Genomic DNA, 47,422 nt, shown 5'->3' with positions numbered 1-47,422 from the left:
CCCGGACACAGCCGGCAGATCGCACTCAGGGCATCAACACGCAAGCCAGGCAGGATATGGGCCAGGCCGCCCCGGAACGGCATCCCCATTCTCACAGGCAGGATACGCAACCAACGGGGCTCCCCGGCAGAAGAGTTGAGACGTCAGACATCTCGCTCAACCGTTGAGGAGCCTCGTCCGTTTCGCACCGGTCTCCAACCAGTGGGCCGTCACCCGATCGGTGGCCCCGCTGAAAAGGCTCAGTCCTTCCGCTTCGGCCCGCTGCTGGCTTTGGAAGCCAACCGGTGGCTCGCGATCGCTGACGCCCCGATCCGCCTTCAGGGCACCGACACCATCCCCACCGAAATCGACACCGTCACCAGGCCGGACGCGGTCCTGTGCCGCAGCAACATCGGCGCCATGGCCGAAGTCCTGCGCCTTCTCGGCCTCGGCCGCCGGGTTGCCCTGGCCGGGGGAGGGGACAGCCTGCGCACGCTGGCCCATGCGGCCCGGGACCTGCAGGACGGCCGCCGCACCACCCACCCGGAACTGGTGCTGTTCACCACGTGGGGCGAACTGCAGGACTACGCCGCGCAAGACCCCGCCGGCGGCGACCTGCAGCCATTCATCGACCTCGTCGACCTGCACGAAGCGGACGCCATCCTGACCGCGGTCAACCGCCTCGTCGACGAAGAGAACGCCCAGGTCACGGTCTCCACCGTGCACAAGGCCAAGGGACGCGAATGGCCCCAGGTGAAGATCGCCGAAGATTTCAACCCACCCAAAGACAGCAACAAACGCGACGAGCAGGGAAAACCCCTGCCCGGCCCGATCGACGACGCAGACGCCCGCCTCGCCTACGTCGCCGTCACCCGCGCCCGCACCCGCCTCGACCCCAGCGGCCTCAACTGGATCAACGACCGCCCAGACGGCAACCCCCAGCCGGCAACCAGCCTGGTACCTGCCGTACTGCCGGGCTGAGTCGTTGTCACCGCGGTCTGCGAACGCGCGCCCTGTATTGGCCGCGCAGGAGGGCTTCGCTGGCTGACGCACACCCCTGGCGTCGCGTGTCCTCTGAAGTGTTCGTCCCCGCGCCGGGCATAGTGTTCTCGAGCCGACTGGCTCGGCGTGGCTGGGTACTGGGCGGGCAGCGACTGATTGGTTGGGCCCATCCCCCATGACCGCGGTGGGGGCGGTCTGCGGGGATGCCCGCCCCCATCCGTCGTTGAACGTTCCGCCCCCAGTCATCGGTCGAACGGAGACCCGCTTGCCCACGAAGCCCCGTCTCACCCTGGATGAGCACACCGAGATGGGCCGCGTTCTTGCTGGCATCCGCGATGAACTCGCTCACCGGGCCGTCCAACTCCACAAGGCGTACCCGAATAACAGGGTGCGCAAAGCGGGCGCCGCGTGCGGGGCGAGGACGCCACCGTCTCCGCTCGTACGGTCGAGCGATGTGATCACTCGATCGTGAGTTCTTCCGTTCCCCCGCCCGGTGTGACGCGATGCTCGAAAGGACGGCGCGTGACCGGCGCCGCCTCGATGTACCGCGGCTGGGGGGACAGCATGACGCAAGAAGCGGGACGATGCGGAGGCATGGACGGCCAGGCGCTGCTGCTGGCGGCCGGGCTGGCCGATCTGGCGCTGAGTACGGTGGGTTCGGTTCTGGGGACGGTGCTGGGGCTGTTGCGCCGCTCGGATGCCGCGGAGCTGGCGGCAGAGGCCGAGCATGACCTCATGGCGCGTGGGCGCTTGGTGCTGGACCGGTACGCGGCCGTACCTCCGGCCCACTTGGAGATCCTCGCCCGGCATGCCTTGGCTCGGCAGACCGCCGATGATGTCTGACCGGTGGGAGCCGATCGCGTTCAAGACCCGCGTCGATGAGGTGCTGCACCGGTTCGTTGCCCGCGAGGCCGATGAGTTCGCGGCGATCGACCCCATCCTGGGCGCGGTGGCCGAGCAGTTGGAGGGGGCGGTCGCGGACGGCAAGCGGCTGCGGGCGGCGTTCTGTTACTGGGGTTGGCGTGCGGTGGGCCAGCCGGACAGCGACGCCCTGGTGCGCGCGGCAGCCTCCATGGAGCTGGTGCACGCCGCCGCGGTCGTGCACGACGACCTCATCGACGACAGTCCGCTGCGGCACGGGCGCGCCACTGCACATGTGGCCCTGCGCGGTGCGGTAGGGCGTCACCCAGGCGCCGACGCCGCCGGAAGGTCGCTGGCGATGCTGGTCGGGGACCTGCTGATGGCATGGGCCGGGCAACTGTTCGCCACCAGCGGTCTGCCCGCCGCGTATCTCGTCCGGGCCCGCCCGTTATGGTCGGTGATGGCCCGCGAGCTGATCGCGGGCGAGTGCCTGGAGATCCTGCATACCGGAGCCGGTCCGGATACCGATGCGTCGCTGAAGGTGATCCGGTACAAGACCGCCAAGTACACCGCCGAGCAGCCCCTGCTGATCGGCGGTGCCCTGGCTGGGGCGGGGGCGCGGCTGCGTGAGGGCTACTCCGCGTACGGCCTGCCGCTGGGCGAGGCGTTCCAGCTTCGGGACGACTTGCTGGGCCTGTTCGGGGAGCCGGAACGCACCGGCAAGGCCAGTGCCGACGATGTGCGCGGCCAGCGGCCCACGGCGCTTCTGGCAGAGACGTGGCGCCTCGCCAGCGACGGCGAGCGGGAGCTGCTGCGCGCCCTGCTCGGCCGAGGTGACCTGGACGGGGAGGGGCTGGACGCCGTGCGCGCGATGATGCGTCGGCTGAAGGCACCCGACCGCATCGAGGACATGATCAGGGAACGGGTCGAGGAGGCTCTCGATGCCCTCCACGAGCTGGATGTGCCGGCGCACGCCAGCGCTGCCCTGACCGCGCTGGCGCATTCGGCGGCGGTCCGCCTGTACTGACCCGACCCGCGTGGCGGGGTGTGCACGCCCGTGCCCCCCGGGCAGTCGGCCTCCCGCCTGAGTTGGACGATCCCGTGGAAGACAAGGAGCCCTGCCATGACCGACACCGAGGCATCGATGGACGCCCTACGGCAGACCGGTGACGAGCTCGCCGACGCCACTGTCGCCGCACTCTTTGCACGCGGGGAGGTGGGCAAGTTCAACGCCCTGATGCGTTACGTCTCCACCGCTGGAACTCCCTTGCCGGACGGGCTGCCCGACGTCGCACGCGAGTATCTTGAGGCCACTCGTGTCCCGCCGGCCTGGGTGGACTGGTCGGAGATGGAGAAGGCCCGGCTGTTCTTAATCGACAACAACGTGCACATCTCCACCGCGCTGTCCTTCGCCTCCATGCCCGCCTGCTACGTCGTTCCGCACGTGGCGAGGCTGCTGTCGACCACCCACGGGCTGAAGTACCCCTCCAAACGGATGGCCGAGACCGGCCAGTTCACCGTCCATCTGATGCAGCCCGACGCCTTCGAGGCCGGCAGTCGCTTCATCCCCGCCGCCCAGAAGGTCCGCCTCCTGCACGCTTCTATCCGCTATCACCTGAGGCGCGAGAACCGCTGGGACACCGAAGCCCTCGGGACGCCGATCTGCCAGGAGGACATGATCGGCGGGCAGATGTTCTTCTCCCTGCTCGTGCTGGACAGCCTGCATCGCCTCGGCATCCATATGTCGACGGACGGCGCGGAGGCCTACTACTACGCGTGGCGTGTCGTCGGTGCCATGCTCGGCGTCGACCAGGACGCTGTCCCTGGAACTCTCGACGAGGCGCGCCGGTTCCTCGACCTGTACATGGTCCGGCACATGGGACCTTCAGAGGAGGGCGCTCACCTGACCCGGCAGTTGATCGACCTCTATGAGGAGGTGGTGCCCGGCACCGTCTTCGACCCGATCGTTTCCGCCCTCATCCGGTACCTCATCGGCGACACCTGCGCCGACTGGCTCCACGTGCCGCGTACGCCGTGGGACACCGTCGTAAACACCGTTCCCCATCTCCTCGGCGTCCTGGAGACCATCGAGGACCGCTCGCCGCTCGGCGCCTGGGCCCTGGACCGCCTCGGCCACCTCACCACTGTCTTCGAGCTGTCGTCGCTCACCCGCGGACGCGTCATGCACTATGCGATCCCCGACACGCTGAAGAAGGACTACGGCATCTCCAGCGCGGTGTCCCGCAGCCACCGCTGGACCCCGCCGACCGCCACCGTCTCTTGATCCAGACGATCTGTATTGCCCTGTGAGACACCTCAGGGCCCTATCGCGTCAAGTCAGGCGGCTTAAAGCGTTGGGTCAGGCGCTCTCGTCATCGAACAGGGTCTCTTCGATCTTGATGAGTTCAGCAGTGGTCAGCGGGGGTGCAGCCCAGTTCTGGTCTTGCGCATGCTGAACGAATTGCTGGTCCAAGGCGACGTGGTATTGCTCGACGTAGTGGGCGAGGTCTGAGTACCAGAACCACTGCCCGTCGGTGAGCAGATGCAGCCCGTCGATCAGCTCGCGGCCGGGACTCAGGATGTCGTGAACGCGAGATCCGGTGGCGGCAAGGACTGCTCCCGAGCGCAGATACTCCACGAGACGGGGCTCGTCCGGGTCTGCGTGGTCACGCACGGCAGCACGGAGCGAAGGGCCGTCAGGCCGGCCGTGCTCGAGCTCCTGGAACTCGCCGAGGAACCGGTCGGCGTGAGGGTTCTCGCTGTTCATGCGCGGGAGCCTAACGCGCGGGGGACGCCCTTTGTGACGTCCTCGGGGCACGTTCTATGCGGCTTGAAGCGCGGCCTCAGTCTCCGCCGGGAAGGCGGCAGCTTCGTCGTAGTGATGCCCCTGTTGGAGGCAATGGTAGAGCTGGCCGATCATGCGGTTGAAAAGGTTGCGCTGGGCGGCGGCGTGCCAGTCCGCGTGGTCGTCGCGCCGTCGCCGGTAGTGGGCCTTGGCACCGGGTGAGGCGGTGATGGCGGAGAACGCCCAGAGGTAGCCGGCGTGGTTGAGGCGGTCGTTCTTGACCCAGCGGCGGGTGATGCTCGACTTCTTGCCGGAGGCGCGGGTGACGGGCGACGCGCCAGCGTATGCCTTCAGGCCGCGGGCGTCGGCGAACCGTTGCCGGTCGTCCCCGATCTCGGCGAGCACCCGGGCGCCGAGCTGGGTGCCGAGGCCAGGGAAGCTGAGGATGATCTCAGCGTCCGGGTGCTGAGGGAACGCCTCTTCGACCGCCTCGGCGAGGTTATCGGCAGCGGTGCACGCGGCCTCCAACTGAACCAGGAGGGCGAGCATCTGCTTGCCGAGCGCGTCCTTGACCAGCGGCGGCTGATGGGCCCAGTCGGCCCGGAGGACCTCGCGCAGCCGCTCGGCCTCGGCCGCGATGCCCCGCTGACGACCGGCCCGCTTGAGCGCGGCCTGTAACTGCGTACGAGTCAGCCGAGCGGCCTTGGCCGGCGTCGGGGCCAGCTTGAGGATCTCGTGGGCCTCGGAGCGACAGAGGCCGTTTTTCCAGGATTCGAAGGCCGCGAGAGCGGCCGGGTAGTACTCGCGCAGCAGGGATCGGAGCTGGTTGGAGATCTGCAGGCGGTTCCAGGTGGCGTCCTGCTGGGCGCGGGCGAGGACGGCGATGGCGCGGGCCAGGTCGGAGTCGCCTGCCAGGGGCCGGTGGGCGTGCATGTCGGTGCGCAGGATGTTGGCCAGGACGAGGGCGTCGCCGGGGTCTGACTTCTTGCGCGAGACCGAGTGCCGGTCGCGGTAGCGGGCGGCAGCCATCGGATTGATTGCGAAAACCTGGCGCTTGCCGGTTCGCAGTACCGCCACGAGCAGTCCCCGCGAAGTTTCGATCGCAACCGGGATCGGGTTCTCCTCGGTGTCGCCGTACTCGGCGAGCAGGTCCAAAAGGATCTTGTAGCCCGCGGCGTCGTCGGTGATGTGCCGCTTGGCCAATAGTTGCCCGCTGTCGTCGACCAAGGCGACGTCGTGTGTGTGCTCAGCCCAGTCGATGCCGCAGTAGATCAAGATGTTCCTCTCCATCATGCAGTTTGTGTAGTTCACGAGCTCATGCGGGCCACGCAGCGACCTAATCCCAGGACTCAGCGCAAGGGCCGGTCCGCCACCTCAGTAGCCGTTCGTGGCACCAGCTCACCCCAGGGGCCTCGGTCTATCCGGGAGCTCAGCGGGCTCGGGCTTCACGAGAGGTCACCATGCGGCAGGCTCGCACCACCAACACCAACGAGTCATCAAGGTGAGAGTGTTGACGCCCGACGGCGCCGGACGCCACCGCTCTGTGGGGAGGCATCAAGGCCAGGGTGTCGTCAGATATCCGTCCGGCGTCGAAGGGCGCCAACATCATCCACTTCGCGACGGCGGGTAGCCGGGATACGCCGAGACGTACCGCTCTCACAGAAAGCCTCACGGGCTGAGTTGGGGAAAGGTCTCCACCCGACGCCCCGGCCACCACAACCGCCGCTAACACCGGATTAGGTTGGGGACGCGGCTGGCGGGTGGTTTGCCGTTCAGGGCGGTGTGGCCGCGGTGGTGGTTGTAGGTGTGGAGCCAGTGCGGGAAGGCGGCTCGTCGTTCGGTCTCTGAGCGGTAGGGCTTGGCGTAGGCCCATTCCTCGAGCAGGGTGCGGTTGAAGCGTTCGACCTTGCCGTTGGTCTGCGGCCGGTAGGGCCGGGTTCGCTTGTGGGCGATCCCGGCCGCGGTCAGGGGTGCATTACGGTGTGGCATGAGGGCCTTTCGGGCCGGTGGGACGTCGCAATCCACACCGAACCCGGAAGGCCCTCACCCGTTCAAGAGCCCCCAACAGTGATCGTCACCACTGTCCACAACCTCCCCGGACAGAACACCTAGGACTTGCCCCTGCCACCGCAACATACCCACACCCATATGAACCTGACCAAGCCCTAATAGGGTTGCGAGTGCTCGGAGGTCGGCGGTGTGCCGGGCGTCAGCTCTTCCCAGGACGTCGGGGGTGGGCCAAATGCGCGACGTCCGGCCCTCACAGCCAGGGTGGCGAGGGCAGCGTTGGCGCCACCACCGATCACAGCGCCGATACCGAACGGTGCCACTCGACCGAGGACGATGATTCCCTGTTTGGTCCCGTACTTCGTGATGAAGTTCTTCCCCAAGACCTTGTTGATCTGACGCAACGTCTCGACAGGCACCTTGGCGACAATCTGACGCCCCCAGTGTTGTCCCGTACGCTCGGCGACCTTGGTGATGGTGGAGGAGCCGGACCCGCCGAGCATGATTCCCATCACGATCGTTCGGCGGCGCTCGATCTCGTCGATGGGGACTCCGTGGACTTCGGCGATCGAGAGCGCGAAGAGCGCGCTCAGCTCGAGAGATGACAGAGCCTCGCCTGCGGACAGCGCGAGTGCCACTCCCGTGCCGACGCCGGGCGCGGCTGCAGCTCCTCCGACTGCGGCACCCGTCCCGGTCAAGGCGCTGATGTACATCCGCTCCAGATTGCGGATCACCTGCGCTGGTATCGCTTCTGGGTTCCGCTGGCGGGCCCGGGCGATGTTCTTGCGTACCAGTGGGCTCTGGACGGCGATTGCCTTGTCCAACAGGTCGAGGACTCGCTTCCCCGGTACGGATGCCGCCGGATCGGCTTCCTCGAAGTCATCTGTTGCCATGCCTTGAACTCCTCAGGTCGTCATGTCCCAAAAAATTACGGCTCACTCGACGCGGCGCGAGCCGCTCGGCGTGGAGTTGGCGTCGCAGCAGGAACCGCCGGGGCCGTCCTCGGTTCCGAGAGGGTCTTGTCGCGGTGTGCCCTTCGGTCCGCCGGCGTGCACGCGCCTCCTGACCCTGCTCGATAGTGGCCGCAGCCGCGTTGTCTGCGTCTTGCGGATGATCGTAGATTCCTTCACGCTTTCTGCGCAGCTGCGATGCGGAATCGCTACGTTGCTGCCCTTGGGCTGCGATGAGAGCGACGGCGCCGGTTGAGCACATTCCGCGTGGCTCGTTCCGCCCGTCGCACCGCCGCTGTCAGCGTCGGATGGGCACGATCTCGACCTCGGCGTTCATCGCGCGCAGCCTGCGGACCGACTGGAGCAAGGACACCTGGGCAAAGGCGGCGAGAGAGTCGACGGTGATCTCGGGCGGTCGGGTACGCGTTGCGCGCAGGGCGATGCGGCGGCGGCGCTCGACCCCGGACGAGGCCGACAGCAGCGCGGTCAGGGCGAGGGGTCGGTCTTGGCGGTGTCGTGGACGTTGGTCAGACAGGCCTTCATGAAGAGGTCCCTCTGGACAGTGCCGCCGTTGGGCTCCTGTGAGATCTGGGAGTACTGCTGCGAGCAGGTGCTGTCGCTCGCGGTGAAGCTCATCGAGCCGCTGTCGGAGTAGACGCCGCCGGCGATGACGCCCGCCGCGTAGGCACCGAGGAGGGTCGAGCGGCCGAAGACGGGCTTGTCCACGGTCTTGGTGACCGTCTTGGTGACGACCTTTGGCGGGCGGGCCTCCGCCTGCTGGGCGCGGTGGTCGGCCGATACCGCCTTGCGACGGGCTTCGGTCAGCGCGGAGTTGGTTCGGACATGGTCGACCGCGGCTCCTGTGAGGGAGACCGCGGCCAGTGCGGAGGCAGCGATGGCGATGGTCTTCGGTCTGTTCACAGATGTCCTTCGTGGTGAGGGTTCTACGGCGGACGGTGCCGGGAGCGGGGACTCCCCGAAGGCAGCCGGCGCCGTGGGCTCGGCCACCGGGGTCGCGGGGCTGGCCTCAGCCGGTGCGGGCGTCGTATCGGACATGACGTGGTTCCCTCCGTGGTTGGCGGCAGTCGGCGCCACAGGACGTGCGAAGTGCGGTCAGGCGGCGCGGCGGTACTCGGCGAGGGCGCCGATCGCCCACAGCGGGACGAGTCGCGGTAGCTCGGCGCCTGCGATTTGGCCGCGTACACAGCGAAGGCCGAGCTTGGCGAGGGAGTCGGCGGCTTCGTTGAGTGGGTTGCCGACGTGGGCCTTCTCGTGCAGGAACGTCAGGTGCGGTGTGTACTCGACGATCATCTGGAGCCGTACGAGGGTGGGAGTGCGGCCCTGGGAACGGAGGTGCGTGCTGTAGCCCTCAGGCATTTTGCTGCCGCCCCGCTGCCAGATGTGCAGGTACTTCAGGGCCTCGATGCTGTCGACGCGCACCTCGACGGGCCGGCCGGAGTGTGCGGCGAGTACGGCCTTCAGGCCCCAGTGAACGGCGCGCAGTTCGGTGACGACGACGCGGGCCCGGGGCCGGGCGATGTACGGCGGGTACGGGTGGGCGCGCAGGCCTGTGTGGCCGGTCGTGGCGAGGTAGCCGGAGCCGACACGGTCCGCTCCGACGGCTGCATCCGTGGCGAGGACTATCGGCCCGGACACGGCCTTGACCTTGTCGTTCACGCAGACCCCCCGCCGCGCGCGGGTCTTGGGCCGGGTTGCGTGGGCGAGTGGTGAGCGACTGCCCATGAGGTTCCCCCTGTTCGCGTCGGGTGGGCGGCGGGCGACGCGATGTCGCCCGCAGTCGAAAGTGAGGAGCACGGACCAGTGGCTGGGGCGGGGCGCCTCCGGGGGGTCAGTCGCCGAGCGTGAACGCGAGTCCGCCGGCGCGCAGGTCGGCTTCGGTCTGGGTGAGGCCGCCGCGGTGGGACACCTCGACGGTGTAGAACTTCGAGCCCGGGGCGATGTCGTCGACCGTGAACGTGAACGCACACCCTTCATCGGTCTTCTGGCCCAGGTCCAGGGAGCCGATGGCGACCAGCGTCCCGTCCGCGTCGGTGACGTTGACCTGGGTGCCGAAGTCGATGTCGGAGTAGCCGCCCGTGCCGGAGCACGGCTCGCCCGTCGCCAGTCCCGCGCCGGATTCGGTGAGGGTGAGGGTGCCGTCCGTCGAGAACGGTCCCTGCGCCGGGGTCTCCGCAGCAGCGGTGGCCGGGCTGGAGGGACCGGCGCCGCTCGCCTTGACCTCGTGATCGTCAAGAAGGGACGAGGTGAGCCAGCAGGCTCCCATTGCCGCGGCTCCCATGCCGACCCCGAGGGCCAAGATCGTGCTCCGCGACAGCCGCGCCCAGCGGGAACCCCTCGACGGTGGGGACGCCGGCATGGCAGGGACCTGGATCGTGTCGGGGAACGAGGCCGCCGGTGCGACGGGATCGGGAACCGGCTCCGAGGCGGGGACGTGGGTGGGCTGTGCGGACTCGGGCGCGGGCATCGCGGTGATTCCTCTCGTGAGGCGGACTGAGGTGGGCCTGAGGTGCGGACGCGCGGGGTCGGGTGCGGGCAATTGCCGCGGGGTGGCTGTACGACGCCTGGTCGTGGGGCAGCTGAGGGGCTGAGCAGGCGGGTCCGCAAGGGCGCCGCTGTGGGTGCCGCGATCCCCGCCCTGCCGGTTCGGTGAAGCCGGACCGGTGCGGCGTCAGCCGACCTTCTCCCACTTCTGGCAGCCCTTCGTCTCGAAGTACTCGCCCTTGTGGACCGTCACGCGCGCCTGGCCGGTGATGTTGTCGTTGGCGATGATCGCGTCGAACTCGCCGGACGCGTTCTTGAGCCGGGCCCAGTAGCAGCCGAGGCCGAAGTCGTCGTCCTGAGGACCGGCGGTCTTGTAGGTGCCGGCCTTGATGTCCTCGCCCACCAGGTACTGGCCGTCCCCGTCGATCGCGGCGGGCGCGGCGGGCTTCTTGGTGGGCTTCGGCTTCGGCTGCGCGGGGGCCTTCGCCGTGACCGTCACGGCCGGCTTCGGCGCGGCGGCCTCGGCGGTCCTGGTGACGGTGACGGTCGGCGCGGGCTGCGCGGATGCCGCCGCGGAGCCCGACTCCCCGCTGCCGCCCATTCCGGCTCCCACGCCCAGAGCGACGACCGCGACCGCGCCGTGCGTGAACCACGCCTTGCGCCGCGAGGGCTTGGTGGCGGGGGGCGTCGTCGGCGGGACCTGCCCCCATGTGGGCTGGGTGGGCTGACCGAACGGGGACTGCGGGGTCGGGGTGCTCATCTGAGGTCCTCCGGTGGGTGGTGATGTGCTGCCGCGCAGCAGGGAACGGCAGGAGCGACGGCGTTGCCGCCGCTTCCAGGTGGAAGCGAGACCAGATAAGCATCAGGATGAAAGCACTGTCAAACGGCTTGACGGATTTGACGACCGCTGTAGGGTGTTTACTGTTCACTCCAAACTGGCCAGAGAGGTGCGGGACCCCACGCCATGCCCCCACAGCCATCAGCCCAGCGGCCCGACGCGGCGCACGTGACAGCCGCCGAGATCTCCCGCATCGCGGGAGTCACGCGCGCCACGGTCAGCAACTGGCGCCGTCGCCACGACGACTTCCCCGCCCCCAGCGGGGGTACGGAGAGCAGTCCGCTCTACGACCTGGCGACCGTCCAGGAATGGCTCAAGGGGCGCGGGCACTCCTCCTCCGCCTCGCCGGTGGAGGAGTTGCGCACGGCACTGCGTCTGCGCGGGGCCGGCGCGGGCACGACGGTACGGCTGTTCCCCCTGGTGGCAGCCGCGTCCCGCCTCACGCCCGAGGAACTGACCGAACTCGCCACCGCGCCCGACGACCAACTGGTCACCCGTGCGGAGAAGGCCGCGGCGGGGCTCCCCGCCGCCGTGCTGGGAGCCGAGCCGGTCGGCTACGGGCCCGATGACGCCGGCGCGGTCCGCGCCCTGTTGGGGTGCGTCCGTGAGGCGGGAGCTCAGGCCGCCCTTGACGTCCTCGCCGAACGAGAGCTGGACGAGGGCGCCGCCAGCGGCGTCTACCAGACCCCGGAGGGCCTGGCGTCACTCATGGCCCGGCTCCTGCCGGCCGGCGCGGCCCGTGTCCTCGACCCGGCCTGCGGAAGCGGCACGCTCCTCGTCGCCGCCGCCCGGTACGGCGCCCGCGAGCTCTTCGGGCAGGACACGCTTCCCGTCCAGGCGCAGCGCACCGCGATCCGCCTCCTGATCGCCGCCCCGGACGTCGAGGCGGAGATCCGCGTCGGCGACAGCCTGCGCGATGACGCCTTCGCCGACGTCACGGTCGACGCCGTGCTGTCCAACCCGCCCTTCGGCGACCGCGACTGGGGCCACGACGAGCTGGCGTACGACCCGAGGTGGGCCTACGGACTACCGCCCCGCTTCGAATCCGAACTGGCCTGGGTCCAGCACGCGTTGGCACACCTGGAGGCCGGCGGCCACGCGGTGATGCTCCTGCCGCCCGCGCTCGCCTTCCGTTCCTCCGGCCGCCGCATCCGCCAGGAGCTGATCCGCAGCGGCGCCCTGCGCGCCGTCGTCTCCCTACCGGCGCGCGCCGCCTACCCGCTCCACGTAGGCCTGCAGATCTGGGTGCTCCAGCGGCCCGAGCCGGGCAGCGCCGACCGTACGTCGGTGCTGTTCGTCGACGGCGAGGGCGAGCAGCGCGACACCGCCACCGGCACCCTCGGCACCGCTCTCGGCACGTCCACGGCAGGCTCCGGGACGCGCGGCGGCTCGCGCCCCGGCCGCTCCACAGGATCCTCCTCGGCCGCGCCGTCGTCTGTCGCGTTCGACTGGGCGGGCCTGACCGATCGGGTCCTCACCCAGTGGGCCGCGTTCCTCGCCGACGCCGAGACCTACACCGGCGAGGCCGGTGTGGCCCGCGCGGTGCCCGTCGTCGACCTCCTCGACGACGTCACGGACATCACCCCGGCACGCCACGTGCGGGCCACGGCAGCCGACATCGACCCGGCCGCGCTGGTCGTCCGCGTCACCGAACTGCGGGAGCGACTGGGCGACGCGGTGGCGTCCCTCGGGGCCGCCTCCACGTTGGGCGACTGGCAACCGTCGGGGGAGTCCGCCCGCGAGTGGCGCACGGCGACCGTCTCCGACCTGGCACGCGGCGGGGCACTGACGGTGCAGCGCGCGGCGGCCCCAGGGTCACGGGGTGCCAAGGCCGAGGCCGTCGACCTGCCCGTCCTCACCGCCCGCGACATCGCCGGGGACGACCCGCCGTCCGGCGGCGCCGGTGACGTCCTCGCCGACGCCCCGCAGACCGTCGCCGCCGGGGACGTCCTCGTGCGCGCACTCGCCGGCGGCGAGGGGGCGACGATGAGCCGGGTCGCGGACGACCGGGACGCCGGCGCGCTGCTCGGGCCCAACGTCCACCTCCTGCGCCCCGACCCGGCCCGCCTCGACCCGTGGTTCCTCGCCGGGTTCCTCGGCGCCGAGGACAACATCGCCTCCGCATCCACCGGCAGCACCCAGGTCCACGTGACACCGGGCCGCCTGCGCGTCCCGCTCCTTCCCCTGGAGGAGCAGCGGCGGTACGGGGAGGCGTTCCGCCGCGTGCACGAACTGCGCAGGGCCGTCCGCCGGACCGCCGACCTCGCCGCCGAGTCCGCGGCCATCCTGGCCACCGGCCTCACCGCCGGCGCGCTCCTACCGCCGGACAACGGCCGGAACGACGTTTCCACCTGAAACACCTCACTCGCCCGCCCGCACATCGACCACACTGGATCCCCACCGTCCCACCCGCGAACGGTGCACTTCGGAAGGAAGCCGGGACCCCTTGAACAGCAGTAAGCACACGGAGTTGGCGAACCACGCCTGGTCCGTCGCAGACCTCCTGCGCGGCGACTACAAGCAGTCCGACTACGGCAAGGTCATCCTGCCGTTCACCGTGCTGCGCCGCCTGGAATGCGTCCTCGAGCCGACGCGCGACAAGGTCGTCGAGACCGTCGCCAGGTTCAAGGGGCAGGACATCGACACCGACCACTTCCTGCGCAAGGCCTCGGGCCAGTCCTTCTACAACAAGAGCGACCTCACCCTGCGGAAGATCGCCGCCGACCCGCAGAACGCCGCCAAGAACCTGCAGGTCTACGTCGGCGCCTTCTCCGGCAACGCCCGCGAGGTCCTCGACAAGTACGAGTTCGCCCAGCAGGTCAGGAAGCTCGACGGCGCCAACCTGCTCTACCAGGTCATCGGCAAGTTCACCGACCTCGACCTGCGGCCGGAGGTCGTGCCCAACCACAACATGGGCTACATCTTCGAGGAGCTGATCCGCCGCTTCTCCGAGCAGTCGAACGAGACCGCGGGTGAGCACTTCACCCCGCGCGAGGTCATCAAGCTGATGGTCAACCTGCTGGTGGCGCCCGACGCGGACGCCCTCAGCCTGCCGGGCGTCGTGCGCACCGTCATGGACCCGGCCTGCGGCACGGGCGGCATGCTCAGCGCCGCCGACGACCACATCAGGGCGCTGAACCCGGACTCGACGGTCGAGGTGTACGGGCAGGAACTCAACCCCGAGTCCTGGGCGATCTGCCGTTCCGACCTCATGATCAAGGGCCAGGACCCGGAGAACATCGCCTTCGGCAACTCCTTCTCCGACGACGGCCACGCCCGCCGGTCGTTCGACTACATCCTCGCCAACCCGCCGTTCGGCGTGGAGTGGAAGAAGGTCAAGGACGAGGTCGAGTTCGAGCACAAGTCGCTCGGCGACGCCGGCCGCTTCGGCGCGGGCCTGCCGCGCATCAACGACGGCTCGCTCCTCTTCCTCCAGCACATGATCTCGAAGATGAAGCCGGTGGACGTCAACGGCGGAGGCGGCTCACGCATCGCCATCGTCTTCAACGGCTCCCCCCTCTTCACGGGCGCCGCCGAGTCCGGCGAGTCCAACATCCGCCGCTGGATCCTCGAGAACGACTGGCTTGAGGCGATCGTTGCCCTCCCGGACCAGCTCTTCTACAACACCGGCATCTCCACGTACTTCTGGATCCTCACCAACCGCAAGGACGCCGACCACAAGGGCAAGGTCGTGCTGCTCGACGCGCGCGACTACTGGGTGAAGATGCGCAAGTCGCTCGGCGACAAGCGCAAGGAGCTCGGCGACGGCACGAACGGCCGCCCCTACCACATCGCCGACATCACCCGCCTATACGCGGAGGCGGTGCAGGTCGCGAAGGATCCCGAGCACCCGCTGCACGGCAAGGTGAAGGTCTTCGCCAACGAGGACTTCGGCTACCAGCGCATCACGGTGGAGCGTCCGCTGAAGCTGCGCTTCGAGGTCACGGAGGAGACGCTGGCGGCGCTGGCGGAGGCCAAGCCGGTGGCGAAGCTTGAGCGCAGCGAGGAGTTCGTGGCGGCGGTGCGCACGCTGCTGGGCTCATCGTGGACGACGAAGACGGAGGCGTTCATCGCGCTGAAGGACGCCGTGGTGGCGGCGGGGTTGACCTGGCCGTCGGGCGCGCCGTTCGCGAAGGCGATCCGGGAGGCGGTCGGGGTCCGGGACCCCGAGGGCGAGGTCCAGAAGGTCAAGGGCGAGCCGGAGCCTGACGCCGACCTGCGGGACTACGAGAACGTGCCGCTGGGGGAGGACGTCGAGGACTACCTGAAGCGCGAGGTGCTCCCGCATGTCCCGGATGCGTGGATCGACCACACGAAGACGAAGATCGGCTACGAGATCCCGTTCACGCGTCACTTCTACGTGTACAAGCCGCCGAGGCCGCTGGCGGAGATCGACGCGGAGCTGAAGTCGCTGGAGGCAGAGATTCAGGCGCTGCTGGGTGAGGTGACGGAATAATGTCTCTCTACCCCACGGTCAAACTGGGACGCGTTGCCCGGATCATCAGCGGGGTGGGATTTCCTCACCCCTACCAAGGGCGGGAGTCTGGGGAGCACCCGTTTCTAAAGGTGTCCGATCTTGCTACGCATAGAAGCGGCTACAGCGTCGTCGGGGCGCAAAATTGGGTCAGCCGTGGCGACATCAGTGCCCTTGGTGGGCGCATGGCCCCAGCGGGATCAGTGGTCTTTCCTAAGGTCGGCGCAGCTCTTCTCAAGAACCCTCGTCGACTACTGCGAGAACCGTCAGCTATGGATAACAACTTGATGGCTGTAGTACCTCAAGTAGGTGATCCTCGCTTCTGGGTTTATGCGCTGTCTATCATCGATCTCGGCGAGTTGGCTGGCTCCAGTCCACTTCCGTTCGTCAACGAGGCGCAGATTCGAGACCTGCGGGTCAGCTTTCCCGGCGAGTGTGAGCAGCGCCACATCGCCGACTTCCTCGACGCCGAGACCGCCCGCATCGATCGTCTCTGTGATTTGCGTGCTCAGCAGATCGAGTTGCTTCGAGAGGCATCTTTCAGGCGGATCTATGACGCAGTTCGCGGATCTCATGTTGAGGGAGCCCGGAAGGACAGCGGTCTGGAGTGGCTGGGAACCGTACCTGCTGCCTGGCGAGTTGGAAGTGTCTCCCACTACTTCGAGGTCGAGCTCGGCAAGATGCTCAACCAGGAACGCGCTCACGGGGACCACCTGCGTCCCTACCTTCGTGTGGCGAACGTCCAGTGGGACCGGATCGACGTCAGCAACCTTTCCATGATGGATTTTCCACCCGAGGAACAGGTGCGGTATCGCCTCAGGCCAGGGGACCTGCTCGTCAATGAGGGTGGAAGCTGGCCAGGTAGAGCGGCAGTCTGGGACGGAGAAGTCCCCGAGATCTACTATCAGAAGGCACTGCATCGTATCCGTTCCCACGGTGCCGAGCTGCCACGGTGGCTCTACTACTGTATCGTCGTCGCGGAGCGGCTTAAAGTCTTTCAGGTCCAAGGAAATACCAGCACAATGACGCATCTCACTCGGGAACAGTTGCGGCCTCAAAGATTCCCATTTCCTGATCCAGGTATCCAGCGCGAGCTGGTGGATCAACTCGACCGGGCGGCGAGCCGAGATCTAGAGGTTGGTCAGCTACTTGAGAGCCAGCTTGCACTCTTGGCCGAACGCCGCCAGGCGTTGATCACCGCCGCCGTCACCGGCCAGTTCGACGTATCCACCGCCAGTGGGCGCAACGTAACGGACGGAGTGAGCGCGTAGCCATGAGCCCCATCCACACGGAGTTCGCGTTCGGCGATGCCATAGTCGCCGCCATGGTCGAGCGCGGGTGGCGCGAGGCGCGCCCGCAGGACTACCGGGCCGACCTCGGGCTGGACACCAACGAGCTGTTCACCTTCATCGGCGCCACTCAGCCCGACGACTGGAACGACCTGCTCACCGTCTACGGCGGCGACCCCAATGAGGCGCAGCGCGGGTTCGCCGGCCGCCTCGACCAGGCGATCGCCACCGACGGGCTGCTCGACGTGCTCCGCAACGGCGTCAAGGACCGTGGTGTCCTGCTCCGCGTCGCCCACTTCAAGCCGAACCTCGTCGCCGACGACTCCGTCCTCGACGGCTATCGGGCCAACCGCCTCACCGTCGTCCGCGAACTCGAGTACGCGACCAAGCAGGCCGACTGGGGCAACCGGCTCGACCTGACCCTCTTCCTCAACGGCATCCCGGTCGCCACCGCCGAGTTGAAGAACCCGCTCACCGGACAGGGTGTCGAGCACGCCAAGGAGCAGTACCGCACCGACCGCGACCCCACCGAGCCGATCTTCGCGCGCAGGGTCGTCGCGAACTTCGCCGTCGACCCGGACCTGGTCTTCGTCGCCACCCAGCTCAAGGGCAAGAACACCCGCTTCCTGCCGTTCAACACCGGCTCCAACGGACCCGGTCAGCCCGGCGGCGCCGGGAATCCGGCCCCCACCGCCTACGGCGCGTACGCGACCTCGTACCTCTGGGAACAGGTGTGGCAGCCGGACAACTGGCTGGACCTGCTCCAGCGGTTCGTGCACCTGCACAAGAGCAAGACGCCTGGCGGCGGTGCCACGAAGACGATGATCTTCCCTCGCTTCCAGCAGTGGGACGCCGTCAAGAAGCTCACCGGGCACGCCGCCGCGCACGGCGCGGGCCACGACTACCTGATCATGGCCTCCGCCGGCTCGGGCAAGTCCAACACCATCGGCTGGCTCGCCCACCGCCTCAGCGATCTGCACACCCCCACCGACCCCCGCGAACTCGACCCGGCGGCTCTCGCCCAGGGCCTCAAGCCCGGCGTCCCCGTCTTCGACAAGGTCATCGTCATCACCGACCGCCGCAACCTGGACGCCCAGCTCCGGGAGACGGTCGGCAACTTCGAGCAGACCGCCGGACTCGTCGTGAAGATCGACGAGAAGCTCGGGGCCAAGGGCGAGCAGCTCGCCAAGGCCCTCTCCCGCGACACCGGGAAGATCGTCACGGTCACCCTGCACTCCTTCCCGGCGCTGCTGGACTACCTCCAGCGCAACCCCACCGAGATCCGGGGCAGCCACTTCGCGATCATCGTGGACGAGGCGCACTCCTCGCAGTCCGGCGACGCCGCCACCGCCGTCCGGTCCGCCCTGCGCGACCTCGGCCTGGACTCCGACTCGGACGACGCGGGCGCGACCTCGGTCAAGGCCGAGACCGCGAGCCTCGACGAGCTGCTCAAAAAGCGGGCCGAGCAGCGGTCGCGCGCCGCGAACCTCTCCTACTTCGCGTTCACCGCCACGCCCAAGCCCAAGACCCTCGAGCTCTTCGGCACCCCGCAAGACGTCGGCGGCAAGGCGACCTACCGGCCCTTCCACACGTACTCGATGCGGCAGGCGATCGAGGAGGGATTCATCCTCGACCCGCTGCGCAACTACGTCACGTACAACACGTACTGGAAGCTGGTGAACAACAACCCCGACGAGAAGGAGGTCGACCCGTCGAAGGCGAATACCCTGCTCGCCCGGTACGCGCTGACCCACGACTCGACGGTCGCCCAGCACGCCCAGGTCATCGTGGAGCACTTCGTCGCGCACAGCCGGGGCCGCCTCGGCGGGCGGGCTAAGTCGATGGTCGTGACCGCGTCCCGCCAGTCCGCCGTGCAGATGGCACGCGCCATCAAGAGCTACATCAAGGACCGGGACTACGACACCAAGTACCCCGACCTCGGCGTCCTCGTGGCCTTCTCCGGTTCGCTCACCATCGACGGTGAGGAGACCACCGAGCCGAAGGAGAACGGCGGCCTGTCCGAGAGCGCGCTGCCAAAGACCTTCGCGTACACCCGCGCCGACGACAAAGCCGCCCGCGCCGGAGGCGCCGGCCAGCAGGAGTACCGGATCCTGGTCGTCGCGGAGAAGTACCAGACCGGTTTCGACCAGCCGCTGCTGACGACGATGTACGTCAACAAGACGCTGACGGGCATCTCCGCCGTGCAGACGCTGTCACGGCTGAACCGCACCGCCGAGCGCAAGACGCAGGCCGACCTCGCCGTCCTGGACTTCGTCAACGAGGCCGAGGACATCAGGGAGGCCTTCCGCCCGTACTTCGAGGAGGCGCAGACCCTCCCCTCCGACCCCAACCTGCTCTACCTGGCGCAGAGCAAGGTCATGCGGGCGGCGCTGCTGTCCGCGCAGGAGATGGACGACTTCGCGGCCGCGTACTTCGCCGCCAGGGAGAAGGCGGCCGGCTCGCAGTCCAAGTGGGAGAAGCTGCACGCCGAGCTGTACCGCCTGCTGTCCCCGGCGGTCGCCCGCTTCACCGCTCTGCTGGAGAGCGACGACGAGGACGAGCAGCAGGCCGCGGAGGACTTCCGCGCGGACCTCAACGACTACGTCAGGAAGTACGGCTTCCTCGCACAGATCGTCCCCTACCGGGACGCCGAGCTGGAGCGGCTGCACCTCTACGGCCGCTACCTCCTCAACCGTCTGCCGCGCCGCGCCGACGGCGGGGTGGACATCGGCGAGGTCGACCTCAGCCACCTGCGAGTGGAGAAGACCGGCGAGTACGACGTCTCCCTCACCTCCGAGGGGCCGACGCTGATGCAGGGCTTCGGCGACGGCTCGGGCGGGGCGAAGGAGGCGGAGAAGTCGCTGCTCTCCCAGCTGATCGAGAAGTTCAACGAGCGCTTCGGCACCGACTTCACCGAGCAGGACGTCATCCGGCCCTTCGAGGAGGCCAAGGCCGACCCGAAGGTGCAGGCGGCGGCGCTCGTCAACAACGAGGACAACTTCGGCATCGTCTTCGACAAGGTCTTCGCCGACAAGATGGCCGACCACATCGACACCATCGCCGGCATGGGCCGTCAGTACTTCGGCCCCGACAAGAACTTCAAGTCCAGCCTCGACCGCAGCGCGCGCAAGGCCGCCTGGCGGATGATCCGCCGCGAGGCGGGCCTGGACGACGACTGACGACCTGCGACCCGCACAGCCGAGGGGCCTGCCGCCCGTGGAGGCGGCAGGCCCCTCGGGGTCGCGTACGGATCAGACCTGCTGCCCGGCGGCCAGCCGGACGAGCCCGGCCCAGGCCTCGGGCGTGACCGTCAGGACCGGCCCGGAGCGGTCCTTCGAGTCCCGGATGTGCACGGCACCAGAGGTGAAGGCCACCTCCACGCATTGGCCGCCCTCGGCGCCGCTGTAGCTGCTCGTGAACCAGGCGGGTTCCTGAGGGTCGACCGAGCTCTCTTCGGTGTTCATAGCTCTCCCAGCGACTTCTCGATGAGTCCCAGGGTCTCTCGCGGAGTGAGAGCCTGGGACCGGATGATCCCATAGCGGGCGGCCGCCAGGCGCACCTCTTCCCGGTCCGTCAGGAGGCTGCTCCGCCCCTGTACCTCCATGTACGTGAACTGCTCTCCGCCCTTCCGGGTGATCACGGTGAACGGGCCGTCCACGCCCGCGTTGTCCTCGCGGTCGAGCGGCATGACCTGGATCTCGACGTTGCGCTTCTGTCCGATGAGCAGCAGATGTTCGAGCTGTCCCCGCAGCACCGCCTTGCCGCCGAGCGGCCGGCGCAGCACGGACTCCTCCAGCACGAAGCTCAGCAGCGGCGCGGGCCAGCGATCGAAGATTGTCTGCCGGGCGAGCCGGGCCGCCGCCCGAAGTTCGATCGTCTCCTCGTCCAGGAGCGGGCGGCGCATGGCGAGCAAGGCCCGGGTGTACTCCTCGGTCTGGAGCAGTCCGTTGACCACATGTGTGTCATAGGCGCACAGCTCGACCGCCTCCGCCTCCAGCCGCGCCATGTCGCGGAAGAAGGCCGGGTACTGGGCCCGCCCCACTTCGTCCTTGAGCGCCTTGAGGACGCCACCGGCGTCCAGCACCTCGTCCGCACGGTCGATGAAGCGCGGCGGAGGGATTCGCCGTCCCTGCTCGAAGGACGCGACCGACTGGGCGGCGTAGCCGGTGAGCTTGCCGAACTCGGCGCGTTCCATGCCGGATCTGACCCGCAGCAGCTTCAACTGCCGTCCGAAGGCGGCCACCACGCCCGAGCCCGGTTCGTCCTCGGGCCTCGGCCCGGCGACGTCCTCCCGCACGCCCTGGAGCCGCTCGACCGTCTCCGAAGACTCCATCGGATCCACCCGCCTCCCCGATCGAGAACGCGGCGCCCCCGAGCAGGACACGCCGCGCGCCGCGTACAGACCCCGCCCCGGCGCGTACAAACCACACGCGACGGCGCGTCACCACTGGTCACGCTACGCCACCGAACGGGAGCGTGGAGGCATGAACAGCGAGATCACACCCTTGTTCCGCGCCGGTGGACCTGCCGCTCACGGTGCCCACTTCGCCATGCGGTTCAGTTCCACCCCGCGCGGTGCGCGGCTCGCCCGGCTCCTCGTCGGGCAGCGGCTCGACGCGTGGGGCGTCCCGTACGCCTGCGAGGCGCACGACGCCCTCACGCTGATCGTCGCCGAGCTCGCCGCGAACGCGGTCCGGCACGGCCGCGTGCCCGGCCGCGACTTCCACCTGGCGGTGTTCCGGAACGCGACGGCGGTGCGCGTCGAGGTCACCGACACCCGTGCCGAGCGTGTGCCGGCTCTGACGACGTCCCCGCCCACCGGCGACACGGGGCGCGGCCTGATCCTGGTGGACCACCTGGCCCACCGCTGGGACTGGCACCCGCGTGCCGACGGCCCCGGCAAGACGGTGTGGGCGGAGTACGCCCTGCCGGCGGGAGGCCGTACGGTCGCCGCCCCTGCTGGACGGGAGATCGGCGCACCGGCCACACTTGACCCCTGACCGTCGCTTTTTCACGCACACCGGGGGCAAGGTGCCGCAGGCGATCTCCGACCGTTACGAACTCCTGGAGGAGCTCAGCCACGGCGGCATGGGCGACGTGTGGCGCGGCTACGACGCGGTGCTCGACCGGCCGGTCGCCGTGAAGCTCATCCGGCAGGCGTCCATCACCTCCCCGCAGCTCGCCGAGGAGTTCGCCAGGCGCTTCCGCCGCGAGGCCCGGATCACCGCGCGCATCCAGCACCCCGGGGTGCCGCAGGTGTACGACGCGGTGCTCGACGCGTCGTACGAGCGGCTGTTCCTCGTCATGGAGCTCGTCGACGGCATACCCCTGACCGGCTACCTCCACCCCGGCCGCCCGCTGCCCGTCAGCTGGGCGGCGGCCGTCGCCGCGCAGGTCGCGACCGTCCTGTCGCACGCGCACGACGTGCCGGTGATCCACCGCGACCTCAAGCCGAGCAACATCCTCGTCGCCCGCGACGGCACCGCGAAGGTCCTCGACTTCGGCATCGCGGCCATCCTCCGCACCGACGTCACCAAGCTGACCGCGACCGGCAGCCCCATCGGAACGCACCAGTACATGGCACCCGAGCAGGTGCGCGGCGGAAGCATCACCCCGCAGACCGACCTGTACGCGCTGGGCTGCGTCCTGCACGAACTTCTCGGCGGGCGCCCGCTCTTCGCGGCGGACAGCGAATTCCTGGTGATGTACCAGCACGTCAACGCGGCACCCACCCCGCTGCGTGAGCTGCGGTCCGACGTGCCGGAGGCGCTGGAGGAGCTCGTCCTGCACCTGCTGCGCAAGGCTCCCGAAGCGCGGCCCGAGGACACCCAGGCGGTGTACGCGCGGCTGCTGCCGTTCATCCCGCCGCCCGGACAGGAACCGGGAGCCGGTGAGGCCGGCCCGGCAGAGGCGCCCGACCCGACGGCGGTGTTCCGCCGCCCGTACGCGCCCCGTGCCCGCGCCCGGGCCGGGGCCGCCGCGGCCGGCGATCCGGCGCCGAACGGCGTCGCTGCCCCGGGAGTCCAGCCGGTGCCCGTCCCCGCCCGGCTGCGCGCGGACATCAAGGAGGCGTACGAGCACGCCGAGGCCCTCCTGGAGGAGGAGCGTTTCGCGCAGGCCGTCGAAGTGCTCGGCGAGATCATCGAACCGGCGGCCCGCGCGCTCGGCTCCGAGAGCAAGCAGGTACTGGCGCTGCGCCGCCGGCGGGCGGCGATCCGCCTGCTCGGGGGCGACTACCGGGCCGCCCTGCCCGAGTTCGACACCCTCGCCGACGCGTACGCCCGCAGCGCGGGACCGACCGGCGAGCAGGCCCGCGCCTGCCGCGCCCAGGCGGCCCGCTGCCGCGCCGAACTCGGCCAGGTCACCGACGCCCTCGCCGCGCTCCAGGGAGTGCTGAACGTCGTACGGGCCGTCGACAGCGACGTGAGCGAGGAGGCGGTGGAGCTGCGGCACAACATCGGGATGCTGCTGCTCGCCCAGGGCCGCGCCGCCGAGGCCCGGCAGGTCCTCGAACCCCTCCACCAGGACATGTGCATGGTGTTCGGCCCCGAGGACGAGCTGACCGCCGAGATCGCCGAGGCACTCGCCGTGATCCGCCTCGGCCTCGACGGCGACGCCGCCGGATGAACCCGTAGCCCCACCGCGCCCCGTTCCTCGCAGACTCATGGCACACGCAGCGCAAACGGAGAACCGGACCCATGCCGCACCTCGCCTTCGACATCGGCTTCTGCGCCCAGCTCGGCAAGCTCCAAGGCGCCGACAAGCAGGGCGTCTTCGACGCCTGGGAGAAGTTCGAGCGTCTCACCCTCGACCAGCTCTTCAAGGACCCGGGCCTGAAGCTGGAATCGCTGAAGCAGGCCAAGGACCCGCACATCCGGACCATCCGCATCTCCCAGGGCACCCGAGGAGTGGTGCTCGCCCCCGACAGCGGCGACACCTTCGTCCTGCTGCGGGTGATGCCCCACGACAAGGCCATCGCCTGGGCGGTCAAGCAGCGCGCCAGCATCAACACCGTCACCCGGGCCGTCGAGGTCCGCGACATCGCCATGCTCGACGAGCTGACCCCCGCCTACGAGCGGATCGCCGCCGCGCCCGACGAGCGGCTCTTCGCCAAGGTCTCCGACGGCGACCTGGCCGCCCTCGGCATCGACGAGACCACCCTGCGCCAGGCCCGCGTCCTCACCAGCAAGGAGCAGCTGGAGGCATTCGCGCCCTACTTCCCGCAGGACCAGCGGGAAGTGCTGGAATACCTTGCCGAGGGCTTCAGCGTGGAGGAGGTCTGGCGCGACCTGGTCTCCGTCAGCCTCCCCGCCTCCGCGTCCGAACCGGTCGACACGACCGACTACGCGACCGCCATCCGCCACACCCGCACGCGCATCGCGCTGGTCACCGCCTCCGACGAGCTGCGCGACATCCTCGACAAGCCGTTCGCCGCCTGGCGGGTGTACCTCCACCCCTCCCAGCACAAGGTCGCCTACCGGGCCAGCTACTCCGGGCCGGCCCAGGTCAGCGGCGGCCCCGGCACCGGCAAGACCGTCGTCGCCCTGCACCGCGTCAAGCACCTGCTGGGGCATCTGCGTGACGGCGACCGCATCCTGCTCACGACGTACACCAACGCCCTCGTCGCCGCGTTGCGTGCCGGTCTTGCCACGCTGGTGGAGGACGTGGAACTGCGTGCCCGCGTCGACGTCACCACCGTCGACGCGTACGCCAGCCGCGTCGTGTCCACCGCGCGCCGCCCCTTGCGCGGTGGCGAGGAGGAGACCCGGTGGGAGCAGGCCGCCCAAGCGACGGGCTTCACGGGAACAGCCCGGTTCCTGGTCCAGGAGTACAGGCACGTCATCCTCGCCCAGAACCTGCGCAGCCTGGAGGAGTACGCGGCCGCCGACCGGCGCGGCCGGGGCAGCCGCCTGCCGGCCGCCGAGCGCCCGCTGGTGTGGCGGACCGTGCGGGAGTTCACCGACCGCCTCACCGCCGACGGCCTGCGCACCTACCTGGGCACCTGCGCCGAGGCCGCCGAGCTGCTGGCGGTGAGCGGGCCGCAGTACCGGCACATCGTCGTCGACGAGGCGCAGGACCTGCACCCGGCCCAGTGGCGGCTGCTGCGTGCCGCCGCACCGGCACGCCCCGACGACCTGTTCATCGCAGGCGACCCGCACCAGCGCATCTACGACACGAAGGTCTCGCTGCGGACCCTCGGCATCCACGTGGCCGGGCGCTCCACCAAGATGCGCAAGAACTACCGCTCCACACACGAGATCCTGAGCTGGTCCACCGCTCTCCTCGTCGGCCGCCCCTTCGAGCAACTGGAGGACGACGCCCGCAACGAGACCCTCCTCGGCTACCGTTCGGCCCTGCACGGCAACGGCCCCGAGCTCCACTCGGCCACGTCGGAGGAAGCGGAACTCGAGGCACTGGTGGACCGCGTCCGCGGCTGGACGGAGAACGGCATAGCCGCGGGGGAGATCGGTGTGACCACCCGTTTCAACAAGGGGGTCGAAAAGGCGCTCGCCGCGCTGGCGGGCGCGGGCATCCCCGCGGTGCGGCTGAGGGACGACGCCGCGGAGGGGGCGGACGCCGTCCGTGTCGGGACGATGCACGCGTTCAAGGGCCTGGAGTTCCGCTGCGTCGCCGTGACCGGTGTGAACGCGGACACCCTGCCCGCGCCCAAGGCGGTGACACCCGCCGACGTGGACAGCCTCCAGCACGAAGCGGACCTCCTGGCGGAGCGCTGCCTGCTGTTCGTGGCGTGCACCCGGGCCAGGGACAGCGTCCACGTCTCGTGGACGGGCACGCCCAGCGCCTTCCTCGTGGATGCCGGTGTCGTCGCTTGAGCGGGCCCGAGAGAACTCCCCTCCGGAGGCGGTGACGGCGGCGGTGGGCCGTCCGAGAGCGGCGGCCTTGCTGAGCCCGGCCGCACGCGGTCGGCCGGGCTCAGCAAGGAGACACGCTCGGGTGGGCGGGGGACGGAGGCCACGGTGCCGAACTCGTCCTGCCCGCCCTGGTCAGGAGTGGAGATGGGCGATGTAGCGGCGCAGGGCGTCCGTGCTGTGGAAGACGCGGTAGTCGCCGGCCTCGAGCGCTGTTTGTTCCTCCGGGGTGGTGTCAGGCGCCAGAACGACGGGGACGCCCAGCTCCTCCTGGAGACCGTGTGGCCAGTAGGCTGCGGCCACCGTGATCGCGGCCCCGCTCCGGGAATCGCTGACCTCGCTGTCCAGCTCCGGTGCCGCCAGGCCCGCTGCTTCGAGTTCGTCGAGGAGAGCCACCAGGCCGGGCACTTCCTCCTCGGTCGCCGGTTCATTCGAGGCCACGGCGGCAGGCCCCGTGCCGAATGCGGCGGACGGCGTGAGTTCCACAGGCGACGGGCCGTCGTGCAGGGCCTGCAGGAACTCGTTGGCGGCACGGGCCAGGAGTTCACGGCGGGCGGCCAGGAAGCCCTGGTAGTTCTCGATGCGCCACAGCTCGCGGTCCGTGGGAATCCACTGCGAGGCGAGGGCGCCGGGAACGCGGGCTTCCACTTCCTCCAGGTACTCGGCGGGATGCCTCGCCCCGATGCGAAGGTTGGCGTCCTGGGTGAGGAAGCAGAAGTTGGCGACGGCGTTCACCTCGGCACGGCTGTAGCCGTGTTCGTACAGGCGGGCCTTGGGAAAGACGTGGTGGACCTGCAGGGAGCTCAGCCGGCCCAGCATGCCGTCCCGAAGCGGTACTCCGCTGCCGAGGTCCTGCGCCCCGTACACTCGGGTGAGCATGTAGAGCAGCGGATAGAAGCGCGAACCCATGCTGGAGCCGACGAAGTCGTCGGGGCCGACCAGGAGTCGGCCGCCGCGGCTGCGGCGCAGCGTCTCGATCAGCTCGTCGACCCCTCCGTCGTCGAGCGCCTGCAGATCCTGGTTGAGGGCCGTCTCGGTGGCCCCGGTGTGGCGGCCCCACAGGAAACTGTGGACGTACCAGTAGAACAGCCGGTCACGGGTCGCGGCGTCCGGGAACGAGCCGTCATGGCGATAAAGGAGGCGGCTCATGACCGGGAACGCCCCCCGGCCGCTGAGCACGCGTCCGTGGTCGAGTCCGAGGCGCCCGCCGAGCGCGTTGAGCAGGTACCCGATGGAGTCGATGGTGTCCTTCAGCCCTGTCTGGAACGCCGATACGTCGACGTCGGCGAGCTTGGAGAACTGGGCCTCGCCGGTGAGGACCCCATTGACGTTGCGGAGCAACCAGTCGAGCTTGAAGTCGAACCCCGCGGCGGACCACGTGTTCAGGGCATCGTTCATCGTGGGACGGGCCTCGGGCCACGCGGCGCAGATGGCCGCCAGCGCCAGATCACCCTTGGACAGCTTGGTGCCACCGGAGTTCACCCTGTTGAAGATCTCCACGACGACGTCGATGGTCTTGTCTTCCCCGGTGACCTCGTCGATGTGGACGCTGCGATCCTTGATCTGCGTGATGCGGTTCAGGCGCTCGATGTAGGCGACCTGCAGGCTCGCGTCACCTGCCGCCAGTTGAGTCGCGGTAAGCAGCTGACTCCCCAGGCCGCCCTGGAAGAGAGCGGTGACATCCACCCAGACGGGGTTGTCCTTCATCTTCGCGGGCGCGTAGAACTCGAAGACCTCGGTCTGCAGGTTGAAGTGCAGTCCTGTCAGGGTGGCCGGGTGCCCCTCGAAGAAGCGGGGCGGCCGGCCGCGCGTCACGCCGTACAAGGTGGTCACCCGCTGTTGACCGTCGAGCAGGAGGTGAATGGTCCCGTCCTTGTCGGAACGGCCGCCCCTGGTGTCGGCGCTTTCCGCTTTGGTGCTCCAGGTGAGGAAACCGCCGATGGGGTAGTTGCGGTACAACGACTGGAAGAACCCTCGCACTTGGTCCCGGGTCCACACGTAGCCACGCTGGAACTCGGGCAACGCGATGTCACCTGCGTCCACCTTGTCCAGAATCTGCGAAATCTGCACGTCTTGCTGCCTGCCTTCCGGGCCCGGAGGCTCCCCCCACGAGGCCGCCGTACGAACTCCACAAATTAGCAGTCGACCGGCCGGTCGGGGCAGCGCGAGAGGCACCGGACCGTGCCTCGACCGGCGTGCGGCGATGAGTGGCCCAGGGGCAGGGCAGGACCGGGCGCCGGTAGGCTGCCGGGTCGTGAGCGAGTACCAGTACTACGAGTTCCTCGCCCTTGACCGGCCGTTGGACGACGACGAGGTCAAACAGGTGCGGGCGCTGTCCACCCGCGCCGACATCTCTCCGACCCGCTTCGTCAACGAGTACCAGTGGGGCGACTTCAAGGGCGATCCGACGAAGCTGGTCGAGCAGTTCTACGACGCCCATCTGTACTACGCGAACTGGGGCAGCCGCCGCCTCCTCCTGCGTCTGCCCGCCGGGACGCTCAGGGCCAAGGAAGCCACTGCCTACGCCATGGAGGAGTCGCTCGGCGTCCGGACACGCTCGGGGCACACCCTGCTGGACTTCTCGCTGTCCTCCGAGGACGGCGCCGAGTGGGAGTTCGACACCCACTACACGCTCTCGACGTTCGTGGGGCTGCGCTCCGAACTCGCGGCGGGAGACCTGCGCCCCTTGTATCTGGGATGGCTCGCCGGGCTCACCGCCTGGGAGCTCGCGGAGTACGACGAGGAGGAGTACGCCCGCGAGATCGAGCCGCCCGTCCCCGCGGGGCTGGGTGCGCTCACCGGCCCCCAGCAGGCCCTGGCGGAGTTCCTCGGCGTCGACATGGACCTGCTGGCGACCGCCGCCGAGGCCAGCGAACCCGCCGGTGCGGACCCTGTGAACCGCAAGGCCCTGGTGGCTTTCATCGCCGGGCTACCCGCCGCCGACAAGGACACCCTGTTGCTGGAGGCCGCCCTGGGTACGGCGCCTTCCCCAGGACCGCACCTTCTGGCCCGCTACCGCGCAACCAACGCCCCGACCCCTCGCGGCGGTACCGGACCGCGCAGCGCGGCCGAGCTCCTCGACCGGGCCCATGCCCTCCGTACGGAACGCCGGGAGCGCGAGCGCGTCGCCCGCGCAGCGGCCGAGCGGAGCCGGGCGCGCGCCGCCGCCGAGGCACGCGAGGCTCATCTCGACCGCCTCGCCCGCAACGTCGACCAGGTGTGGATGGACGTCGACGACCTGATCGCTCAGAAGAAGGCCGGCGCCTATGACGCCGCTGTCGTACTTCTGGGAGACCTGCGCGATGTGGAGGCCCGCACCGGCGGCACCGCGGACTTCGATCGGCGGACCGCGGAATTGCGGGCCGCGCACAGGGGCAAGCCGTCCCTCATGCAGCGCTTCGACAAGATGGGGATCCCCCGTTCCTGACCGCTCAGCACGACAGCCGCCGTCACACCTGCCGGGCTGCAAGGTGTGACGGCGGCCCGCCGGCAGTGCCCTACGACAGGCGGAAGTAGTCGATGTTGAAGCCGCCCGTCTCGCAGAAGAGCCTGACCGTCTGGTCGCCCGCCGCGAGGGTGACCGGGACGTGCACCGACTGGTACGTGCCCCAGCCGCCCGTGTCCGGGACGGAGGCCGTGGCCAGCGTGGTGCCGTTCGCGTCACGGAAGGACAGTGCGTCCGGGACCGCCGCGCCGCCGCCCGTGGCGACGCGGAGTTCCAGGTCGTACGTGCCCGCCTTCGGGACGTCGACGGCGTAGTCCAGCCAGTTGCCTGCCGCCGTCCAGCCGACGTTCGCGCCGCCGCTCGCCGCCGGGTTGGACTCGATGAAGTTGGCGCCGCCCGATGTCCAGCCGTGCTGGGCCGCGTACGACTCCGCCTCGACCCGGACCCCGACCGGTGCGCTGTGCGGGCGCACCGTCACGTGCAGCGTCACCTTCGTGCGCGCGGTGCCGTCGGTGACGTACACCGTCACATCGTGCTCGCCCGCCACGGTCGGGTTGACCATCACCACTCCCGTCGCGGGGTCGACCGTGATGCCGTCCGGGAGGTCGGTCGCGTAGAAGGCGAGCCGGTCGCCGTCGCGGTCGGTGGCCTTGAGGGGGACCTGCAGCGTTCCGTACTGGTCCGCCACCACGTCCGGCACGGGGGCCACCACCGGCGCCCTGTTGTGCGGGTTGCGGGGGAGGTGCTGCTTCCACTGGTACGTGGCGTACGAGTGCGCCGGGACCTTCACCGCGAACGACCGATCGGCGAGCACGACCCGCACCGTGGAGTCCGTGCTGTTGGCGTTGCCCAGGACTGCCGTGAACCGGTCGGCGCCGTGCCGGTAGACGACGTTGCTCACGCCGTCCGCCGTGGTGCTCGACTCCAGCCGCACGTCACCGGGCGTCAGGTACTTCGCGAACTGCCCCATGGTGTAGAGCTCGTCGCGGACGGTGAAGTCCTTGGCCGTCGTGTTCACCTTCACCAGGCGGTCGGGCCACTTGGTGGTCGCGGCGACCTCGTCCCAGTCGACGTTGTTGTCCCGGGCGGGCGTCCAGTGGAGCGTGCCGCCGTCCTGGTCGGTGGTCTGCGCCCACATGACGTACGAGCTCGCGTCGAGGCGGAAGTAGTTCAGGATCGTCGCCGCAGACAGGTCGCTGGTCTCCGTCATGTGGACCGGCTTGCCGGTCTGCTCGAACGCGTCGCGCATCACCGTCGGGTCGCCCCAGTACGGGTGGAAGGCCACGGCGTCCGTCGCGTTCAGGACCTGTCGGCCGGTCACGGACCCGTCCGGGGCGTCGTTGAAGATGCGGTAGTAGTTCTTGGTCGCCGTGCTGTTCGGGTCGCGCCAGTCCCAGAAGTTGAAGTCGTGGACGTACAGCCCGGTGTTCAAGCCGGCCCGGTGCAGGGCCTTCTTGATCGCGAGGGCGAGCTTCTGCTGCTGGGCGACGCTGATGTCCATGGCCGGGTAGACCACGTCCATGCCGGGCTCGTTCAGCAGGGTCAGGGCGTCCACGCGGATGCCGTGCCGGGCGTACGCCTGGACGAACTTGACGTAGTAGCGGGCGAAGACGTCGATGCAGTCGTCCCGGAGCTTGCCGACCTGGTAGTAGTCCGTCGTGCTGCCGGGCTTGAGCGCGACCTCGCCCGTGAACCGGTTGTTGGTCTTCATCCACGCCGGGGCGCTCCACGCGGAGCCGAAGAAGGTGGCCTTCGGGTTGTAGCGCTGGATCAGCTTGATGGTGTCGATGATGTGCAGGTCGATGTCGCGCTGGATGGAGAAGTGCTTCAGCTGGAAGTCGTCGGCGACTCCGGCCGGCAGGTCGTCCTCGGACCAGAACGGCAGGTGCTCGATGAGGTCGGGGCTGCCGATCGTCAGGCGGAACCGGTTCAGGCCCGCACCGGTCTTCGGGTCGACGAGCAGCCGGACAGCCTCCTCGCGCTTGGCGGGGGTGAGCTTCCAGAGGTTGGACACGCTGGTCTCGTCCAGGGAGAACCCGATGCCCGAGTACTTCTGACGAGGGGTGCTGGGGTCGACGACGACGGTCGCGTCGGCGGGGGCGCCAGGGCTCACGCCCAGCAACGGCTGCCACGCGTGGTCGGCCCCCGTGGAGTAGGTGCCCGTCACGGAGGAGCCGTGGTGCTGCGGTACGGCGGCCGGGGCCGCCGACTCCGTGCCGACGAGAACGACCAAGGTGAGAGCTGCGGCTGCCCCGATGAGGGAACGTCTCACGATGTCCTTCCTTTCTGCTGGGATGCGCGGGTCGTGCGCGGTCCGATCCCGTGGGTCGCAGTCGCCTGACCGCTGACCGCTGATCGCTGACGGCAGATCAGGAGGACATGGCCCCGGGATCCTGCGCAGCCCCCGCTGCTGGTAGCTGGTTGGGGTTCGCTCCGGACGGCTCCGTTGCTCGCAAGCAGACCCTGCGGGCGGGGGCGTTCCCGTGACGCCTCCGCCTGCCCGGGGGTCCTCTCGAGTTCCCGGGCCGGTTCAGCCGTGTGCCCGAGTCGATGGGCATGCGAACGATGCGGACGAGCGGTGCCCGACTCGGCGCGTGTTGCCAGTGACGGATGCCTGTCCTCACGCGCGCTACTGAGGCGGGCGGCGTACTGGAACCTGTCCTCCCTCCTCCCTCCTCCTTCCTCAGGACGCGAGCAGATCTCAACAGCTTGTCGGTGTTCTGTCAAGGCGTGAATTAAGGCGTGAGGAAAGTGCCTCTGTGCTGCTTCGGCGGGCGCTTGAAGGTGCGCGAGCTGCGTTGCCCTTGGTCAAAGCCGCCGTCCGAACAGATCAGGATGCGGGCCGGACCTCGGCTGCGGGTCGGCACGGGCAGGGCAAGGGCTACTGCAGACGCGACACCGTGGAGCGCCGCATCAACCAGAGGGGGCGGCGCAGCCGCACGAGCCGATCAGCCTCCGGCGCAGGTACGAGGTGGGCACGGCCCTGACGGCCCGGCTGGGCGGATGCTCCTGTCTCGCCGGTGGGCGCCACGCCCCGTCGTACGGTGAAGTGCCCCGTCGATCCGGAGTGCTCTTGACGGGACCTCGCCGACCCGGCCTGGAACCGGCCGGAACATCACGCCAGAGGCGGCCGCCGTCCACCCGTGGCATGACGGAGCTCTGCAGTATGGTGCCCCACGGCCGCCGATCCCGAACAGAGGCCTCTGCTCGGTGGTTGCGAGCAATGGCGTCACGTTTCACGATCAACGGGGGCGAGAATGACGGCAGCGACACCTTCGGGCGGTACCGCGGAGCCGGGGTCCGGGAACGATGGGGACTGTGCGCAACCAACGACCGCTGCTACGGTGCCGAGCGGGACCGCCGGCGGAAGCACTCCGGGCGACGGCACATCCGAGGAAGCCCTCCGGCAGAGCGCCCCGGCGAGCACTGACGGGACCTCAGGGCCGAGCTACCGGGCCTTGCTCGCCGAGCAATTGGGCGTCGATCCCACCGCCTCCCCCCGCAAGAGGAGACGGACGCTGATCGTCACGCTGGCGTTATGTGTCGTCACTGCCGCGATGGGATGGGCTTCGGACTACTTCTCCGTCGGGCCGTTCGCATCGGCAGAGCACGAGGCCCAAAAGGAGAACGACGCGACGGAGTCGCCCTTCATCGTCTCCATGCGGCCGGAGAAAAGCGAACCCCGCGCATGGGCCTTGGTGCTCGACCGGGAACTGTCGGCCCCGGAAGCGCGGAAGATGACCTCCTCGAAGGACAGTTCCGCCGCGTTCTCCTATCTGACGAGCCTGGGTGGCCGTGCGTTGGCGTACGCACCATTGCTGGAGAACGCCCCGAAACGCTACCAGGATCGCCAGATCACCGACGGCACGGAATTCGCCGCGGTCTTCAAGCTGAACATCCTGAGCGTGCGTGACAAGGCAGTGGTGATCGACGACTGGGAGGTGGTCGACGCACGATGCGAGCCCAGCACCGCGAAGACGGTCGTGGCGTTTCCCCCGCAGGGCGGGGCGGCCTACGAGGGAATCCGCCTTCACATTCCGCCCCGGGCCGACGAACCGGTCCTGACGGACGACGCCGACGGGCAGGGAGAGCCCTACTTCAGCACCCGGCGGATGGAGGTCGGCGGCGGACAGCCCTCCGGCGGACTGAGGGTGGAGGCCATCGCGTCTGCCGGCCGGTCATGCACCTGGGGAATCAAGGTCCACTACGTCGACGCCTACCAGAACGACGGGTACGTCCGATTGAAGGACGGCAAGGGTGGCCCTCTTGTCCTCCACGCGGAGTCGGTTCCCCGGAATCCCCGGCAGAAGTGGGTCTCTGGTTCGGTTCCCTGGACGGCATGCCATGAGGAGCCACAGGAGCCGATGTGCGACGCGCTTTAGCCGGAAGGGTGCTCGTCGCCACGACGGTCATCCTGCTCCTCGGCTCCTGCACTACGGAGTCGGGCAGCGGTGCATCCGACACCGGAGCCCGGTCCCGGAGCCGGGCCACGGGCGAATACGCGCCCCCCGACAGCCCCTTCAGCCGCGAGGACACGGTCGTCACCGCGACGTGCGAGACAGGCGCACGCTTTGCCGCGGTGGCGGTCCGGGCATGGCGGCCCAACGAGTGGAGACTCCTGGCGGAGAGATACTTCGCGATCCCGAGCGACGCGGCGTTCGGCAACCATCCCGGCGTCGTGGCGGTGCACAGCCCACTCGTCGACCTCTGCGGGCAGGGGCCGGACGCGGACTCGCCTTATGCCGTGGACGACGCGGAGTTCATGGTTCCCCGGATCCGTGCCCTCTTCGACCAGGGCTTCACACGCATGGCAGTGGTGCTCCGGAAACCGGGAACCGACTCCACGCGGGCCGACTTCGTGACCAGCGGCGACACCCGGGAAGACGCCGATCGACAGGGCGCCGCGGGGAACCGTGACGAGCAGAACGCCGTGATGTCGCCCGACGGCCGCAGCGTGTGGTTCACCTACACGAACAGTTCCGGAGAGAAGCGGATCGGCTCCCGGGCCGTGCAGGGGGATCAAAAGATCTCGGACGAAGGACCGGCCTCCGGACACGACCTCCCCTTGAACGTCGCAGGACAGCCGCCCCGCGCCGTGCAGGCGAACATGGTCCGTCCGTCCCCGGACGGCCGACGCCTCACGGCAACCGCACCGCATGTCTTCGGGACCGTCTTCGACACCCCCGACTCGTCCTCCGCGCTCACCAGGAAGTCGGCGCGTAACGCGGGTCTGCTCAACGACTGCGTCGGGGTGGTCGGCTGGGTGAGCGATGCGAGAGTGCTGTGCCGTGCGTCGTCGGGATCCTTCCGGGTGAGGGATGCCCGTTCCGGGCAGGCGGTGGGAGACCCGATCAGTGTGGTCGACCCCCATGACGCAACCGTCGCCGAGGGCATGCTGGTCTCGGCCGACGGCGGTGAGTTCATCGTCTCCGTCCACGCCCCCAACGAGCCCTACGGATCGGCGGACCTGAGTCCCGATTTCAGAGTCGTTCCCACGACGTCCGAGGGAGAGGTCACGCGGGCCGCACATCCGTTCCTGGACGTCGGGACGGTCTTCCTCGAGTGGCTGTGAGCCGTCGGCGTCCCGCAGCCGCCCGGTACGTGGAACGGGAGGGCTTCCGGCGCGTCGCACACGTCACCGACGTGGAGCGCGGTGGCCGACACCATCGAAGCGCTCCTCACACACGGCCGCGTCTCGCGCGTCCCAACCCCCCTGAGAGTAGCGTCTGTTGGGGCTCGTTAGGATCACCGTCCGCTGTGCCGGAGTGAAGGAGTACCGCCATGGCCGACCGGTCTGTGCACACCGTGGAAGTGCCGTTGGGCGACGGCAGCGACGACGTGGTGCGGGTCCAGATCCGCGAGGTGGACGAGAGCCTCGTCCGGGTCGGTCGTGGCAGCCGGGCCGTGGTGCGCGCCGAACGGACGCTCGGGCAGATGCTGGACACCGTGCGGCCCGTCGCGGACAGCTTCGTGGGGCGCTTCCGCGGGATGGCCAACGCCCCGGACGAGGTGACCCTCGAATTCGGCGTCTCCCTGTCCGCCGAGGCGGACGTCGTCATCGCCAGCACCGCCACCGCGGCCAACTTCTCGGTCACGCTGACCTGGAACAGGGGTGACCAGAGGGACCTCAACGGCGATACTCCGTAAGGGAGTTGACTCAACGGGGGTCACGGGGGCGCGGAGGCGACAGTGACGGCCGGGACGACGGGGACGGGCGCGGACGCGGGGACGGGCGCGGACGCGCGAACGGGCGGCACAGGAGCCGGACCCGGCTCACGCAGCCCCGAAGAAGCACTGGCCGCAGCCGTGGTCCGCGTCAAGAGCCCCGACGGCGAACTCGCCGGCGCCGGCTTCCTCGTCGCCCCCGACCTCGTCCTGACCTGCGCCCACGTGGTCAGCGACGCCCTCGACCTGCCCCGCGAGCAGGACGTGCCCACCGGCACCGAGGTCCTCGTCGACCTGCCCTTCGCCCAGGGCGGCGGCTCGGCGCGGGTCGAGCGCTGGGTGCCGGTAAGGGAGGACCAGACCGGCGACATCGCGCTCCTCCGCCTGCGCGCACCGATCCCCGGATCCCGCCCGCTGAACATGGCCGACACCGAGCGCGTGTGGGGCCACGACGTACGCGTCCCGGGCTTCCCCTACCGCTCCCCGGGCGGCGTCTGGCACTACGGCACGCTGCGCGGAGGCACCGCCGAGGGCTGGGTCCAGCTGTCGCAGGCGGATCCGCACGGCGTACCCGTCGAGGAGGGGTTCAGCGGCAGCCCCGTCTGGGACGAGCAACTGCGCGCTGTCGCCGGGATGATCGTCGTGATCCAGCCCGGCGGGGTCCAGCAGAGCTTTCTGATGCCCACCCGCACACTCGTCGCCGAACTCCCCGAACTGGCACCCGTGGTCCGCCCCGCGACACCCTTCCGCGGCCTGTCGACCTTCCAGGAAGGCGACGCGGCGGTGTACTTCGGGCGCCGGGACGACGTCGCCGACGTCACCGCCCTGGTCGCCGGCCCGCACCCCAGCGTCACCCTCGTCGGCCCCTCCGGATGCGGCAAGTCCTCGCTGGCGCGCGCCGGCGTCGTGCCCCGGATGCGTAAACGGGGCCATGCCGTGCTGATCGTGCGCCCCGGTGAGGACGCCTCCCTGCGGGCGGCGCTCGCCTCCGAGCTCGTCACCGCCGTACGTCCCCAGCTGCGCGGAGCCGCGAGGGCGGAGGAAGTGCGGCAACTGGAAGAACTCCTCACGGAACGCGGCCTCATGGACGTCCTGCGCATGACCGGCGGTGAGCGGGAGCAGCCGCTGCTCGTCGTCCTCGATCAGGGCGAGGAACTGCTCGCCGGGCCGGACCGCGAGATCGAGGAGGCCGTCCGGCTGCTGTTCCCCGCGCATCATCCCGACGGACTGCGGGTGCTGGTCACCCTCAGGTCGGACGTCACCGACGCGGCCCTCAGCCATCCGCTGCTCGGCCCCGCACTCGGCCGCGGACAGGTGCGGCTGCTCGCACCCCTGTCCCGCGCGCGGCTGGAGCAGGTGATCCGCGACCCCCTCGAGCTGACACCCGCCGTGACGTACGACGACGGCCTCGTGGAACGGATGCTGGACGACGCGGGCGACGGCCCCGGCGCGCTGCCCCTGCTGGGATTCGTCATGGCGCAGCTGTGGGACGGGCAGGCCGCGGGCCGGCTGCGGTTCGACACCTATCGCGAAGTGGGTGGTGTCCAGGGCGCGTTGGGGCGGTACGCCGAGGCCGCCTGGCGGAGCTGCGTACGCGGGGCCGACGAGGCCGAGGCGATGCGGCTGCTCACCGACCTCGTCCGCTTCCTGCCGGGCGGCGAGGCCCCGATGCGCAGCGCCCTCAGACAGGAGGACGCGGGCGGGACGCGGTGGCGCATCGCGACCGCGCTCGCCGAACGGCGGCTGCTCGTCCTGCGCGGCGGTGGCGGGGAGCCCGTGACGGCCGAACTCGCCCACGAGGCACTGATCGGCGCCTGGCAGCGGCTCGCGGAGCGCGTCCGGCAGGACCGGAAGTTCCTGGCCTGGCGGGCGGAGCTTCGGCACGACGTGGAACGCGGCCAGCTTCTGGAGGGCGAGCGGCTCACGGAGGCGGAGCAGTGGGTGGAGCGCCGTGGCCCCGCACTGACCGACGCGGAGCGGCAGTTCGTCGGCCGCTCGGTCGCCGGGCGGGCGGCCCAGGAAGAGCGTGCCCGGCGCCGGGTGCGGCAGCGGCGGTGGGCCATCGGCGTACTCGCCGCCCTGACGGCGCTCGCGGTGGCCGCCTCCGGGCTGTTCGTGTGGCGCAACGCCCAGCTCGACGGGCAACTGCGGAAGGCGGCCTCGAAGCAGCTGGCGGCGCGCGCCGAGCAACTCGACGACGTGTCGGTGGAGACGTCCGCCCTGTTCTCGGCGGCGGCGTACCGCACGGCGCAGGAGCCCGAGGCGCGCACCGCGCTGATCAGCCAGTACCTGCGGCTGCGCCATGTGGACCGGGTCGTGTGGGACGACCACGCCCCGGTCCGTGACGTCGCGATGAGTGAGGACGGCAAGCGGATCAATGTCGGCATGACCTCCGGTGACGCCGTCGCTCTGACGCTCGGCACGAACGACGTGCACGACCGCGGCCTGCCGACGGGATCGAGGATCGTCGCGCTCTCACCCGACGGGCGTGCCTCCGCGCGGGCCTCGGTCGACGGAAAGGTGTCGGTGGGAATCGGGCCGGACGGCGCGGACCACTGGCGCACGGTGGTCCTGCGCGACGGCGACGCCGTACGGAAGAACGCCCGCGCCGCCACCGACCTCCGCTTCGACGGCACCGGGCGCCGGGTGCTCGCCGCGCTGCCCGGCGAAGGGGTCCTGGTATGGGAGTCCCAGAGCGGCCGGAGCGTGGGCAAGCCCCTGCTCGCCCCGAAGGGCTGGGAGCCGGCCCAGGCGTGGTTCGGCCCGGACGGGACCGTGATCGGCCGGATCACCCAGGAAGGCGCGGCCGACGGCGCCCAGGGCCGCCTGGCGCGCTGGAACCTCGCCGACGGCCGACGCGCATCGACGCCGTGGGGCACGGACCTGACCGGCGCCGTCACGGTCAGCGGCGACGGCCGGACGCTCGTGCGGTGCACCGCGGAAGGGCTCCTGCAGTCCTGGGACCTGACCGGCACGCCGAAAGTGCGCATGCAGTACAGCACGCGGCAACTGGGCCTGGTCTGCCCGTTGAACGTGCCGCGCCTGGACCGGACCGGCCGGTTCCTCATCAACCCGGTGCAGCGCTTCGGCACCTCGCTCGGCCGGTTCCGGTTCCTGGTGTTCGACCTCGCCCAGGGCCGCGCCGGCACCTTCGACCTGCCCGCGCCGGCACAGCAGGACGCCTCGTTCACCGGCGAGTCCCAGCTGCCCGCACTGTCACTCACCGGACCTCCGGGCGAACTCCGGGCCGCGGTCGGCATCGCGGGGTCGGTGATGGTGGCGCGTGTCCCGGAGCCGTCCGCGTTCGACACCACCATGCTCACCGCCCGCGTCAGGACCGTCGACGCCGACCACGACCGCGTCCTCAGCGTCGACGCCGACGGCAAGGGACTGCGCCTGTGGGACCTGCGGACGCACCGGATGCGGGCGGCGGTGCGGCCGTCCCGTCCGCTGGCCGCCCGGTACGCCGCGTTCAGCCCGGACGGCACCCGGGTCCTCACGACGGCGGCGGACGGCAGCACCGTCCTGGTCTGGGAGGTGGGCGCGGACAGCCTGCGCGAGCTGGACCGGATCGATCTGCCACGACCACCGGACATCGACCCCACCGACCCCGACCCCGACCCGCGCTCCGGGCGCACTCCGGCGTGGGTCGACGTCACCTTCGACGGCCCGGACCACGTGGTGATCTCGGCGCTGTCCTACGTCGAGCGCTGGGACCTGGCTCGGGGCCGTGAGGTGGGCACGGCCTACCGGCCCAGGGCGCAGGAGCCGGCTGAGGTCTCGCTCGCGGCCGCCGGCACCTGGGCGGCGGCACGCCCCGGCCACGGGCAGGCGGCGGTACGGGCCCCCGCCGGGAAATCCGACATCGTGATCTGGGACTTCGAGGAGGGCCGGGAGGTCGAGTCGCTCGCCGTCGGGGGGTCCGACGGCGTCAAGCAGCTGGGCTTCGACCCGACAGGCCGGTTCCTCGCGGTGCTGACCTACGACGGCGCCGTTCGGGTGTGGGACATGGACAAGGCAGGCGAGGACAAGTGGCTGGAGCCGCTGACCTACCGGGGCGTCCAGTGGCTGGGCGCCTTCGCCTCGGAGTCGACCCTGAGCACCCAGAGCACGCAGAACGAGTACACCGTCTGGGACGTCCGCGGCCGCACCGAGCGCTACCACTTCACGCCGGGGTACGGCGCGACCGCCGACCTGACCGAGGACGGGGCGTCCATGGGGCTGGTCGACGGGTCGGACGGCTACGTCCTCGCACTCGATCCGGAGAAGTGGCTGGACAAGCTGTGCGCGGTGGCGGGACGCGGCCTCACGACGGGGGAGAAGGCCCTGACTCCGCCGGGCAGCAGGACGGACCACGTCTGCGGCTGAGCCGGTACGTGGCGGCCCGCGGCACGGACGGTCTCGTGGGCGCGGCCGTGTTCCTGCCAGGTGCGGTCGAGGTCGGAGCCCGCTCACGCCCGGTCCTCGCCCTGATGGCGTGCAACGGCCGCACCCCTGCTCCACCCGCACCGACTGCCCACCCGCGACTTCGTGGCCGGGCCGGAAAGGTCCTCCGGCTCCGCCGCCGGACGGTCGTCGGCCACCGTCGACCGCTGACCGCGCGGTGACGGGCCGACCACCGGGACCGGGTCCTCATGGACCGCGACCTCTCACCACTCGCCGCCGCCCCGCACACACAGTGGACCGGGGACACCCCGGGCCGATGGCCGCCGCCCGGGCGGAGCGTGGACAATGGCCGGACCGCTCCGGGCCGCCATCTCCGAGGCCGTAGCGGGGACAGCGTTCGCGGTTGACGAGAGGCCCGGCGACATGGGTGCACCACCATTGCTCGAACTCAGCGGCGTCAGCCGGGTCTACGGCAAGCGCACAGCGCTGACCACCGTGAACCTGCGGCTCCGGTCCGGGAAGTGCGTGGCGCTGCTCGGCCACAACGGCTCCGGCAAATCGACCCTGCTGCGCATAGCGGCCGGACGGGACAAGCCGAGCACCGGCACGGTGACGTTCGACGGCAAGCCGATGAACGAGAACGACCCGGTGGTCCGGGCCCGGGTGGCCGTGGTCGGTGACACCGCGGCCTGCTACCCCGACCTGACCGTGCGCGAGCATCTGCAGCTGGTGGCGGTGGCCCACGGTGTGGAGGACGCCGGCGACTGGATCGGCCACGTACTGGCCGAGCGGAAGCTGACCGACCACGCAGACGCGCTGCCCGGCGCACTGTCCTCCGGGCAACTCCAGTCGCTGCTGCTGGCCTCCGCGATGGTCCGGCCGCGCGACCTGCTGCTGCTGGACGAGCCGGAACAGCGACTCGATCCGGGCGCGCGGCGTCAGCTGGCCGACCTGATCAAGAAGGAGACCGCGGAGGGCGTCGCCGTGCTGCTGGTGACCCACCACGGAGAGCTGGCCCGTGCGGTCGCCGACCAGGTGCTGGTCCTCAGCGACGGCAAGGTGGTGGCCAACGGCCACCCGGACAAGGTGCTCGCCACCGGCGCCGACGGACTGACCTGGCTGGCCGAGACCCCGGAGGGTGCCCGGTGACCGCCCTCGCAGAGGAGACCGAGGACACCGGGGAGCACTCCGCGGCCTGGTCCGACGCGGACGACTGGACGCGGGAGACGCTGCGGCTGGTCCGCGACCTGCGCACCCCGCACCGCCGCAAGAGGACCGGCCAGATCGCCTACACCGTGTACTGCGTGGCGCTGCTCCTCGCCGTGTGGGGCGCGCTGCCGAGCATGGGGCTGTTCCTCGAGAAGTCGATGGGCGCCGACTACTCCGGCCACGGACCGGCGATCCTGGCCGCACTGCCCGCCGGGTCCTGTGCGCTGGGGCTGGGATGGCTGCTGATCGCCGCCTGGGACGCGCAGTGGCGCGGGCCGGTGGTGCCGCCGCGGGAGACCGTGGACTGGCTGCTGGCCCAGCCGGTGGACGTCGCCCGCGTGCTGCGGCCGTGGTTCTGGGGATCGGCCGCGATCGCCGGCGGAGCCGGGCTGCTGGTCGCCGCGATCGGCATGATCGCGCTGGGCCTGACGGTCGGCGTGGGGCTGCCGGCCGCGTTCGGCTGGTGCCTGCTGGGCGGCGCCGGTCTGCCACTGCTGGCGACCGCGCTGGCCACCGCGGTGGAAGGCAGCGAGCGGGTGGCCCGCTGGGCCCGGCTGGCCACTCCGTACGTCGCCATGGCGGTGCTGGCGCTGGTGGCGCAGACCGTGCTGGCCGTCAACGGCGACCGGCTGCCGGGACTGGAACGGGTGGAGCTGTGGTCCGGGCCCTGGGGCTGGGCCGGGCTCGCCGCGCTGGCGCCCACCCCGGCCGCACTGACGGGCGGCTGGGCCGCGGGCGTCCTGCTGGCGGCGGTGGTGGCCGGCGCGCTGGTCGCCGCACACCGCTTCACCGGGTCGCTGCCGTTGTCCGCGGTACGGCGGCGTTCGCGGACCGCGACCGGGGTGATGGCCGCGCTGCGCACGGTGGAGTTCCGTACCGCGCGGCAGGCGGTGGCCGGGGTCACCGGCGGGGGCCGGTCGGCGCGGTGGAGGCTGCCTGCGCCCCGTCGGGCGGAACTGGCCGTGCCGTGGCGGGACACGCTCGCGCTGCTGCGGACTCCGGGCCGGCTGGGCCGGGCACTGGTGCTGGGGGTGCTCGCGGTGCTGGGCGCGGTGCTGGCGGCCTCGGCGCACGGCGGGACGGGCGTGGCGGCGGCGCTGGCCTCACTGGTGTTCGGCTACTGGTCGCTGACCCAGCTGCTGGAGCCGGCCCGGGTGGAGACCGACGACACGCGGCGCGGGTCGTGGGCGCCCTACCCCTACCGGGACCTGATGCTGCGGCACACGGCGGTCCCCGTCGTGCTGGGGCTCGTGGGCGCGCTCGCGGCGGCGGGCGTGCTGGCCGGGGAAGGCGCGGGGGCCCGCGCGTTGCTGGCACCGGCCCTGGTGCCGGCGCTGGTGGGCGCTTCGCTGGTCAACGCCTGCCGGGGTGCGACCAAGCACCATCTGCTGATGTCGTCGGCTCAGTCCCCTGCGGGCGGTATGGGCCCGGTGCTGTTCCTGGCCTGGTACGGCGCCGGGGCGCTGGCGGCGGTGGTCACGCTGGTCGTCCCGTTCCTGACCGCGCTGCACTCCGGCTCGGCCGCCTCGATCGTCACCGCCGCCGTGGCGAGCGGCATGGTGACGGTGATCATGGTGCGCTGGGCGGTCCTGCGGATCGGGAACCTGACGGCTCCCCTGGCGGACTGACAGGGGGCCCGGCGTCCGCGTCTTCGCATCCGGCTACGGCACGCTCCGGCGCCGCCCGAAGGGAACCACCGGCCCGCGGGCGATCAGGACGTCGGCCGCGTGGCGCCAGCCGAGGGACGAGTAGAGGCGCCGGCCTTCCTCGCTGGCGATGAGCAGACCGGTACGGGCGCCGCGGGAGACCGCGGACTCCGCCAGAGCGCTCATCACGGCGCGGCCCAGGCCGCGCCGGCGGTGCGCGGGGTCGGTCTCGATGCGGTCGGCGATCGCGTCACGACCGACCACGGCAATGGATCCGCGCGCCGCCACCTCTCCTGAGGCGTCACGGAGGGAGACGACCGTGACGGATCCCTCCGTGCGCACCTCGCGCTCGTACGGCGCGAGGGGTACGTGCCGCGGGTGCCCGGTCAGGTCGGTCGTCATGAACGACTCGGACCGGTGGAGCAACCCCAGTCCGGCGGCGTCCACGACGGCTTCGACCGCGGCCGGGCGCAGCGTGGGCACCGTGAGCCAGGTGATCTGCCGCGCGGTGGCGACGGCCGCCGCCAGTCGTGCCACGGACTCGGGTTCCTCGTCCGCACGCAGCGCGAACACCTCGACCTCGCGGCCGGGTTGGTCGCATGCGGACCGCAGGCCGTCCCCGGCCTGCCCGACCTGCTCGGCCTCGGGCAGGGAGCGGGCAGTGGTCCAGCCGTCCACCCAGCGCCGTATCAGCCCCGATGCGATCTCCGTCATCCGGAGATGATGGCATGGCCGCGACCGGCCGGGCGGCCCGGAAGCCCGGCCCCCCTGGTGTCACGCCCGGCGCGGCAGGCTCCAGCGGTGCGGCGCGATCAGCCGACGCACGGCGGGCTCCGGTCCCCAGGAACCGGGCGCGTACAGCTCCACCGGCGGGGGGTTCTCCAGCAGCGGGGCGGACGCCTCCCACAGGCGCTCGATGCCGTCGGACCGGGTGAACAGCGACTGGTCGCCCAGCATCGCGTCCAGGAGCAGGCGCTCGTAGCCCTCCAGCGCGTGCATCGAGTTGAAGGACTCGGCGTAGCTGAAGACCATCTCCGCCTCGCGCAGGCGCATGGCGGGCCCGGGGTCCTTCACCAGGAAGCAGGCCATGATGCGGCCGGGGTCGTCGAAGTCGATCAGCAACTCGTTGCTCCGGACGCCGGCGCCCTCGCGCGCGGCCAGCGGGAACATGCGCAGGGCCGGTTCCCGGAAGCCGAGCGTCACCACGTGCCGCGCCTCGCCCAGCGACTTGCCCGAGCGCAGGTAGAAGGGCACCCCGGCCCAGCGCCAGTTGTCGATCCCGACGCGCAGCGCGACGAAGGTCTCGGTGTCCGACTTCGGGTCCACGCCGGGCTCGGCGCGGTATCCCTCGTACTGCCCGCGGACGACATGGGCCGGGTCGATGGGCTTGAGCGACTGGAAGACCTTCTCCTTCTCGTCCCGCATGGAGTGCGCCTCGAGTGCCGTGGGCGGCTCCATGGCCACGAATCCCAGCAGCTGGAAGAGGTGGGTGACGATCATGTCCCGGAAGGTGCCGGTGCCTTCGAAGAACTGCGCCCGGCCCTCGATGCTGATGCTCTCCGGCACGTCGATCTGCACATGACTGATGTGGTCGCGGTTCCAGATCGGCTCGAAGAGGCCGTTGGCGAAGCGGAGGGCGAGGATGTTGTCGACCGACTCCTTGCCGAGGAAGTGGTCGATGCGGAAGACCCGCGACTCGTCGAACACCGCGTGGATGGACGCGTTGAGCGCGCGGGCCGAGGCGAGGTCCGTACCGAAGGGCTTCTCCACGATCACCCGGGCGTTCTTCGCGAGGCCGCTCGCCCCGAGCGTCTCCACCACGGACGTGAAGGCGCTCGGCGGCACCGCGAGGTGGAACAGGCGCCGCGGGCTGCCGCCGATGGCCCGCTCGGCCTCCTGGACGGCCGCGAGCAGCGGCTCGGCGGCGCCGGGATCGCACGCCCCGAAGGACAGGGCGGCCTCGAACTCCTGCCACGCACGGCCCTCGGGCTTCGACCGGCCGAACTCGGCGACCGCCTCCCGCGCGTGCTTGCGGAAGTCCTCGTCGCTCAGCGTGCTCTTGGCCGGAGCCGAGCCGACGATCCGGTAGCGGGCCGGCAGCAGCCCCGCCTTGGCCAGGTGGAACAGTCCGGGCAGCAGCTTGCGCCGGGCGAGGTCGCCGGTCGCGCCGAACAGCACCACCACGTGGTCCTCGGGGACCGGTCCGTGGCTGGATGAGGGGGAACGGTGGGTCACGGCGCCTTCACCCGGCCTTCTCGGCGTGGCCGCCGAACTCGCCGCGCATCGCGGACAGCACCTTGTCGCCGAACTCGCCCAGTCCGCGCGACGCGTACCGCTCGGCGAGCGCGGCGCTGATGACGGGGGCGGGCACGCTCTCGTCGATCGCCGCCTGGACCGTCCAGCGGCCCTCACCGGAGTCCGAGACCCGGCCGGTGAACGAGTCCAGCCTGGGCGAGCGGGCCAGCGCGTCGGCGACGAGGTCGACCAGCCAGGAGCCGATCACCGAACCGCGCCGCCACACCTCGGCGACCTCGGCCACGTCGATCTCGTACGGGTACGCCTCGGGCTCGCGCAGCGGGGCGGTCTCGGCGTCGACGGTCCTGCGGCCGAGGCCCGCGTCCGCGTGCCGGATGATGCTCAGGCCCTCGGCGATGGCCGCCATCATCCCGTACTCCACCCCGTTGTGGACCATCTTCACGAAGTGCCCGGCGCCGCTCGGCCCGCAGTGCAGATAGCCCTCCGGCGCGGTCCCGTCGGACCTGGTCCTGCCCGGTGTGGGCTCGGCGTTCCCGCGGCCGGGGGCGATGGTGCGGAAGACCGGGCCCAGCCGGGCCACCGGCTCGTCCTCGCCGCCGATCATCAGGCAGTAGCCGCGTTCGAGCCCCCACACGCCGCCGGACGTGCCGCAGTCGACGTAGTGGATCCGCTGCGCGGCGAGCTGCCGGGCGCGGGTCATGTCGTCGCGGTAGTACGAGTTGCCGCCGTCGATCACGGTGTCGCCCGGCTGGAGCAGAGTGGTGAGCTCGTCGAGCGTCGGCTGCACCACCCCGGCGGGCAGCATCAGCCAGACGTTGCGGGGCGGCTCCAGCTTCTCCACGAATTCCTTGAGGGAGGCGGTGCCCGTCGCCCCCTCCTTCTCCAGCTCCAGCACGGCGTCGCGGCTGAGGTCGTGCACGACGCACCGGTGGCCGTCGCGCATCAGCCGGCGCACGAGATTGGCGCCCATCCGGCCGAGCCCGATCATGCCGAGCTGCATGGGTGTGTCAGTGGCCATGGTGGGTTTCCCCGTTCCTCGGCGGCCTGCGCGGGCCGGAGTTCTCGTTGTCCGGGTGTGTGGCGTCCGCGGTGGCACCGGCCTTGCCGTCACCGGGAACGGCCGCGGCCCGGGGTCCCGCCGCCGGACCCCCGTGGCAGCCGATGCCCGCGACGACCGGTCGGGACATGGGTTTCCTCCTCGCCTCGGGGTCGCGGTTCCGGGGTCCTGCGGCGGAAGCCGTTACGGGCGTCCGCGCCCCAGGCATCCGGGGCGAATCTACCTATTCGGGGCATTCGGCGCTCAGGGGGAATCCTTTCCCCGCGCCGGCCGGGGCGCCAGGACGCGGTCGGGTTCGGCCCGCGATCCCGCCCCCGCGCCGGGGGCCGGGTTCCCGCCAGGGACGCCCGTGCCGCGCTGCGCCGTCCCGGTGACGTGGGGCCGCGCGGCGCGCGGATGTGACGCCGAGAGCGCGGAAACCGCGCCGGGCGTCGCCGAGCACCGTTGGCGTGAGGGTGTACTCCCGTGCGCGGGGCCACCCTCGCGAGCCGTGCCCAGCCGTCGCGTCCGGCGGGGGAACCACGGCGGAGCGTGGTTCAGGCTCTGGTGAGGGGCGATTTCGCGCCGGGAGAGGGCGCCCGGCTTGCTCGGCGAGTCGGATTCCGGGAGCGGTCCTGCCTACGCCCGGGCAAGGCCTGTTGGGCGGTGCTCCGCCAGGCAGAACTCCTCCGTTTCGCGCTCGACGCAGCACCGAGCCTCCGCCCGGACCCGCGTCTCGAGCGCGACCCCATGCTCGCCCCGTTGAGCATCTGCGATGAAACCCGCGGGTGAACCGCGGCCCCGCCGGGGCCCCACCCGGAGTAGCCTGGAGTCACCAGGAGCATTGCGCACACGGGCCCTCATGCCGGTGTCGTTCCCGGCGAACGACCATCTCGGGCAAGTGGGAACACGCCCGGAGTCAGGTCCGTGTCATGAGTGTCATCCTCGATCGACCGCTCATCGCTGCTGATGGGCAGGATTCTTCACCTCCGATACCCCCGCCTCGGTTGGCACTGAAGCCGGCCGCTGCCGCGCGTGGTCTGCTGGACGGAGCCTGGTGGCCGCGTTCCCGCGATCTCGCACGTGAACTCCCGGCCCTGATCGACACACTGGATCGCCGCTGGGCGCGAGTGACCCGCGTCGCGGTGAACCCTGCGCTCTGGCCGGTGATCCCGCGAAGGGTCTCCGCCTCGGGACATGTCGTCCACGTCGGGTGGTTCAGGGAACAGGACCCGAACAAACTGCTGCTGCTCTCCTACACCACCGGTCGCCTGGATCTGCTGGTCATCCCGCCGGAATGCGATCTGGCCGCGGCGACCAGGCTGATGGCAGCCGCGGCCGACCCCCGGCGCGGACTCACCGCGAGCGGCCTCATGGCGGACGATGAACTCCTCCGAACCGCGGGAACGGATCGCAGAGGCGAAGCGGTCTGGGAGTCGGAAGGCGGCACCCCGTCCGCGGCCGACATGGCGGCGGTGCCCGGCCGCGCCGGGGGGACGTGGACGTGATGGCGATCCTCGTCAGCCTGGCCGTGCTCCTCGCGATGATCGTCATGGGCGCCTTGATCATCCGTGCTCTCAACGAGCGTCACGACCAGCGGATCAGCGCTTTCCGTTATGGCGATCTCCTCCCGTACCGTCGTCGCCGGACTGTCGCCGTCCCAGAGGGAAGCGCAGTCGATTCCTCTGACTCACTGGCCAGGACGGTGCACGAAGAGCCGCA

The 47,422-nt window shown here is 70.4% G+C and carries 34 protein-coding genes and 2 pseudogenes (1 of these 36 running past the window's edge); 20 read left to right on the top strand and 16 right to left on the bottom strand.

The genetic code is table 11. From position 1 onward, the window contains the following. Nucleotides 1–237 precede the first annotated feature (237 nt). From PV364_RS35025 to PV364_RS35010, 4 genes and pseudogenes are all read left to right on the top strand, one after another. Nucleotides 238–960: pseudogene (locus PV364_RS35025) on the top strand (3'-5' exonuclease); the annotation flags it as partial. A 585-nt stretch (nucleotides 961–1,545) separates the two neighbouring features. Continuing rightward, nucleotides 1,546–1,824 carry a polyprenyl synthetase gene (locus PV364_RS35020; RefSeq protein WP_319664764.1) on the top strand — a complete coding sequence of 93 codons (279 nt, stop codon included), beginning with the start codon at nucleotides 1,546–1,548 and terminating at the stop codon, nucleotides 1,822–1,824. Continuing rightward, the gene (locus PV364_RS35015) at nucleotides 1,814–2,869 is read left to right on the top strand and encodes a polyprenyl synthetase family protein (RefSeq protein WP_319664763.1); all 1,056 of its coding nucleotides are present in this window, start codon (nucleotides 1,814–1,816) and stop codon (nucleotides 2,867–2,869) included. Before PV364_RS35020 ends, PV364_RS35015 begins: the two co-directional genes overlap by 11 nt. A 96-nt stretch (nucleotides 2,870–2,965) precedes the next feature. Next, entirely contained in the window at nucleotides 2,966–4,126 is a 1,161-nt protein-coding gene (locus tag PV364_RS35010) for an oxygenase MpaB family protein (protein ID WP_319664755.1), read from the top strand. A 75-nt stretch (nucleotides 4,127–4,201) separates the two neighbouring features. Here PV364_RS35010 and PV364_RS35005 read toward each other — a convergent pair whose 3' ends face one another. The 8 genes and pseudogenes from PV364_RS35005 to PV364_RS34970 all read right to left on the bottom strand — a co-directional run bounded on the left by PV364_RS35005 (nucleotide 4,202) and on the right by PV364_RS34970 (nucleotide 10,846). Beyond that, a complete protein-coding gene (locus PV364_RS35005; RefSeq protein WP_319664754.1) occupies nucleotides 4,202–4,609 on the bottom strand; it encodes a hypothetical protein in 408 nt (135 codons plus the stop codon). A 54-nt stretch (nucleotides 4,610–4,663) separates the two neighbouring features. Next, nucleotides 4,664–5,920, bottom strand: coding sequence for an IS110 family transposase (locus tag PV364_RS35000; RefSeq protein WP_319664753.1), 1,257 nt, complete (start codon nucleotides 5,918–5,920; stop codon nucleotides 4,664–4,666). A gap of 432 nt (nucleotides 5,921–6,352) precedes the next feature. Continuing rightward, nucleotides 6,353–6,580, bottom strand: a pseudogene (locus PV364_RS34995) (integrase core domain-containing protein); the annotation flags it as partial. A 212-nt stretch (nucleotides 6,581–6,792) separates the two neighbouring features. Beyond that, nucleotides 6,793–7,527, bottom strand: coding sequence for a hypothetical protein (locus PV364_RS34990; RefSeq protein WP_319664752.1), 735 nt, complete (start codon nucleotides 7,525–7,527; stop codon nucleotides 6,793–6,795). Nucleotides 7,528–8,070: 543 nt separating this feature from the next. Continuing rightward, nucleotides 8,071–8,505, bottom strand: coding sequence for a hypothetical protein (locus PV364_RS34985; protein ID WP_319664751.1), 435 nt, complete (start codon nucleotides 8,503–8,505; stop codon nucleotides 8,071–8,073). A gap of 192 nt (nucleotides 8,506–8,697) precedes the next feature. Next, entirely contained in the window at nucleotides 8,698–9,261 is a 564-nt protein-coding gene (locus PV364_RS34980) for a hypothetical protein (protein WP_319664750.1), read from the bottom strand. Between the two features lie 172 nt (nucleotides 9,262–9,433). Beyond that, nucleotides 9,434–10,069, bottom strand: coding sequence for a hypothetical protein (locus PV364_RS34975; protein WP_319664749.1), 636 nt, complete (start codon nucleotides 10,067–10,069; stop codon nucleotides 9,434–9,436). 204 nt (nucleotides 10,070–10,273) lie between these two features. Further along, on the bottom strand, nucleotides 10,274–10,846 hold the full coding sequence (locus tag PV364_RS34970; protein WP_319664748.1) for a hypothetical protein: 573 nt from the start codon (nucleotides 10,844–10,846) through the stop codon (nucleotides 10,274–10,276). Nucleotides 10,847–11,092: 246 nt separating this feature from the next. Here PV364_RS34970 and PV364_RS34965 point away from each other — a divergent pair, with 246 nt between their 5' ends. From PV364_RS34965 to PV364_RS34950, 4 genes are all read left to right on the top strand, one after another. Beyond that, complete coding sequence (locus PV364_RS34965; protein ID WP_319664747.1) at nucleotides 11,093–13,279, top strand: N-6 DNA methylase; 2,187 nt, start codon at nucleotides 11,093–11,095, stop codon at nucleotides 13,277–13,279. A 91-nt stretch (nucleotides 13,280–13,370) separates the two neighbouring features. After that, nucleotides 13,371–15,380: a class I SAM-dependent DNA methyltransferase gene (locus tag PV364_RS34960; protein WP_319664745.1), complete on the top strand. Its 2,010-nt coding sequence runs from the start codon at nucleotides 13,371–13,373 to the stop codon at nucleotides 15,378–15,380. 290 nt (nucleotides 15,381–15,670) lie between these two features. Next, the gene (locus PV364_RS34955) at nucleotides 15,671–16,669 is read left to right on the top strand and encodes a hypothetical protein (RefSeq protein ID WP_319664744.1); all 999 of its coding nucleotides are present in this window, start codon (nucleotides 15,671–15,673) and stop codon (nucleotides 16,667–16,669) included. Between the two features lie 2 nt (nucleotides 16,670–16,671). After that, complete coding sequence (locus PV364_RS34950) at nucleotides 16,672–19,866, top strand: type I restriction endonuclease subunit R (protein ID WP_319664743.1); 3,195 nt, start codon at nucleotides 16,672–16,674, stop codon at nucleotides 19,864–19,866. Between the two features lie 72 nt (nucleotides 19,867–19,938). Here the strand turns inward: PV364_RS34950 and PV364_RS34945 are convergent, their stop codons facing one another. Then, complete coding sequence (locus PV364_RS34945; RefSeq protein WP_319664742.1) at nucleotides 19,939–20,151, bottom strand: DUF397 domain-containing protein; 213 nt, start codon at nucleotides 20,149–20,151, stop codon at nucleotides 19,939–19,941. Continuing rightward, on the bottom strand, nucleotides 20,148–21,020 hold the full coding sequence (locus tag PV364_RS34940; protein WP_319664741.1) for a helix-turn-helix transcriptional regulator: 873 nt from the start codon (nucleotides 21,018–21,020) through the stop codon (nucleotides 20,148–20,150). Before PV364_RS34940 ends, PV364_RS34945 begins: the two co-directional genes overlap by 4 nt. 151 nt (nucleotides 21,021–21,171) lie before the next feature. On the opposite strand from PV364_RS34940, the gene PV364_RS34935 reads away from it, so the two are divergent. From PV364_RS34935 to PV364_RS34925, 3 genes are all read left to right on the top strand, one after another. After that, nucleotides 21,172–21,687: an ATP-binding protein gene (locus PV364_RS34935; protein ID WP_319664740.1), complete on the top strand. Its 516-nt coding sequence runs from the start codon at nucleotides 21,172–21,174 to the stop codon at nucleotides 21,685–21,687. Nucleotides 21,688–21,718: 31 nt separating this feature from the next. Next, complete coding sequence (locus tag PV364_RS34930) at nucleotides 21,719–23,314, top strand: serine/threonine-protein kinase (protein ID WP_319664762.1); 1,596 nt, start codon at nucleotides 21,719–21,721, stop codon at nucleotides 23,312–23,314. Between the two features lie 71 nt (nucleotides 23,315–23,385). Further along, the gene (locus PV364_RS34925) at nucleotides 23,386–25,521 is read left to right on the top strand and encodes a UvrD-helicase domain-containing protein (protein ID WP_319664738.1); all 2,136 of its coding nucleotides are present in this window, start codon (nucleotides 23,386–23,388) and stop codon (nucleotides 25,519–25,521) included. A 171-nt stretch (nucleotides 25,522–25,692) separates the two neighbouring features. On the opposite strand, the gene PV364_RS34920 is transcribed toward PV364_RS34925, so the two are convergent. Continuing rightward, nucleotides 25,693–27,627, bottom strand: a complete 1,935-nt coding sequence (locus tag PV364_RS34920; protein ID WP_319664737.1) for a GmrSD restriction endonuclease domain-containing protein — start codon at nucleotides 27,625–27,627, stop codon at nucleotides 25,693–25,695. Between the two features lie 184 nt (nucleotides 27,628–27,811). Between PV364_RS34920 and PV364_RS34915 the strand changes: the two genes are divergently transcribed. Continuing rightward, the gene (locus PV364_RS34915) at nucleotides 27,812–28,984 is read left to right on the top strand and encodes a hypothetical protein (RefSeq protein ID WP_319664735.1); all 1,173 of its coding nucleotides are present in this window, start codon (nucleotides 27,812–27,814) and stop codon (nucleotides 28,982–28,984) included. Between the two features lie 70 nt (nucleotides 28,985–29,054). On the opposite strand, the gene PV364_RS34910 is transcribed toward PV364_RS34915, so the two are convergent. Then, complete coding sequence (locus PV364_RS34910; RefSeq protein ID WP_319664733.1) at nucleotides 29,055–31,274, bottom strand: carbohydrate-binding protein; 2,220 nt, start codon at nucleotides 31,272–31,274, stop codon at nucleotides 29,055–29,057. A gap of 1,186 nt (nucleotides 31,275–32,460) precedes the next feature. Between PV364_RS34910 and PV364_RS34905 the strand changes: the two genes are divergently transcribed. The 6 genes from PV364_RS34905 to PV364_RS34880 all read left to right on the top strand — a co-directional run bounded on the left by PV364_RS34905 (nucleotide 32,461) and on the right by PV364_RS34880 (nucleotide 42,390). Beyond that, complete coding sequence (locus PV364_RS34905; RefSeq protein WP_319664731.1) at nucleotides 32,461–33,384, top strand: hypothetical protein; 924 nt, start codon at nucleotides 32,461–32,463, stop codon at nucleotides 33,382–33,384. Beyond that, entirely contained in the window at nucleotides 33,369–34,574 is a 1,206-nt protein-coding gene (locus PV364_RS34900) for a hypothetical protein (protein ID WP_319664730.1), read from the top strand. The genes PV364_RS34905 and PV364_RS34900 overlap by 16 nt, the downstream gene beginning before the upstream one ends. A gap of 209 nt (nucleotides 34,575–34,783) precedes the next feature. After that, on the top strand, nucleotides 34,784–35,149 hold the full coding sequence (locus tag PV364_RS34895; RefSeq protein WP_319664728.1) for a CU044_2847 family protein: 366 nt from the start codon (nucleotides 34,784–34,786) through the stop codon (nucleotides 35,147–35,149). A gap of 42 nt (nucleotides 35,150–35,191) precedes the next feature. Further along, nucleotides 35,192–39,535, top strand: coding sequence for a trypsin-like peptidase domain-containing protein (locus PV364_RS34890; RefSeq protein ID WP_319664726.1), 4,344 nt, complete (start codon nucleotides 35,192–35,194; stop codon nucleotides 39,533–39,535). Between the two features lie 441 nt (nucleotides 39,536–39,976). Further along, the gene (locus PV364_RS34885) at nucleotides 39,977–40,702 is read left to right on the top strand and encodes an ABC transporter ATP-binding protein (protein WP_319664725.1); all 726 of its coding nucleotides are present in this window, start codon (nucleotides 39,977–39,979) and stop codon (nucleotides 40,700–40,702) included. Next, nucleotides 40,699–42,390 (top strand): hypothetical protein, encoded by a 1,692-nt coding sequence (locus PV364_RS34880; RefSeq protein WP_319664724.1) that lies wholly within the window; start codon nucleotides 40,699–40,701, stop codon nucleotides 42,388–42,390. Before PV364_RS34885 ends, PV364_RS34880 begins: the two co-directional genes overlap by 4 nt. A gap of 33 nt (nucleotides 42,391–42,423) precedes the next feature. Here PV364_RS34880 and PV364_RS34875 read toward each other — a convergent pair whose 3' ends face one another. From PV364_RS34875 to PV364_RS34860, 4 genes are read right to left on the bottom strand one after another with little or no spacing between them, the layout of a single operon-like run. After that, nucleotides 42,424–43,122 (bottom strand): GNAT family N-acetyltransferase, encoded by a 699-nt coding sequence (locus PV364_RS34875; RefSeq protein WP_319664722.1) that lies wholly within the window; start codon nucleotides 43,120–43,122, stop codon nucleotides 42,424–42,426. A 60-nt stretch (nucleotides 43,123–43,182) separates the two neighbouring features. Further along, complete coding sequence (gene zwf, locus PV364_RS34870) at nucleotides 43,183–44,643, bottom strand: glucose-6-phosphate dehydrogenase (protein WP_319664721.1); 1,461 nt, start codon at nucleotides 44,641–44,643, stop codon at nucleotides 43,183–43,185. A 7-nt stretch (nucleotides 44,644–44,650) separates the two neighbouring features. After that, nucleotides 44,651–45,682 carry a phosphogluconate dehydrogenase (NAD(+)-dependent, decarboxylating) gene (gnd, locus tag PV364_RS34865; RefSeq protein WP_415924645.1) on the bottom strand — a complete coding sequence of 344 codons (1,032 nt, stop codon included), beginning with the start codon at nucleotides 45,680–45,682 and terminating at the stop codon, nucleotides 44,651–44,653. Beyond that, on the bottom strand, nucleotides 45,672–45,851 hold the full coding sequence (locus PV364_RS34860) for a hypothetical protein (RefSeq protein ID WP_319664720.1): 180 nt from the start codon (nucleotides 45,849–45,851) through the stop codon (nucleotides 45,672–45,674). The genes gnd and PV364_RS34860 overlap by 11 nt, the downstream gene beginning before the upstream one ends. A 781-nt stretch (nucleotides 45,852–46,632) precedes the next feature. Between PV364_RS34860 and PV364_RS34855 the strand changes: the two genes are divergently transcribed. Next, nucleotides 46,633–47,208, top strand: a complete 576-nt coding sequence (locus PV364_RS34855) for a DUF5994 family protein (protein ID WP_319664719.1) — start codon at nucleotides 46,633–46,635, stop codon at nucleotides 47,206–47,208. Further along, on the top strand, nucleotides 47,208–47,422 hold the 5' end (the start) of the coding sequence (locus PV364_RS34850) for a hypothetical protein (protein WP_319664765.1). It continues 514 nt past the right edge of the window; only the first 215 of its 729 coding nucleotides appear in the window; the start codon lies at nucleotides 47,208–47,210; the stop codon falls past the right edge of the window. Before PV364_RS34855 ends, PV364_RS34850 begins: the two co-directional genes overlap by 1 nt.

The organism is Streptomyces sp. MI02-7b (assembly GCF_033793585.1).
Taxonomy (GTDB): domain Bacteria; phylum Actinomycetota; class Actinomycetes; order Streptomycetales; family Streptomycetaceae; genus Actinacidiphila.
Note: the sequence above shows the minus strand (reverse complement) of the source record. Positions and strands in the feature narration are given on the sequence as shown.

Bases quoted from the DNA above. Each gene is read 5' to 3' on its own strand.
- PV364_RS35020 (WP_319664764.1), top strand. From the start codon at position 1,546: ATGACGCAAGAAGCGGGACGATGCGGAGGCATGGACGGCCAGGCGCTG.
- PV364_RS35015 (WP_319664763.1), top strand. From the start codon at position 1,814: ATGATGTCTGACCGGTGGGAGCCGATCGCGTTCAAGACCCGCGTCGAT.
- PV364_RS35010 (WP_319664755.1), top strand. From the start codon at position 2,966: ATGACCGACACCGAGGCATCGATGGACGCCCTACGGCAGACCGGTGAC.
- PV364_RS35005 (WP_319664754.1), bottom strand. From the start codon at position 4,609: ATGAACAGCGAGAACCCTCACGCCGACCGGTTCCTCGGCGAGTTCCAG.
- PV364_RS35000 (WP_319664753.1), bottom strand. From the start codon at position 5,920: ATGATGGAGAGGAACATCTTGATCTACTGCGGCATCGACTGGGCTGAG.
- PV364_RS34990 (WP_319664752.1), bottom strand. From the start codon at position 7,527: ATGGCAACAGATGACTTCGAGGAAGCCGATCCGGCGGCATCCGTACCG.
- PV364_RS34975 (WP_319664749.1), bottom strand. From the start codon at position 10,069: ATGCCCGCGCCCGAGTCCGCACAGCCCACCCACGTCCCCGCCTCGGAG.
- PV364_RS34970 (WP_319664748.1), bottom strand. From the start codon at position 10,846: ATGAGCACCCCGACCCCGCAGTCCCCGTTCGGTCAGCCCACCCAGCCC.
- PV364_RS34955 (WP_319664744.1), top strand. From the start codon at position 15,671: ATGGATAACAACTTGATGGCTGTAGTACCTCAAGTAGGTGATCCTCGC.
- PV364_RS34950 (WP_319664743.1), top strand. From the start codon at position 16,672: ATGAGCCCCATCCACACGGAGTTCGCGTTCGGCGATGCCATAGTCGCC.
- PV364_RS34945 (WP_319664742.1), bottom strand. From the start codon at position 20,151: ATGAACACCGAAGAGAGCTCGGTCGACCCTCAGGAACCCGCCTGGTTC.
- PV364_RS34940 (WP_319664741.1), bottom strand. From the start codon at position 21,020: ATGGAGTCTTCGGAGACGGTCGAGCGGCTCCAGGGCGTGCGGGAGGAC.
- PV364_RS34935 (WP_319664740.1), top strand. From the start codon at position 21,172: ATGAACAGCGAGATCACACCCTTGTTCCGCGCCGGTGGACCTGCCGCT.
- PV364_RS34925 (WP_319664738.1), top strand. From the start codon at position 23,386: ATGCCGCACCTCGCCTTCGACATCGGCTTCTGCGCCCAGCTCGGCAAG.
- PV364_RS34895 (WP_319664728.1), top strand. From the start codon at position 34,784: ATGGCCGACCGGTCTGTGCACACCGTGGAAGTGCCGTTGGGCGACGGC.
- PV364_RS34885 (WP_319664725.1), top strand. From the start codon at position 39,977: ATGGGTGCACCACCATTGCTCGAACTCAGCGGCGTCAGCCGGGTCTAC.
- PV364_RS34875 (WP_319664722.1), bottom strand. From the start codon at position 43,122: ATGACGGAGATCGCATCGGGGCTGATACGGCGCTGGGTGGACGGCTGG.
- gnd (WP_415924645.1), bottom strand. From the start codon at position 45,682: ATGGCCACTGACACACCCATGCAGCTCGGCATGATCGGGCTCGGCCGG.
- PV364_RS34860 (WP_319664720.1), bottom strand. From the start codon at position 45,851: ATGTCCCGACCGGTCGTCGCGGGCATCGGCTGCCACGGGGGTCCGGCG.
- PV364_RS34855 (WP_319664719.1), top strand. From the start codon at position 46,633: ATGAGTGTCATCCTCGATCGACCGCTCATCGCTGCTGATGGGCAGGAT.